Origin of the sequence: Pseudomonas sp. BN606 (assembly GCF_029873115.1) — a bacterium.
GTDB lineage: Bacteria > Pseudomonadota > Gammaproteobacteria > Pseudomonadales > Pseudomonadaceae > Metapseudomonas.
This window is the reverse complement of sequence record NZ_SSOF01000075.1, coordinates 224,665-268,542: the sequence shown is the minus strand read 5'-3', so window position 1 is coordinate 268,542 and position 43,878 is coordinate 224,665. Positions and strand designations below refer to the sequence as shown.

The following is a 43,878-nucleotide window of genomic DNA, read 5'->3' as shown; positions in this document are numbered from 1 at the left end:
TGAATCGCCCCGGCTTTCCTAGACACTCTCCAAGCTCTGGAAATAGCGCTTTTCAAACTCCACTGGCGATAGCTGCATAGCGCTGCTGTGCCGGCGTTTGGCGTTATAAAACATCTCGATGTAATCGAACACATCACTGCGGGCTTCTTCGCGGGTGCCGTAGGTTTTCCGTCGGATGCGTTCCCGCTTCAGCAACTGGAAAAAGCTTTCTGCTACCGCGTTGTCGTGGCAGTTGCCGCGTCGACTCATGCTGCTGATCAGGTTGTTGGCCTTGAGGAAACTCTGCCAGTCCGAGCTGCTGAACTGGCTACCCTGGTCGGAGTGGATCATCACCTCCTGCCTGGGTTTCCGCCGCCAGACCGCCATCAGCAAGGCATCGATGGCTAGGTCGCTGCACATCCGTGGCTTCATCGACCAGCCAACCACCTGGCGTGAAAACAGATCCAGCACCACCGCCAAGTACAACCAACCCTCATAGGTGCGGATGTAGGTGATGTCAGTGACCCAGACCTTGTTCGGTTCGCTGACGTTGAACTGCCGCTCCAGGCGGTTGGGCGAGGCCACCGTCGGCTTGCCCCCGTAATAACCGGGGCGCCGACGATAGCCGGTCTGCGAGCGCAGCCCTTCTCCCCGCATCAGGCGAGCCACGCGGTGCCGGCCACAGCACTCCCCCAGCTCACGCAGGTCGTCGTGGATCTTGCGATAGCCGTAGACCCCGCCGCTTTCCAGCCAGGCATGTTTGATCAACCCGAGCAGACGCTGGTCTTCCTTCGCGCGTACGGATTTCGGCTCGGACAACCAGGCGTAGTAACCGCTGGGATGTACTTTGAGGGTCTGGCAGAGACGACGTACCGGGTACTCCACCGATAACTTGTTGATGACGGCGTACTTCAGCCGGACTCCTTGGCAAAGTACGCGGCGGCCTTTTTTAAGATGTCTCGCTCTTCGGTTACCCGCTTGAGTTCCGCACGCAGACGACGCAGTTCGGCCTGTTGATCATCTTCTTGCTGCCGCTGTTCCCGGGGCTTGCTGTAGCGCTTGATCCAGGCATACAGGCTGTGCACCGACATGCCCAACCGCGCTGCCACCTCGGCCACGGGAAGGCCGCGCTCGGTCACTTGCTTGACCGCTTCGATTTTGAATTCTTCGGGGTAACGCTGGTTGCTCATGGCACCTCCTAATGGGCCTCATTATGAGGCTTGGAGGTGTCTACGAAACTAGGGGCGATTCAGAGGGCTCTGGCGATTCTGCCGTGCTTCCTGGTGGCGGGGGACCCGAGGCTACAGGCCGTGCTGCCCGATGAAGTAGAAGTGACGCGCCAGTTCTGGATCTACTACAGCGAGGACCTGCGCCGCCTCAAACGCATCACGCTGGTTGCCAAGTACCTGCACCATTGCGCCGATCGCAATCGCGGCTGGCTGATGGGGGAGGAGCACAAGATGCAGGTTCCGGCATTCGAGGAATAAAAAACACGGGCGACGCCAGGCTTCAGCACTCGCTTCGTGAAACAGTCCAAAGGCAGACCGCACCACTTGAACGAGAAACCGATGATTACTTGTCACCTTCGATACATCCTGGACCCCTACAAACTGGCGGAGTTCGAACACTACGGGAAGCTCTGGATTCCTCTCGTGGAGAAGTTCGGCGGCCAGCACCACGGCTACTTCCTGCCATCCGAGGGCGCAAACAATATCGCCTTGGCGATGTTTTCCTTCCCGAGCCTGGCAGCCTACGAAAAGTACCGGCAGGACTCGATGATCGATCCGGATTGCATCGCTGCCTTCAAGTACGCCGAGGACACGCGCTGCATTCTCAGCTACGAGCGCACGTTCTTCAGACCCGTGTTCGGTGCATGAGCAAAGCCACCGATGGCGAGTTCGATGGCGGGGGTGCCGCGTAGTGAGTGTCTCCCTTTGGCCGATTCTGTTGAAAAAGTCCTTATGCGATTTCTGCCTGAGAAAGTAGGCCGCTGACGTTGAAATCTGAAGCAGTTCCCGCTCCCGATCTGCTTCAGATTTTGCGTAGCAACGCCAAAGCCGTGCGTTTTTTGAACGATTGAAAGACGGCTCCAGCGAAGACCGCCTTTTTCAACAGAATCGGCCGGAAACGGACATCCGTGACTGGCACCTAGCGGCCATTCTCTGCCCGTACCCACGGGCAGCTTCGGGTCGAAACGGACGTTAACGGTCGATTGATTCACAGCGCTGTAAATCCCGCTGGTTGGGCACGCCCATGCGAGTGCGGTGGGAACGCTCGATACTTGCGGGCGTTACAATGGCGCCCGCGCCGATTCCCCGAATCGGGCACGCCCGGAGCCAGCTTCAGATGTTCACCCTTGTAACCCTGGACACATCGCCGCCCGAATCCCTGAAGAGTCAGGTTCTACAAATGGTGGTGGACTACTTCAGCGACATCAGCCCGGTGCCGCTGATGCCCAGCAATCCGCTCTATCAGTTGTATCAGTACGTGATCGGCTACGAGGTGCACCTGTATCTGCAAGCCATGGACAGCTCTCTGGATGGCACGGCGCGGTTGATCCTCGCGCTGGATGATGAAGATCCCTCCCAGGTGCTGGGTTTTGCCCTGTACCTGCCGAGCCAGGATGATTCCGAGGCCTGCACTCTGGCCTATATGGCCGTCAAGGCCAGCCACCGCCGGCGCGGTATTGCCCGGGCTTTGTTGCAGCAGATGGGCAAGCATCGGCCCCACGTCGAGCTGGCCTGCGTGGCGAACAAGGTGCCGACCTTTGAGTCGATGGGGTTTCAGGTACTGGCAGCGCAAGGGCCACATGTGCTGCTGAACACCCGCGATCACCGCTCGGACGGCATGGCGGCGGTGCAGGACCTGGCCCCGATTTTCCAATCCAAGGAAGTGCGGCAGATCCACGCGTATCTGGTGCAGCAACACGGCAAGAAGGCCATGAGCGAGGCCGAGAACAAACGCGACCGCCTGCTCGACCAGATGGCCTACCAGGCTCAGGCATTGGTGAAAGAGCGCTTCCCTACGATTCACTGACAGCCGAAGTGGCAGAAGAGTTTTTTCTGCTTTGAACGTCCTTTTTCGGTCATTGGTTTCGGTAAGGCTGATCTGGCGAGTCAACAAGTCAGTCGGAGTAAGGGGGGCAACGGATTGTCCTGCTGCCCCCGGCGAAGCAACTCGGGAAACGATTGCCCCGCCCCTCGATACTCCATCGTCCTATGTCGTCTTCAAACCCGTTCGATCCACGTGATTGATCGTGCGCCAGATCTGTTTCGGCGTTGCCAGGGCGGCTGCCGTCGTCCAGCGATGGTCGGCGTCGCTTCCGATGCGCACCAGACCGGTGTGACTGGACTTGTCGGCGTCAACCAGTGGGTCGTGGTCATAGAAGCCGAGGGCGAAGCGCAATTGCTCGACATCCTCGGGCCGGCCGGTCAGGAACTGCCAGCCAGGTCCGATGTGGTGCTGTTCGACGTATGCCTTGAGGACTTCCGGGCTATCCAGCAAGGGTTGCAGGCTGATCGAGTACATAAACACGTCGCGGCCTACGCGGTCGCCCAAGAGCTGCTGTACCTGCCTGAGATTCGCCGTGGCGGTCGGGCAGATCCCGGTACAACTTGCATACATCATGTTGATGGCGACCACCTTGCCACGCACCAGGTCGTCGTAGAACCTGACCGCTTTGCCCTCGTGCGTGTATAGGCGCGTGTTGGGAATGCGTTGCTCGCCGGTTGTGCCGGCGTCCGTCTGCAGCGGCAGGTTCGGGATACCGTTCAAGGCGTATAGCCCCAGCGCGGCGGTACCCATGCCGAGCATCAAATCTCTGCGTGTGTTCATCTGATATCCGCCCTTGCTGATCAAGTGGATGTATCCACGATATTCAAGCGCACCATCATCTCGTGGTCCTCGTGAATCACGTTGTGGCAGTGCATCACGTACTTGCCGGTGAAGTCGCGAAAACGCACCAGCACACGGATGGTCATGCTCCCCTCGAGCACGAAGACGTCCTTGCGACCTCGCTCGTGAGGCGGCACGGCCCCCGAGCTCTTGCTGAGAATGCGGCCTTCTTCCAGATGAATGTGGACGGGATGGTCCCAGCCACCCTTGCCCGATAGTTCCCAGACCTCGGTGGCACCCAGAGGAATAAGGTTGCTGGTAACGTCCTCTGCATCGAACAGTTTGTTGTTGATCGTCCACATGCCGTTCTGGCGATCGAACTCCCAGCGCCGTTTGGGTAGCCGATTGAGCTCCGCTGGCGTCGGCAGCTCCCGTATAGGGCGCAGTCGATTGGGGACCTGGCTGAGGTCCTGTTTATCTGGATTCCGATCGACAATGATCTTCAGCACGCGAGTGCCCGGACCTTGCACACCGTTGGGCTTGCGGGTGCTGTCCTGCAGCAGGCGATTCACCAGGTAGAGCTCGGTGCCGATCGGGTACCTGGAAAAGTCCACCACTATGTCGGCGCGCTCGGCCACCGCGATGCGCACCTTGGTCTGGCCGCGCAATGTCTGCGGCAGTAAATTCCCGTCGCTGGCCAGATAGTCGAAGGTCTGTTCCTTCCCAGAGGCATCTACCAGATAGAACTCGTAGAACCGACTGGGACCGGTGTTGAGCAGACGCAGACGGTACTTGCGGGCGTCCACCGGCAACACTGGCTCGATCTTGCCGTTGACCGTGACCTTGTCGCCCAACACGCCTTCCGGACCGAGTTCATTCCAGAACAGCAAGCCATTGGCGTCGAAACGCTTGTCGCCAAAGGCCAATGGATAGTCATAGGCGCCGCTGGGCAGACGCAGGGCTCGTGGGTTTGGATCGAGCTCGTCGCCCGAGTCGAGCTCATCGAAGATCAGGTAGAAGCCCGCCAGTCCGAGGTAGGTATTCGGCGCGGTGAAATCCTTGGTGTGGTCGTGGAACCACAGCGTACCCAGTCCCTCGCGAATGTCACCGATCACCTGTCCATTGGTGGCATAGGCGGTGAACGGGCCGGGATTCTCCAGGTTCTCCAAATACCCCGCGTACACGTTGTGATAGAGGTGATCCTTGAATTCCCCTGGTGCGATCTGCGAGGCATCGCGCAGTTCTGCGGCGCTGTAGAAGTCGGACGGGAAGCCGTCACACCCGGAGGACGCGTGCAGATTGTGCAGGTGGGTAGATATCTCCGGACTGCCAACTCGTGGACGGACGTAGCCCTGATCAACCAGTCGGTCCGTAGAGTCGGCCAGTCGGCTATGGAAGCGGCAAATGATCGGCCGCCCATAGCGCGCGAGAACCGTCAGGGGAACGGTCGGTGTCGGCCCGGCTGATGGGTTGGTGCTCTGGTACGTCCAGATAACCTGCTTGGATTGGGGGTAGTCGGGATGAAATTGCCAGGGCACCGCCTGGGCATTTATTTCATAGAGATCCACTCCATCCAGCCGCTCCAGCACCTCGAAATGTTGGTGGGCCGGGCGCCCGGCCTCTCCGTCTGTCAGCTTGGGCTCCAGTTCGGAGAGTGGAGACAGGGCGTCCACCTTGCTCACCGGGACAATCTTCCGCGGCAGCACTGTCAGCCACGGCCTGGTGGGTGGGCTGCTGGCGCTGCCTTGACTACCAGGGCCTGAGGACGACGATTGCGAGCCGCTACCAGAACCGCTCGCAGCCGGGCTGTCGCGGCCACTCAGTAGCAGTGGCGCGACCATTGCACTGGCGGACCATTTAAGGAATGTGCGGCGTGCTCCGTCCTCGAGTGAAACTTTGGGTGGCATGGGTCTGAAGCCACTCGCTGGACTGAGCTTTTTCCCGCCAGCGGCGGGCGGTTTGCTTTTCCCTGTAAGCATGGCGGCTGCTCTCCTTGTCGCGTGGTGGGTACAAGCTCGGCGCAGGAGCTTGTATGAACGCTAACCAGGTGAGTGCCACTGCCTGAGCGCAGCTGAATGGTCGATGCCACTTCAGCGGTCAAGGATGGTCAGTTACGGCCGCGATGACCACGCCAGGGGGGTGGCGCTGCTGGTCAAGCGATTGGCGGGCCATGCAGGAGGGGCGAGGCAAGCATATGCGAGGGAAAAACGAGTTCCGCGCGGCATGGCGATGCGCTGTTCATAATAAGACTCCCAACGATTGAAGAGCCCCCTGAAGCGCTTTATTTGCCTGCCTTTGAACTCACAACAACAGGACGTCGTCTTTTTTTGTTGTCAGTCAGAAGTTTAACTGAATTTGTAACAATGTGTGATATTGGATCGCTATTATAAATTTACCGTCAATTCAATTTGGAAGTTGGTTCTGAATATCTGTTCGGGTATGGCTAGGGGATGTCCGTTGTTCACTTGCATTGTGCCCGATAGCAGAGAGACCGCTTGGCTAACCGGGTATTTGTTTCCGCATTCAACAAAAGAGACCGGCACGGCCCAGGCTTTTAGGGGACTACATCCGTGCCAGCCAACGCTCGTCGGATTGAGCATTTTCAGCTTGAACGAGAACTGGCTGTGACCGCGTACCATTTATCAACCTGGCCATACCGCCCGGTAACTATGCCGCCAATGCGGTACGCCAGTACTTCGTTAGTTGTAACGCCAATGATCCAGACAGTCGTGCAGAGGTATAAATAACGACATTACGACGGCGTCGGAAAAGTGTCGAAGTTGCAGGTCGCTAATAGTTGGTACTTACCAGGTTGGCAAATTTTGAAAGACTCGGATTGATTGTTCGTTTGTGTCGCTTAATGGTTGGCTTTGGCCGATACCAGTCCTCTGGAAACCCTTGCCATCGACCTGTCGTCGGCACGCAGGTGGCCTGAGAGTCCGGCAATGTCACTCAATGTGCGACAGCGGGACTACCGGGATTGCCGCGGAAGGCACCGATTGCTTTCACCACGCCGAGTACGATCAGCGAAATTCCGAGCACTTCCGGAGCCGTGGGCCACCGATGGGAAAAAAGCAAACCCAGGCACGTGGCGAAAACCATCTCCATGGACAGCAGTTGACTGGCGAGCGTTATGGGAAGGCGCTGGGACGCTATGGTCCAGGCCCACGCGCCGCCAATCGATGCAACCGCCGCAAGCATGAGGGCCGGGAGATACAGGTGACCAATGGCGCTCAGTCCAAAACCCAGCATCGGGGCGTTGAACAATTCCATGCCCGCACCCACGGGTAGGAATACGAGGGTTTGCAGGCTGCCGCCGACCATCATCATGGCTGTCCAGAGCCAGGCATTCATGCCGGGACGTTTCAATAGCGCTCGTTGATTGGCGAGTCCGAACCAGACCCATAGCGCCACTGCAACCATGGAAGCGCCAACGCCGAGGGCTAACGAGGCGTATGGCAAACCCTCAGGCTGGGCGACGTTCTGGACATTTACCAGGACCAGCCCCAGAGCGGCCAGCGAAAACGGAATCTGCAGCAATCGCCAGGAGATTCCACCTTGGACATTTCCGCTGATGGCCAGGGCCACGGGCACCAGGCCCAGAAAGGCGGGCGCTATGACAGGGCCCGCATAGGTGGCGGCGATGGCGACCGCCATGAAGTACCCCACATATCCAATGAATCCCAGCCCTGCAGCGGCCAGCCAGTCTTTCCACCCGAGGTTTCGGCAGGATTCGAAATTTGCCATCAGAATCACTGCGCCAATCAATCCGGAAATAATGAATCTGCAGGCCGCAAGATCGAAGATCGAGTACTCGCCGATGAATAGCGGCGCGATGAAGTTCATCGACCATGTCAGGGAGGCGAATGTCGCTGCGGCAATGCCAGTCGTGAGCCCATGTTTCATCTTCGTCGCTACTCATCCTGGATGAACTTGATTGCATGCTGGTTCGTTTCGCTCCCGAACAAGTCAGCTCGGAAGTCGCGACACCAGAAGACAAGGCGCGCATCGAGACCAATAGGGATCTCGGTCCGCCAGAGGATTCTCTGGTGTGCACAAAAAAATTAGAATCCATTGGATTTTCCAAGCACCTGTTCCATAGCGGAACAAAAGGGGGACTCGGATGGACAGGTACAGCGACATGTTGATTCTGGTCGCAGTGGTAGACGCAGGTGGCTTTTCGCCGGCCGCGCGCAAGCTTGGGATGACCCACTCGGCCATCAGCAAACGGGTTCAGCGGCTGGAGGATCGGCTTGGCACGCAGTTGTTGTCGCGCACGACTCGGACGTTGACGCTGACTGAAGCCGGAGGGAGGTATGTGCGTGAAGCGCGCCCGATCCTCGAAGATATCCGGGCTTTGGAAGCTGCCGTATTGCTTGATTCCGACGCACCAAGGGGCATGTTGAAAGTCACCTCTTCAAATGCCTTCGGCCATCATCATGTGGTGCCTGCCGTCGTCGATTTCATGCGGATCTATCCGGAAATAAAAGTAGATCTGACCCTGACGGATGCCATTGTCGACATCAGGCACGAACGCATCGATGTGGCGATAAGAAGCGGTGCGCTATCCGACCCAAGCCTTGTCGCGCAAAAACTTGGATCGAATGAACGTGTCGTTTGCGCATCCCCCACCTATCTCGAGCTGAACGGGATGCCCGCCAGGCCCTCCGACCTGTCCGAGCACCTGTGCTTGAAGCTCAACTTTGAAAGCCGGTTCAACGATTGGGAGTTCCGTTCAGCTTCCAATCGGGCGATTCGGCTGGAGGGGAGTTTTTCCTGCAACAGTGTCGAGGCCATTCGTACTGTGTGTCTGGCTGGGGTCGGAATAGCTCGTCTGCCAGCGTTCATGGTGCGCGACGACCTAGCGTCCGGTCACCTGATTCCGCTGCTACAGGACTTTTCACGTTCCTCAGACTCCGCGATCTATGCGCTCAGAGTCGCAAGTAATTTTGTTCCGGCCAGGACTCGAGTGTTCATCGAGTTCCTGTCGGACCGCTTCGCTTCGACGTCCTGATCGACTCAGAAGGTCGACAGAAGCCTTGCAAGACAGGCTGCTTCCGGCATCTGCCCGCCGGTTGGGGAGGAGGGCATCAGTCTGGCAAGGCGAGCAGCTCGCAGCTTCTGGTGTGGGAAGTCTGTTTTCGGGCGGGAGTGCTCGGGGCTGAGGTACCATGCTGCGCCGAAACCTCCGTCGAACCCCTCTGGCTGCTTATGTCCTCCAACGCGTTGTACACCGACCTGTCCGCCTACTACGACCTGATGTGCGCCGACATCGACTACCAGGCGCAGAGTCACTGCGTACGCCGGCTGCACCAGTTGTTCGGCAATCAGGGGCGCAGGCATCTGGATCTCGCCTGTGGCACCGGGCCGCACGTGCGCCACTTCCTCGATTTCGGTTACCGCAGTGCCGGCCTGGACATCAATCAGCCAATGCTGGATATCGCCCAGCTGCGCTGCCCCGAGGCACAGTTCAGCCGACAGGACATGGCGAGCTTCGGAGTGGGCGAGCCGCTGGATCTGATCACTTGCTTCCTCTACTCGATCCACTACAACGCCGGGCTGAAACAGCTGCAGGAGTGCCTGGCCAGGGTGCACGTAGCGCTTGAGGATGGCGGCGTGTTCTGCTTCAACACGGTGGACAAGCGGCAGATCGATAACCGCTCATTCGTGCGCCATACCGTGGAGCACGAGGGCAGCTGCTTCACCTTCGGTTCCGGCTGGTACTACAGCGGCGAGGGCGAGCAGCAGGCACTGCGCCTCAGCATCGAGAAGACCACGGCGGGGGAGACCCAGGCCTGGCAGGACGAACACGCCATGGTCGCCCTGAGTTTCACCGAGCTGCAGCAGCTGTTGCAGCCCCACTTCGAGGTCCACGTCTTCGAACATGACTATGAACGGATCACGCCCTGGGGCGGCACGTCCGGGAATGCATTGTTTGTCTGCGTGAAGCGCTAAGAACCGGTCAGCGATCAGTTGATCGTCGGCCATGCAGCTACGCAACTCAGGGCCATCCCTACTTCTTGCTGCCTCTGATGTTGCCCACCACGCCACCGGCGACGGCACCGACCGCGGCGCCGGTCCAGCCGCTACCGCCAGCGATGGCCGCAATGCCGGCGCCGGCCGCGGCACCGATAGCGGCACCACTCAAGGTGCCCTGCTGCTGGGAACTCATCGAGGTGCAACCGATCAGGCCCGCCGCGACGAGGACGGCGGCAAACGCTTGGAACCCTTTCATGTTCATCTCCGCTACTTGTTCTGCTGCAAGCCGGGCACGACCATCTCGAACCAGATGGTCTCGATGACCGGCCGCTTCACGCGGTCGGGGTTGGCGGCATACCACTGGTCGAGTCCATCGCGCACGGTGTCGAGCGTGTGGCCCTTCAGGCCTCTGCCGAAACGGGGAATCAGACTCTGTTCATCGGACGGCGGCTTGGTCGCGTGGTAGGCCGCCTCCACCTCGAACGCGTTGGCAATACCAATGAGATAGGCTTTCTTGAGCTCCGGCGATGATTGCGTCCATTGCTCGCCTGTAATCATGGGCACCTTGTCAGCGCCCCACGCCGTCGCCAGGGTCACGCTCAGCGCCAATGCCAGCATGCCCATCCGAACTGTCTTCATCGTCTCCTCTCCTCGTCAGGCTGAACCTCACGCCGTGGCCGGCCTCCCTGCCCGATCGCTGGCAGGGAGGCCGTATCGATGACTCAGTAAGTGTAGGTGGCGGGGGGCAAACCGCCGCAGCCTGCTTCCAGGCCATTGCCGGCCGCCACTTTCGGTGTACTCCAAACTGACTTCAGTGAGTGATTGGAGCCTGCCAGGTAGACGGAGAGTCGCCCCTATCAGAGCGTTTCTCCGTCACTCGAGTTTCCGTTCCATGGAGTGAGGGTGGCCACCTCACATCCGGGGTGGCCAGTTGTGGGTTTCGGCCTGGCAGTTCTTGCACCAGGCGTAAAGCGCGTCGTAGATGACCAGTCCGTGTTCCAGCATCTCGTGGTCATTGGCGAAGTTGTGCGACAGGCCCAATGAGATGGCGTACAGGCCTGACGACTGCGGTGTGAGATCGAGCCGCGAGGTGTCGGCACCGCGCACTATTGCGGCCAATTGGCCGAGAGCGGGGTCATCCAGTTCGTACTTTTTCAGGAAGGCATCGAAGCTGCAAAGCTCGCCATCGTGGCTGAGTTCAACGTCAGGGATATCGTAGGGGGCCGCATCCTGCTCGGCAGCTATACGCAGCACGTCGGAAGCCGGTACGTAGAGAAATTCCGGCCGCGGATCGATGAAGCGGGTGATGAGCCAGGGACAGGCGATCCGGTCGATCTTCGGACGTTCACGGGTTACCCATTTCATGCAGCACCTCCTGCCTGTGTCTACAGGCTCTGGGTGGGCTGGCCGGCGTCGCGCCAGCCGGTGAAACCGTCGATCAGGTAGCGGGCGTCGAGCCCCATGGCTTCCAAGGTCGCGGCGATACCCTGGCTGATTTCGCGGCCATGGGCGCAATACAGCACCACGGGCCTGTCCCGTGGCACCGAGTCCTTCCAGGCGAACACCGACTCAGGCTCCAGCCACCGCGAGCCGGGGATGGCCGCCGCATCAGCCGCGCGTATACCTGCGCGGCGCACATCCAGCAGCGTGAAATTGCGTCCTGCCGCTTGCCACTCCATCAATTCACAACTCGTGATCCGGCTCATCGCACACCTCTCAGGTACGCAACAGATGCACCACCAGCCCTACCAGTGCGCAGGCCAGCAACACCTGAATGACGCCCCGCTTGTATCGGAACAGGGCGATCGCTGCTGCCACGGCGATCAGCGCCGACGGCCAATCGAAGCGGCCGTCGAAGCCTTGGGGCCAGAGCACGTGGTAGCCGAAGAAGAGGGCCAGGTTGAGGATCACCCCCACTACCGATGCGGTGATCCCGGTGAGTGGAGCGGTGAACTTCATCTCGCCATGGGTGGATTCCACTAGCGGTCCGCCGACGAGAATGAACAGAAACGACGGCAGGAAGGTAAACCAGGTAACCAGGGTGGCGGCTACGGTGCCGGCGAGGAAGGCTTGTTCGGCGCCGAACATGGGGTGCACATAGCCACCGATGAAACCGACGAAGGCGACGACCATGATCAGCGGCCCCGGTGTGGTTTCCCCCAGGGCCAGGCCGTCGATCATTTGAGTCGGTGTCAGCCAGCCGTAGTGGCCCACCGCGCCCTGGTACACGTAGGGCAACACGGCATAGGCACCGCCGAAGGTGAGCAGCGCGGCCTTGGTGAAGAACCAGCCCATCTGGGTCAGGGTGCCCTGCCAACCGAACAGCGCAGTGAGCACGCCCATCGGCAGCACCCAGAGTAGGGCGCCCACGGCTACCAGGAGCAACAGGCGTGACCAGCGAAAGCGCGCATGCTCGGGTGTAGGCGTGTCGTCATCGATCAGCGCCGGGCCGTAGGTGGTCTTCGCTGCGCCATGGCCGCCACCGAGAGCGAACCTGTCCGGGGCGAGACGACCACCGATGTAACCGATCAGGGCAGCCCCCAACACGATCAAGGGGAAGGGGACATTCAGCGCGAAGATGGCCATGAATGAGGCGGCGGCGATGCCCCACAACCAGTTGTTCTTCAGGGCGCGCGATCCGATGCGGTGGGCGGCCTGGACCACGATGGCGGTGACTGCCGGCTTGATGCCGTAAAACAGACCGGCGACCACCGGCACTTCACCGAAGGCGATGTAGACCCAGGACAGGGCGATCAGGATGAACAACGAGGGTAATACGAAGAGCGCGCCGGCAATGACGCCTCCCCAGGTCCGGTGCATCAGCCAACCGATGTAGGTCGCAAGCTGCTGGGCCTCCGGCCCGGGCAGCAACATGCAGTAGTTCAGGGCGTGGAGGAAGCGTCGCTCGCTGATCCAGCGCCGCCGCTCCACGAGCTCCTGGTGCATGATGGAAATCTGCCCGGCGGGTCCGCCGAAACTGATGAAACCCAGCTTCAGCCAGAACAGGAAGGCCTGGAACAGCCCCACGGGGGCGGTTCCGGTTTGTGTCTGCCCGGCGGTACGCATGGTGTGCTCACTCATCGTTTTTCTCTTCATTCGCAAAGGCGGTCAGCAGGCCATCGAAGATGGCGCTGGCGGCGGTCAGCAGCTGATCGTCATCAAGGATGCTTTCCCGCAGGCCGGCCAGAACTCGTTCGATGCCAGCTGCTTCCACCGGCTGAACGCCCCCTACATCCAGGTAGTGCACCAGGGCAGCGACCCGTTCCAGGGGAAATGCGTTCAGCTCGAAGCTGGCTTGCAGGGTCTCGAAGGTGACGCGGTTGCCGACGTGGCTGAAGGTGGCACCGTCGAAATCGAAGCCGAGCGCGTCCACCGGGCAATCATGGGGAGAGTCCAGCCAGAGGATGCGTGCGTCGTGATCGATGAAGCGGCGAATCAGCCAGGCACTGGCCAGGCGGTCGACCCAAGGGCGCTTGCGGGTCGCCCAGCTACGGCCCTGGTAGTCCTGTTGCCTGAGCACTGGAATGGGCTGGTCATGGCTGCATGGCTCGTCTGCCGACAGGGCACGGCTGACGGCGGTTTCCAGCTCTTGCAGAGCCGTGTCGACCTCCTGGCGGGCCCGGCCAGGGAAATAGTCGATGGTCACGAGCTGGGCGAAGGCCTTGCGCAGCTTGCGGATTTGCTTGGTAGAGCCCAGCGCGTTATCGGTCGTCAGCTGGCCACGGCATGCGTCGACCTCGGCGCGCAGGCTTGCGTAGTCCTCGCTGCGGTCGAAAAGCGGAATGAAGCGCTCACCCTGCGGGTCCTGGATGGGGAGCAGGTAGGCGGTGCCATTGATCGAAAGGATGTCGCGTTCGATGTCGGCGAGGGCTTCGCGGCAGGCGTCGCTGTCAGGGAGCAGATATACCCCGTCCCGCAGCACTGCGGCGCCGCAGGCTTTCAGCGCCCGCCAGGCGCGCATGCGCGCGGTGGCGTTGGCAGTAGGGAGGGCGAGAACAAGGGATATCCAGTGCATGATGTAGAGTATCTAACAAAATATGTCTTATACATTACATTAGTACTTGCTTTCGTATAAAAGAAGATCCGCTTGTCGAAGCGACCCCGGCTTTTGGGGCGATTGGATATTGGCGAGCCGGACTACCCGCTGCACGCCGTCCGGACCGCAGGCGTGCAGTTCGCCGAACATGGCGCGCTTCCAGCCGCCGAAGCTGTGGTAGGCCATCGGTATCGGCAGGGGCACGTTGACACCGACCATGCGCACTTTGATCTCGTCGCAGAACAGGCCTACTCGTGAACTCTCTGCACTGTGGTCATGCCTGCGTTCCTCATCAGATATCCAGGACCAGTGGCTGCACGCCGCTTTCATCTTCCGCCGGCACGGCGCAGCAGATGAGCGCCGTGCCCGCTTCCGGCATTTCTGCCGGGGGGTTGGGATAGTGCACCTGCCCGCTGAGCACTCGTGTGCGGCAGGTGCCGCATGAGCCGCCGCGGCAGCTGAAGTCGGGAGACAGCCCACGGCTTTCCGCCAGTTCCAGCAGGCTGCCGCTATCCGGTTTCCAGCGGGCTTCCTTGGCCGAGGCGGAGAAGTACACCGGCACCGGTGATGATGCCGCCGGCGGCTGGGCGGGCTTTGGTGGTTGCGCGTCGTCATTGCGTTGCAGTGTCGAGGGGCCGAAGGTTTCGGCGTGGATGCGCCCATCGGCGATGTTCAGCGCGCGCAGACCGTCGTAGATGGCCTGGGTAAAACTCCCCGGCCCGCAAAAGTAGAAGTCGTAGTCGTCCAGTGGCAGGTGGGACTTGATCTCCGCGATGTCGATGCGTCCGGTCAGCTCATGGTCGCGCCCCTGAATGGCGTCCTCGCCCGGATTGCTCAGCGCACGGCGCACCCGCAACAAGTCAGGGCAACGCTGGCGCAGCGCCTCGATCTCCTGTTGAAAGGGCAGTTGCTGCAAGGTCCGCGCGGACTGGAACAGGTAGATGCGGCGGTTGCGACCCTGTGATTCGTTCTGCGCAACGAGTTCCCGCAGCATCGAGATCAGTGGGGTAATGCCAACGCCCGCGCCGATCAGCACCACGGGCCGCTCGGTGTCGCCGGCAAGGGTGAAGTTGCCCATGGGGACGCGTACTTGCAGCCGGTCGCCGACCTGGAGCTGTTCGTGCAGGTGGCGTGAGGCCCTCCCTTGTGCCTTGACGCTGATGCGCAGGTGGCCGTCCGACGGCGCGCTGGAGAGGCTGTAGGTGCGGATCAGTACGTCTTCGCCGTTACCCGCGGGAATGCGCAGCGGCAGATGTTGACCCGGTGTGAAGCTCACCGTCGCGCCGTCTGGGGGCTGGAGGTAGAAGGAGCGGATGTCCTGGCTCTCTTGTTCCAGGCGAGCCACTTGCCATTCCTGCCACTGCTGGCGTTGTTCGCGCTGGCGCAGCTTTTCGTCGGTCTCGGCCCATGTGCCGGTCATCAGGCTGGTTGGCGCGTACTCCTGGAAATCCCAACGGATCGACAAGGCGTGCGGCCGTAGCACGGCCTGCTGCACGTCGAAGTTCCAGAGACGCTCGGCGCCCTCGAAGGCGGCGATCATCGGGCTGTCGAATATCAGTTCCGTGGTCCCGGACAGTTGCAGCACGTCGCCGCTGGCGAAGTCGACGAAAAGTAATCCGGCGATCGGGTTGAGCTGCAGGTTGCCCAGGGTGTTGAAGTGCAGGTTGCCGGCGTAGTCCGGGATGGTCAGGCGATTGCCCGTGACCTTGACGAAGCCGGGCCGACCGCCGCGATGGGAAACATCCACCGAGCGTTGCCCGTCCTCGTGTTCGACGTAGCTGGCAACGAAGAAGGTGTCGGCCTTGCGGATCATGTCCGCCAGCGTCTCGTTCAGCGCCAGGAAGTCCTGACGCGGGTTGCGCTCGCCGTTCCGTTGTTCGTCGCGGGTATAGGCGCGCTGCTGGATGTACTGCGGGCAGTTGCCGAAGGAGTGCTCGACGGCGACCTCCAAATGGTCCGTTTCGACTCGCTGCAGGATGCCGTTGATGCGGTTGCGCCGACGTGTGTGCAGCTCGATGCCCAGCATGCCGATGGCGCCGCCGGCTTGCAGGCCGCTGGCGGCTGGGTCCTGGCCGTCTGGTTTGGTGGCCAGCACCAGACGCCGGGGATCGGGCGAGGTGACGAAGCCTTCTGGCCCTTCGAGCAGCGTCGCCCAGGGGCGTCCCTGGTCATCCACCGCGCCGGCGACCATGAACGGCAGCTGATGATAGAAGTCACGGTGCTGATCGGGCATGTAGTCGCGGATTACTCGCTGACCGAAGACTTCCATACGCTCGGAGACACCGACGCGTTCCTGGAGCGCCTTTTCACCGGCATGCCAGGGCGAGTGGCGGTGCTTGGGAAGATGGTCCATGGCAGACACCTCGTTGGAAGGCTGCCGGATTCCCGGCAGCGGACGGCTGTTTCAACCGGCTTGCAAGCCCGCGGCGGTGCGCTGCATGGGGACGAAACCGGGGAGCGCCTCGATCCGGGCCAGCCAGGCACGCAGGTTCGGGTAGTCCTGCAGCGACACGTTGCCTTCCGGCGCGTGTGCGATGTAGGCGTAGTTCGAAACATCGGCGATGGTCGCGGCATCGCCAGCGAGGAAGGGGGTCTTCGCCAGCTCGCTGTCCATCACCTGGAACAGTGTGTGGGCGCGGGTGAGGACTTCCTCGGTGTTGAAGTTGGCGCCGAACACCGTGTTCAACCGCGCTGCTGCCGGGCCGAAGGCAACCAGGCCGGCGGCTACCGACAGCCAGCGCTGCACGCGCGCCGCCCCCAGTGGGTCTTCGGGCAGCCAGTTGTTGCCGTACTTCTTCGCCAGGTAGACGAGGATGGCGTTGGAGTCGCTGACGATGGTGCCGTTATCGTCGATTACCGGTACCTGGCCGAAGCTGTTGAGGGCGAGGAATTCGGGGTGCTTATGGGCACCCTTGGCGAGGTCGACGAAGACCAGCTCGGTGGGCAGCTCCAGTAGTGAGAGCAGCAGCTCGACGCGGTGCGCGTGGCCGGAAAGCGGATGGCGGAAGAGCTTGATGGGGCGGGACATGGCAGCGACTCCGAATCGGGTGGGGGGAGGCAGCGCCGAGTCGGACCGGGTCGGGGTTCTCGCGCTGACGGATGCATCCTGCGCCGTGACGAGCAGCAGCAGAATCACCAGTCAGGACAATCCAGCATTTCAGAATCCGAAAGAATGGCGCCAAGGCTCAGCCGCGCAGGGCCGGATGGGCGCGCAAGCGGGGCACCGCGAAGTCGAGGAAGGTCCTGACCCGCGCGGCGGCGCGGCGGCCCTCGCGGTAGATCAGTCCTACCGGCAGGCCGGGAGCCGCGAAGTCTTCCAGCACCGCTTCAAGCCGGCCTTCCTGCAACTCCTGATGCGCCTCATGGCTCATGCAGCGCGTCAGCCCCAGGCCCAGGGTGGCGGCGCGGATCGCCGCGTTGCGGGTACTGCAGGTCAGCCGCGGGGCCAGGCGTACCGAGCGCGGCGCCCCTTGGTGGAGGAAGCGCCACTCGCTCATGGCGCCGGTGGCAATGATCAGATGCGCCTTGAGATCGTCGGGCGTGTTCGGCCGCCCCTGGCGAGCCAGGTAGTCCGGTGCCGCGCAGACGATGGGGTTCACCATTCCCACCGGCAAGGCGAAGTCCGAGGAATCGGGCAGGTGGCCGATTACCAGGGCGACATCGATGCCGTCTTCCAACAGATGGGGCACGTCTTCGTGGGTCTGGGCGATCAGGCGCACGTCAGGGAAGGCTGCCAGGTAATCGAGGGCGATGGGCGCGAAAACCTGGTGGGTCATCAGCAGCGGCACCGAAATGGTCAACTGCCCGGCCGGGTGCGCGTGCAGGCCAGTCACCGAACTCTCCGCTTCGGCGATCTCCTGCAGGAGCTGCCGACTGCTCGCAGCGAAGGCTTCCCCGGTGACGCTCAAACCGATGCCGCGCGGCCCCCGCAGCAGCAGCGTGGTCTGCAGGCGCGTCTCAAGCGCGGTGACCATGCGCATCACGGTCGCCGTGGACAGGCCGAGCAGCCGGGCCCCGGCGGCAAGGCTACCGGCCCGCGCCACGGCGTCGAACACTTCCATTTCCCGGTAACGGCCCAAGGCACTACTCCGCCGCAATGGCCTGCAGCGCCGGATCGTTGCGCAGGCGCTCGAAGCAATGGTCGACGAAGGTGCGGACCTTGGCGGATACCCGCGTGCCGCCCTGATGCAGCAGGTGAATGGGGAGCGGCGGGATGCTGTACTGCTCGAGGACGATTTCCAGCTCGCCTCGGGCGACGGCTTCGGCAACCTGATAGGACAGCACCCGGGTATAGCCCCAGCCCCTGCGTGCGGCGTGGATCGCCGCATTATTCGAACTGACCACGAAGCGTGCCTGGGGGCGCTGGGTAATGGGCCCTTCAGGTCCGATGAACTGCCAGTCGGTCAGCAGTGAGCTGGCCGAGGACATCACCACCGGCGCGCCGAGCAGATCGGCAGGTGTCGCGGGCCTTCCAGCCGATTCGAGGAAGGCCGGAGCAGCACAGATCACTTGGCGGACTTCACCGACCTTCAGCGAGGTCAGGTCGCCCTCGGGTAGCTGGCCGATGCGCAGGGCGACGTCCACACCTTCGTCGATCATGTTCACCACCCGATCCACCAGCATGGCGTTGATCGTCACCTCGGCATGGGCGGCGAGGTAATCGGCAATCAACGGCACCATGTACAGCTCGCCGAAGATCACGGGGGCGGTCACGGTGAGATTGCCGCGTGGGCGCAGAGCGCTGCCGGAGGCCAACTCCTCCGCTTCCTCCAGCTCCAGCAGGATGCGCCGGCAGTCTTCCACGTAGCGCCGGCCGGCCTCGGTCAGCCGGACGCTGCGCGTGCTGCGCGCCAGCAGCAAAGTGCCGAGCCGCGCCTCCAGCGCCGCGATCGCACGGGTCACGCTGGGCGGCGAGAGACCCAACTGCTTCGCGCCCGCCGCGAAACTTCCCGCTTCCGCCACCACCACCAGCACTTTCATTTCCTGGAACCTGTCCATGCTTCACCGCTTCGTGCCTGCAACCTGACGAGGAAGTATGCATGGCGACGATTGGCTGCAGTGCTGAAATCATCGCGAAGCAGGCATTTGGCTGATGCAGTCAGCGCAGGGAACTGAAAGCGGCACGCACCTCGCGGCTGAACAGATCCGGTTCTTCCCAGGCAGCGAAATGCCCGCCCTTGTCGACGCGCTGGTAGTAGACGAGGTTGTGGTAGGCCCGCTCGGCCCAGCTCTTCGGCGGTTTGTACACCTCGCCGGGGAAAATGGTCACCGCGGCGGGAATGTTGATCGGAGCCATGGAGGGGGCGTTAGCAGCGTTCTCCCAGTAGATGCGTGCGCTCGAGGTTGCCGTGTTGGTCAGCCAGTAGAGGGAGATGTTGTCGAGCATTTCGTCGCGGGTGAAGGCACGTTCCGGCTCGCCACGGCTGAACACCCATTCGCCGTACTTGTCGTAGAACCAGGCCGCCAGTCCCGCCGGTGAATCGGCCAGGCCGTAACCGAGGGTCTGCGGCCGGGTTCCCATGATGGCAGCGAAGCCGAATCCCTTGCCGAGGAACTCCCTGGCCGTATCGAACACTTCCCGTTCTTCTGCATTCAGATTCGCCGGAGCAGGGTCGCCGCACTTCAGCGCCTTCGCCACCTCGGGTGGAAGGGTGGTCGCACGCTCCACCCGATTGACGTGGATGCCAAGCAGGCCAGCGGGGGCCTGGCGCCCCATGGCATCTGAAATGATGGCGCCCCAGTCGCCACCCTGTGACACGTAGCGGCTGTAGCCGAGTCGCTTCATCAGCGCATCCCAGGCGCGGGCGATGCGATCGGGGTTCCAGCCCGTGCTGGTGGGCTTGCCGGAAAAGCCGAAGCCGGGAATGGAGGGCAGCACGAGGTGAAAGGCATCCTTGGCCGCGCCATCATGTGCCGTGGGATCGGTCAGCGGACCTATGACTTTCAGCAACTCGAAGATGGAGCCGGGCCAGCCGTGGGTCATGATCAGCGGCAACGCGTCCGCATGGCGGGAACGGACGTGAATGAAGTGGATGTCCAGGCCGTCGATGCTGGTCAGAAACTGGGGAAAGGCGTTGAGTTTGGCTTCGGCCTTGCGCCAGTCGTAGCTGCCGTCCCAGTAGCGCACCAGCGCTTGCAGCTTGGCGAGTGGCACCCCCTGGGAACGGTCGTCGACGGTTTCCCGATCAGGCCAGCGGGTTGCGGCAAGGCGGCGGTGAAGGTCCTGCAGCGCCGACTGCGGAACACTGGCGCGGAAGGGGCGCAGCGCGTCAGCCGCAAGCGGCTTTTCGGCGGACTGAGAAAACGCCGCCATTGGCCGGAACATCGTGAGGGCCGTCAGTGCGGCGCCTTTCAACATCAGGGAACGACGGGACAGGGCGGTGGTTTTGATCAGTTGCTGGATGGCCATGGTCGTGATTCCTACCAGATGCAGGATCGAGGTCACCGGCAGGCGCTTACGTCGAGATCACAGCCAAGCACGAGGAACGAGCACCAATCGGCACCGGCATCGGACCGCAGCAGCCATGACCTCAACTACGCGACGCACACGCGCTGATGTCCTGGACGGGCGGGATGTAAATGGAACTCTAGTGGATGGCATGAGGAATGCCATGAAGGCGCTTGGCAGGCACGACAGCCGCCTTTCCAGGGGTGAGGGCAATCGATCCCCAATCGGTAGCCCTGTGGGGGCAACGCAATTGCCCGAGCCTCGCCCCCACTCACCCACCGCTCAGGACCAACCCCCTCTCCCCCCTGGGAGAGGGCGGGGGTGAGGACCCTCAAATTCTGCTCGAACTTGAAGGCCCGGCCCTGTGGGAGCGACTTCAGTCGCGAAGAAACCTCACGGCAACACCTCCTTGCCCTCAGCAATAAACGCCGGCAAATCCCGCCAAGCCACCCACAACTCCCGCTGCCAGCGCACTACACCAACCTGCCGGTTGGCCCAGCTGATAAAGCACCGTCGCGGCGCCGCGCTCGGGTCACGGTGATAGTCATGCAGCGCCGGCACCAGCACCTCGCTCAGCCAGCGACTGATGTCGACATGCTCCGGCCGGGCGAAGCGAAACAGCACCTTGTAGGCACCGGCGTCGCTGATGGCTTCCACTTCCTCATGAAAGCCGCATACGTTCGCGAGCAGGATGGTGCGCTTTTCAAAGCGTTCCAGGGCATGGAGCAAGCGGAGGGAATTGCGGACACCCATCAACTGGGCAAAGTCTTGGGCGACGAACCAGGGCTGATTGTCGATCATCAGGGCGCGCAGGCGGAGGTTGTGATGATGGAAAACGATGGGGGCGTATGCGTCGTGCATGGTGGAGCTCCTGTCAGCTGGTTAGGAACTGCCATCAACGTCGCCAAACGGAGGTGGCAGACCGCGCAGGGTTGGCGAACCGGCTAACAGGCCCCGGCAGACCCGAAGGTCTCCCCGCGCGATCTGCCATAAAGCGATGCAGCTTTTCTGCAATCGTGCGGGGGCCTACGAAAACATTCGCTGTTCTCGCAAACACCTTATGGCGCTGTCGCGCCTGTTAGTAACGGGTCGCCAAACCCGGCCACGGGATTGACCGTGGCCGGGGCAGGATAGGGATGGAGAAGAGGGAGGGCAAGGGGAGGGGGATATTGAGGCTGCCTTTGACTCTAATCGGAATTTTGAATCGCCCCTGATCTCGTAGACACGTTTAAACGGCTGCAATGGATTGAAAGCAGTCTGACGTGAGTGGCTACTCCTGGCTGGATAGCGGCGGTCTTGCCTCGACCGTCGCTGTGAATGGTTAGACCTCTGACTGCTCCGCCATTTCCAAGGCGTCATCGATCTCAATGTGGTGCACGCGGCTCGGAAACAGGCAGTCTTCGCTGCGGAGTTGGGCCTGATGCATCCAAGCCTCCAGTGCCGTTCGGGATTGCTCGGTGATCTCAAATTGCTCTGGGCGCTGAGTCTTCTGCTGCATCACGATGGCTCGTGACGACACATGGTCACCGTGGGCTACGTCTCGTACACGCAGCTTGGTTAAGTCGCAGGCTCGCAGTTTGCTGTCGATTGCCAAATTGAAAAGAGCCAGATCCCGGGTTTTCTCCGCGAGCTGGAGTCTTACCCGGATAGCCCAAATATCCCTGAGTCGAAGCGGGGCTTTCTGCCCAACAAGCTTTCCCTTGTTCCAAGGCTGATGGCCCTGGGTAGCAATGGTGCTCATGGCTTGTCCTCCACGTTGAGGGAGGACAAAGATGGATCAGTCATAGTGCATGGTCGCTAACCGGCCAACAGCTGCCTGTCATGACCGTTAGCTACTCAACCTATCGCCGAGAGAGGTTAGCTGCGCGTGCCAACAATTCATGCAGGAACTGCGCAGCTGGAGTCAGCACGACCTGAGAGCGACGTACTGCATACACGGATGGCGCTGGAAGGACTTCGCGCACTTGAATATGGCTCAAGGTCTGCTGGGTAGCTGGGTAACGGAGAAACTGCTCTGGCAGCATGCAGAGGAGGTCTGAGCTGGCTGCTGCCATCAGCATGCTGAAGGCTGATTGCGCATGCAGGTCTACGCGCGGGGAGGGCAGACCATGACGGGCAAAAAGTGGCCCGAGTTCGGCATCGGTCGTTTCAGTGACTGAAGTGCTGATCCAGCGTGCATCTACCAATTCCGCCAGACTCCGTGCTTCGGACAACGGGTGGCCGCGCCGGCCCAGGACGACCCTCAACTGCTCGAAGAGCAACTCCGCTCCCAAGGATTTGGGTAGCGCATGTTCGCTCAGGGGGCCGATGTAGAAGTCCAGCTCACCTGATTCTAATCCCGCCTGAACCCGAGGCAGCAGTCCCTCTACCAGGTTCAAACGCACGTCAGGATAGCGTTGTCTGAAGGCATCGAGCGCCATGGGCAGTAACGCGAGGTGAGACACCGTGGACAGTGCGAAGGAAACGCTACCGACCTGCTCGCCGAGCATCTGGCGCACTTCGTCGCGAGCCCGCTCCATGTCCAGCAGGATCGCTCGGGCTCGTTGCAGGTAGTGACGCCCAATTTCAGTGGGGACGATGCCGGTCGTCCGTCGCTCGAACAACGTGGTGCCCAGTTCGCGCTCGGCTTCGCGAATGCTTCGGGTAATGGCAGGTTGTGCAAGACCAAGATGCCGAGCCGCGGCCCGAAGGCCGCCTTTTTCAGCGACGGTGACGATGTCGCGCAACTGATTGATCTTCATTCGATAGCCTTAAATGTGGTGATAACAATGCGGTATCACTAGCACAAAATTGCCATCTTTTCAGAGGGTTCCCCCTGATCGACACTCCGCGCAAACAACAAGAGGAGTGCTCGAAATGTACAAACCCACCCGACGTTCTTTCCTCGCGACTGCCTCCACGGCTGTGGCTGCGACAGCGATTGGCGCAGCCGGCTTGACCAAGGCGCAAGGCAATAGTCATGAGGAGAATGGGAGCGTATGCAATTGTGGCCTGATAGATGTGCATACCCATTACCTACCGCCGCTCTATGCACAGGCACTGGCTGATGCGGGACTGGTCAAGCTGGATGGGGGCTTCCCGGTACCGAAATGGTCCGAGCAAGCCGCGTTGGATCACATGGCCAAACACAATATCGACGCAGTGATGCTTTCGGTGACATCGCCCTCCGTTGGTTTTCTCAAGGAGCGTGCGGCACGGCGCAAGATGGCTCGTTACCTCAACGAGTTCGCAGCAGATGTGGTCAAGCGGAACCCTGGGCGTTTTGGGGCCTTTGCGACCCTCCCCATGGAGGATCTAGATGACGCCATGACTGAGTTGGAATACGCGCTTGACCACCTCAAGCTGGATGGCGTGATCGTCGAGAGCAACACCGATGGCGTCTACCTGGGCAATCCGAAGCTCGACCCCCTGTTTGCTGCACTGGACAAGCGCAATTCCACTCTGTTCCTGCACCCGACATCACCCGCCTGCTTCGAGTCTGTCGGGCTGGGACGCCCAGCACCGATTCTCGAATTCCCCATGGACACCGCGCGTACCGTCACTGACCTTCTGTTTGCCGGAACTCTGACTCGCTATCCGAACATCCGCATGATCGTGCCGCACGCTGGAGGTGCATTGCCCGCGCTCGCACATCGCATTGCCATGTTCTCGACTCTCCCGTTCCTGGAGAAAAAGCCCGCAGGCGGTGCCGAGGAAGTGCGCAAAGTACTCAGTTCCCTGTACTACGACCTCGCCGGTTCGGCACACGATGGAGCCGTAGAGAGCCTGCGTCGCCTGACTTCCACGAGCCACATACTTTTTGGCAGCGATTTTCCGTTTACTCCCCCGGCTGGAGTGGACGCGAATGTCAAAGGTGTGCGCAACCTGAAAGGCTTAACCATCGCCGAGCACGAAGGCATCGCACGCAGTAACGCCCGTTCGCTGTTCCCACGTCTTGGCGAACGATCCGCCAAGAGCGCTTGAACCAGACCCACCGCCCCAAATCAGCAACCGGAACGGCGAGATAATCAGGAGGCGGACCATGCAACCCATCGAACTGCCGCGTACCGATTGTTTTGCTTTCCTGCGAGGCCTGCGTGAACGGGGGATGGTCGGCCACTGGGTGTGCCGATGCTCTGTGAGCGTTCAGCCACGGTCGGTGGCCAGTTGCTCGTGCTTCATAACGTTCTGAGTGGTGGTCTCGTAATGCTCGGCGAGAAGCGCACAGGCTCTGTCCGCGTCCCGAGCAAGCGCCGCGTCGAGGATCTCGCGGTGTTCCGCTGGAACATCGCGATCGGCGCTGTCGCTGTAATGCATAGACAGTACCCGGTAGCGCGCGGTCTGGTCGCGCAGCATGTTGGCGAACCGCAGAAGCCAGGGCGAGTTGCAGTTGGAAAGCAGGGCGGCGTGGAAGGCCTCGTGGGCTTGCTCCCAGTCGGGACGCAGCAGGCGTTCAGGCCCTTCCACCACGGGCAGACGGTCCAGTCGGTGGTGAGCGGCGATCAGGCGACTTTCCCAGTCCAGGTCGCCATTGGCGATGGACAGCCGAAGCGCCTGGCATTCGATGTGCAACCGGGTGTTGGTGATGTCGCGGATCTCCTTGGCGGAGATGCGTCCGACACTGAAACCCTTCTGGTCGGCGGAGGTTACGAAGCCCGTGGCGGCTAGGCGCGACAGTGCCTCGCGCAATGGAATGACGCCGGCCTCGTACGACTCGGCAAGTTCCTTCAATCGCAGTTTGCTGCCGGGTGCGAGCCTGCCGTTGATGATGTCTTCGCGGACCCGAGCCTCCAGCTGGGAGGCCATGGTGCGCTTGTCTGTGGTGTCGGCCGTTTCCGTCCAGCGTGCGGGTTGGTTCATGACGAATTCCGGTGCATGACGATCTCCTGGGAAATCATACACGCCACCGTGTTTCATAGAAATTCACAGAAAAATATATTTTATCGTTGACGATATATTTTGTGGGGTTTAGCTTTGTGCCCATACCGTCCTGCCTGACGGTTGTCGCAATCACAACAAGAGGTCCAGATCCATGCGTTACGTGTATTTCAACCAACAAGGCCGCGCCGTGCTGGGCGTGCGCACTGCCGAAGGTGTCAGGGTGCTGGGTGAAGAGCCCCTGGAGTCGCTGCTGGAGCGCGGCGTGGATCTGACTACCTATGGCGAACAAGCCAAGGGGGATGTGGTGCAGGTTGGCGAGCAGGATTACCTGCCCCTGATGCGCAAGCCGGGCAAGATCGTCTGTGTAGGGCTGAACTACGCCGACCACACCAAGGAGTCGCCCTACGCCCAGCCGGACTACCCGACCCTGTTCCCGCGCTTCAACAGCAGCTTGATCGCGCACAACAAGCCGCTGATCCGTCCCCGCGTCTCCGACACCCTCGACTACGAGGGCGAGATGGCAGTGGTGCTGAAGAGCGGTGGTCGCCACATTCCGAAGGACAAGGCACTCGATTGCGTCGCCGGCTATGCCCTGTTCAACGAGGGTTCAGTGCGTGAGTACCAGTTCAAGTCGCCGCAGTGGACGGTTGGCAAGAACTTCGACGATACCGGCGCCTTCGGGCCTGACCTGGTCACCGCCGACGAGCTGCCGGCCGGGGGCAAAGGCCTGCTGCTGCAGACCAGGGTCAATGGCAAGGTGGTGCAGTCCGCCAACACCAACGACATGTTGTTTGATGTTGCCACCATCATCTCGACCTTGAGCGAAGCGGTAACCCTTGAGGCCGGCGACGTGATCGTCAGTGGGACGCCGGCCGGGGTTGGCTTCGGAATGGACCCCAAGGTTTACCTGAAGGCTGGCGACGTGGTCGAGGTGTCGATAGAAGGTATCGGCAGCCTGGTCAACCCGGTGGTCGACGAGGCCTGAATCCGGCCGATCCGACAGAAGCGAGGCCCCCACTCCGGGGCTTCGACTACAACAAGATTGAGGAGGCGATCATGAACATCACGACCCGTGGCGTACATTCGATCGATCACTATGCGCTGTTCGTGCCCTCGCTCGACGATGCGCGACGTTTTTTCAGTTGCTTCGGCCTCGAGGTCGAACCGCTTGGCGATGGCCTTCAATTGTGTGCCGCCGACGGTCACCCGTGGGCACGCATGCTACCCGGCGAGCGCAAGTCGCTCGCTTATCTGAGCTTCAATTGCTTCGAGCAGGATTTCACCGTCCTTCGACATCAGGCAGAGGATGCGGGTGCGCGCTTCGAGGTGGGCGACGGAGTCGGTTTCTGGTTCCGCGACCCTGACGGCAACCTGGTGCAGGTCAAGGTCGGCGCCAAGTTCATGCCCGATGGTCGGGCCCAGACGGCTACCACTGCCAAGGGCCTGCGTGGCGCCGGCACCCGTGACGCAGTCCCTCAGGTGCGGCCACGGCGCCTATCTCACGTTCTGCTGTTCAGTCCCGACGTCCCGCGTGCGGTGGCTTTCTACGAGCAGGCGCTGGGGCTCAAGCTCTCCGACCACTCCCAGGACATCATCGCGTTCACCCATGCCCGGCATGGCTGTGACCACCATCTGGTGGCGTTCTGCAAGAGCAGCGCGAGAGGTTTCCACCATGCCGCCTGGGAGGTCGACAGTGTCGACCAGGTCGGCAATGGCGCCGAGCAGATGGCCAACGAGGGATACCGCGAGGGGTGGGGGACCGGGCGCCATTGCCTGGGGTCGAACTACTTCCACTACGTGCGTGATCCGTGGGGCTCTTTTTGCGAGTACTCCGCGGACATGGACTTCATCGATGCCGGCACTGACTGGCCCGCGGGTGATTTCCCGCCGGAGAACTCCCTGTACCTCTGGGGCCCCGGCGTTCCCGACTACTTCATCGTCAACACCGAGGCCGCTGAAGCGCCGGTCAAGTCCTAGCGCTCCTTCGCACCGATCCAAGTACGAAACGCCTGCGCCTCGCGCAGGCTGACGGGGATCGGCTGGTCTATCGAAACATGAGGTTCAGCATGAATAACAACAAGATTCTCGACGTTGCAATCGTAGGCTACGGCCCCGTGGGCCAGACTCTGGCCATCCTGCTTGGGCGCATGGGCTACCAAGTGGCCGTCTACGAGCGCTGGCAATCGCTCTACCCGCTGCCGCGAGCGGTATTCCACGACCATGAGATCCGTCGTGTGTTCCGCATGATGGGTCTGGAGGAAGCACTTCAGCCTATCTCGCAACCATCGGCTTGCTATCAGTGGTTTAACGCCGATTGGAAGGTCCTGGTGGAGATTGACTGGTCCGCCGAGTCCATCAGTGACGGCCCCTTCGGCTACCTGTTCAACCAGCCTGCGCTGGAAGCCATCCTCGACTCGAAGGCGAAGTCCCTCGGCAGCGTCGCGGTCCACCAGGGCTACGAGGTGCTGGGCATCTCTCAGGTCGCCGATTACGCCGAGTTGCAGGTGCGCGGCACTCCGCGTGACGGTGAGAGCGACGTTGGCGAACTGGAGCGGGTACGCGCCCGTTTCGTGATCGGTGCCGACGGCGCCAACAGCATCGTGCGCCGCGAACTGGGCATCGACTGGCAGGACCTGGGCTTCCAGGAAGATTGGCTCGTGGTCGACCTTCAGCCCAATCCCGGCGTGGAGCTCGACGTGCCGGATATTGGCCAGTGGTGCAATCCGGCGCGTCCGACCACCATGGTGCCCGGCGGGCCAGGGTATCGTCGCTGGGAGTTCATGCGCCTACCCAACGAGACCCTGGAAGAACTGCAGGACCTGGACAAGGTCTGGGAATTGCTGTCGCCGTGGGTCACCCCGGACACCGCCACGCTCATACGTCATGCGGTCTACCAGTTCCGTTCGCGTATCGCCGAGACCTGGCGCAAGGGGAGGGTGCTGCTGGCCGGTGATGCCGCGCACCTGATGCCACCGTTCATGGGGCAGGGCATGTGCTCGGGCATCCGTGATGCCTGGAACCTGTCCTGGCGACTCGACCTGGTGCTGCGGGGCATCTGCCGCGACGACCTGCTGGATGGCTATACCCCGGAGCGCAAACCGCAGATACGGGCGGTGATCGATGCCTCGGTGGAGATGGGCAAGGTGGTCTGCGTGTCCGATCCGCAGAAGGCCGCCGAACGCGATGCAGCCTTCCTCTCTGGCCGGGTACCACCGCTGCCGCCGTTCCCAGGCCTGGTGGATGGCCTGGTACACAAGGCCCGCAATGGTCTGCCGGCCGGACCGGCGGGAACCCTCAGTGTGCATGGCCGCATCGAGCTCGAAGGCCGGGAGATGCGTTTCGACGATGCCTTTGGCCGTGGTTTCCACCTGATCAGCATCGGCGATGATCCATTGCACGCCCTGGACAACGAGCAACGCAGCTTCCTCGATCGCCTCGGGGTTCGCAGTGTCCGCCTTTCGGAAAATGGTGCGCCGGGTACCTGCTGTGACCAATCAGGGAAGTACCACCGGTTCATGCGTGCCGCTGGACTGCAAGCCGTGTTGGTACGGCCCGACTTCTACATCTATGGCGGCGTCGGCCACCTCAGTGAGATGTCGGGGCTGGTCAATGATCTGCGCCGCGGACTCGGGCTCGCCGAAGGCGATGCAAGTGGCACGTCATCGGCAGTCCACGCCATGGCTGGCAGCATCTAAGCGTTCCATCCGTGTGGGGCGCACCCGCTGCGCCCCACGACTCCTGCTCTAGAACAACAACAAAAGAGAAAGTCCCATGCGCAACATCAAGGTGAAAACGCTTGGTGCGGTTCTGGCCGCCCTGGCGATTGTCGAAGTTCACGCCGCCGAAGCGGTAACTCCTGGTGAAGGCTCCCTGTTCAAGGGTCTGTTCGGCGACACGCTGGAACAGGGATACGGCATCAAGGTCTCGGGCCTGCTGGACATGGCCTGGTCCCGCAACAACCGTTCGACCTCCGATGAGCGCGAAGATGGCCAGAGCAACCTGCCAATCACCGGCATGTCCGACGAAGGCATCGAATTCGGTAGCCTGCATCTGTTCGTCGACAAACCGCTGAAGGCCCATTTCGTGCCTCGTGTCACCCCGCTGCCCGGGCCCAAACCCGAGCAGGCCGACTTCGGTTTCACCTTCGAGACCAACTACGGCCGTAATGCCCAGTACGCCAGGACCTACGGCTGGGACATGGGCTGGAACATGAACGAGCAGGACGCGGCCAAGGCTCGACGCGACAAGGACCGATTCCTCGCGATTCCCAACATGGCCGCTACGGCCTACCTTCCCTACGGTCCGGGATTCACGGTCATGGCTGGGGTGTTCGGGTCATCCATCGGCTACGAGATTCCGCCCAACGTGCGCGCTGCACGCAACCCGTTGCCGAGCAAACCCTACGCGTTCGTTTCCGGTCCCGGCACCGTCGTCGGGGCGTTGTTCGGTACCCGGTTGATGAACGACGAGCAAGGCATTCTCGGCGTCGAGTTGGGCCCGGTCCAGGGCTGGGAGAACATGCGCGACAACAACGACAGCAAGTCGCTGATGGGCGCACTGCGCTGGCGTACGCCGGACATGAACACCTGGCTCGACCTGGAATTCATCGTCGGCAATGAGCAGAACGACAGTTTCAGCGACGTACAGGCACCGACGTCGCGGGTGATTTCCGAGAGCGACCAGTTCAAGCAGCACTACTCGCTGAACGGCTGGCACAAGTTCGATGACCGGTGGTCCCTGGGCGCCGAGGTCGTGTACGGCCACCAGGAGGGCGATGGCAAGCGCTCCACCATTGACGTGGTCAGTGGTCCCGGCTTCGACGGTGCCCGCTGGTGGGGTATCAACTCCACCGTGACCTACAAGATTCGCCCTGACCTCGCGTTCTCGGTGCGCGGCGAACACTTCAGCGATCCGGATGGCTTCGTCCAGTTTCCCACCACCTTCGGCGCACGTGGCGATTACAACGCGCTGACCGCTGGCCTCCGATATGACTTCAACGGCCACCTCTCCATTCGCCCCGAGCTTCGTTACGACTGGTTCGATGCCCGCGAGCACGACCGCCCTTACGGCAACGGCCGCGACCGTGACCGCCTGGGTGTGATGGTCGAAACGCTCTTCTACTTCTGACGCGGAAGGTCCGACATGAACAACGACAAGAACTGGAACACCCGTTACGAGTATCTGGCCGTGGCGATGCTCGCCCTGGGCTTCGGCCTGGTCGGTCTCGATCGATTCATCATCCTGCCGCTGTTCCCGGCGATGATGGCCGACCTGAAACTCGATTATCAGGACCTGGGCAATATCTCGGCCGTGCTGGCCATCGCCTGGGGCATCTCCTCGGTGCTGATGGGGCGGCTATCCGACCGTGTCGGCAGGCGCAAGATCCTGATCCCGTCGGTGCTGCTGTTCTCTCTGCTCGCAGGCGTCTCGGGGCTGGCTACCGGCGTGGGTGCGTTGCTGCTGATCCGTGCGGTCATGGGTATCTCCGAGGGAGCGTTCACACCCACGGCCATCGCCGCGACGGCAGAGTCCTCGCACCCTTCCCGGCGGGGGTTGAACACCGGCATCCAGCAGGCGTTTTTCCCGATCCTGGGCCTGGGGCTGGCGCCAATTGTCGCCACCCAGCTGTTGCTGGTGGTGCCGTCGTGGCGCTGGGTGTTCGTGATCGTTTCGTTGCCGGGGTTCATCCTCGCCTGGTTCATGTGGCGCAAGCTGCGCGAGACAAGGACTCCCGCTGCAAGCTCGTCCGAGCCAGCCGGAAGCTGGAAGGAGGCGCTGCGTCACCGCAACGTGGCGCTCAATATCGCCGGCATGTTCTGCATGCTCACCAGCCTGTTCGTGCTCAGCGTGATGATGCCGAACTACCTCACCGACTACCTGAAGCTGGACATGCAGCAGATGGGTTTTGTGATGTCGGCGATCGGCCTTGGCGGCTTCCTCGGCCAGCTGATACTGCCGGGCCTGTCCGACCGTCTCGGGCGCAAGCCGGTGGTCGTCGCTTCCTTCCTGGCCACCGGTCTGTCCATCTGGTTGCTGATGCACACCGGGGCCGAGCCCCTGAAGCTGTTCGCCCTTCTGTTCGCGACCACCTTCTTCAACTTCAGCATGATCTGCATGACCGTCGGCCCGCTGACTGGCGAGTCCGTCCCGGCGCCTCTGGTGTCCACCGCTACCGGCCTGGTGGTGGGGATCGGCGAGGTCTTCGGCGGCGGCGTAGCGCCGGCCCTAGCGGGCTACATCGCCCAGCACCACGGTATCCAGAACACTCTCTACCTCGCCCTTGGCGGTGTCGCCCTTGGCCTGGTAGTAGCGGCCTTCCTGCGCGAGACCGCGCCGGTAAGGCTGCGCAACCGGCAGGCGCCTGCTGTGGAGGTGCCCTGAAGCCATTCACTCCCCTGGTCCCGGGGGAGCGACAGGAAGTCGGAATCGGCGTGGCGACCCACCACGTTGCGTCATGCGCGGGATGCGCATGCCATGGCCCGGCGCCACGAACGCTGGACCATGACTTAATCCACTAGCGCCAAAAGGCACGCGGGTCCCGGTCATGAGCCGGGGCCCGCTTGTCTTTCCTGGATCGTCCACAGAGGTGAGGCAGATGTCGTGGTTACGAAATATCAGGCTGGGACTACGTTCGGCCATCAGCTTCGGCCTGATCGGACTGATCGTGTTGCTGCTCGGGTCGTTCGCCCTGGAGCGTATCGAGCGGATGAACCGACAGGCGCTTGCTATCAACGAACATTGGGTGCCCGCCCTTTTACGTCTGAACGAGCTCAATGAGGTGATGCAACGCGCCGGCATCATGACCTTTCGAATGGTCGTGCTGCGCGAAGGGCAGGCTTTGAACGGCAATCGCCAAGCGCTGGAGGAGGCGCTGTCAGAGTCCCGGCGTTTACAGGACCGTTTTCTTCCGGTGGGGGCCAGTGATGCGGAACGACAGATGTTCGAGCGATATCTTCGCGCTCTTGAGCCCTTCAACCAAGAGCGGCTGAAAGTCATCCAGCTTGCGTCGCAAGGGCAACGTGAGGATGCCATCGCTGCCCTCAATGGCCCCATCGATGACCTTGCACTGCGGTTCGCCAAAGCCTCCGGCGAATTGGCGACTTTCTACGAGCAGGGATACCAGGAAACCGCCTTACGCGCACAAACTGCCCGGCGCAGCGCCCTGGTGGGGATCATTGCCTCGATGGGAGTGGCGGTGTTGGCGACCTTCCTACTCGCCTACCTGTATAGCCGCAGCATCGTGAATCCGCTGGCCCAGGCAGTGGAGCTGGCGGAGTCGGTTGCCGGTGGCAATCTGTCCCATGCACTCAGTGTTTATGGTCGAGATGAGCCGGCTCTGATGTTGCGTGCCCTGTTGCGTATGCAGTCGGTCCTGCGCCAGACCTTGCAGTCCATAGTCGCTTCAGCGGAGCAACTCGCTACAGCGGCGCATCAACTGCAGACGGTGACCCAGAGCGCTTCCCATGGATTGCATGAGCAGAATGGTGAGATCGAGCAAGCGGCCGCCGCGGTGAATGAGATGACAGTGGCGGTGGACCATGTGGCCCAGAATGCCGCGCAGACCGCCGACGCGTCGCGGGATGCCGATCAGGTTGGCCGCAGCGGGCACGCCCAGGTTGTGGAGACGCTGGATTCGATTGCCAGTCTCAGTGCGGACGTCGACGAATCGTCCCGGCATGTGGACGCCTTGGCCAGGCAGGTGGGCGGGATATCGCGAGTTCTGGATGTGATCCGGACCATCGCCGAGCAGACCAACCTGCTGGCCTTGAATGCTGCCATTGAGGCCGCCCGAGCCGGCGAGGCGGGTCGCGGCTTCGCGGTCGTGGCCGACGAGGTTCGGGCCCTGGCCTATCGCACGCAGCAGTCGACGGGCGAAATCGAACAGATGGTAGTTGCCGTGCGGCAGGTTAGTGGCTTGGCAGTGGGGTCAATGAAAAGCAGTTCAGAGCGTGCGCGAATCACACTCGAGTTCGCGAATCGGTCCGGCCGAGCGCTGGAGCAAATTGCCGGTGCAATCGCCACCATCAATGAGAGGAACCTCGTCATCGCCAGTGCGGCCGAGCAGCAGGCCCAGGTAGCGCGTGAAGTGGATCGAGCCCTGGTTTGCATCCGCGACCTTTCCCTGCGCACAGCCACGGGGGCTGGCCAGGTCGACGTCGCGGGCAGAGAGTTGGGGCGCTTGGCGGGGCAGTTAAACCAGTTGGTGGCAGGATTTCGGATCTGAAAACATGAGTTTCGCGGAGAACAAGATGAAAGCAGCAGTCGTCGGGGATTTTCAGTGTCCCCCTCAATACACTGATTTTCGGGTACCGGACTGCGCCCAAGGGGAAGTCCTGGTGCAGGTGATGGCCAGTGCCGTCAGCCAGCTTACGCGGGCCCAGGCATCCGGAAGGCACTACAGCAGCGGCAAACCGCCCCTGGTACCTGGAGTGGATGGCGTGGGCCTGCTGCCCGATGGTCGCCGGGTGTACTTCGCCTTTCCGCGCATGCCCTTCGGCGCCATGGCCCAGCTCACGGTAGTGGACGCGAGCCATTGCGTGGAAGTGCCGGACGACGTCGACAACGTCACGGCGGCGGCCATCGCCAACCCGGGCATGTCGTCCTGGCTGGCGCTTGTCGAGAGGGCACAACTGCGGCCCGGTGAAACGGTGCTGATCAATGGCGCGGCCGGCGCCTCCGGTCGCCTCGCCATCGGCATAGCCAAATACCTCGGGGCCGGCAAGGTCATCGCCACCGCGCGTAATACCGGCAGCTTCGATCTGTTGCGCGAATTGGGCGCGGATGTACTGATCCCCCTGGATCTGCCCGAGACAGGCCTGCGTGCGGCGTTCCGCAAGGCCATCCATGAGCATCTGGCTGGCGTTGTGCTCGACTATCTCTGGGGGCCATCGGCGGAGACCTTCCTGCACGTGGCGGGCGAGTACACCCCGGGCGTGCTCCAGCCGCGCATCCGCTACGTACAGATCGGTTCGATTGCCGGCAATGACATCCGGCTGCCCGGCGCTCTGCTGCGCAGCTCGGGCCTGGAGCTGTTGAGCAGCGGCCTCGGCAGCGGCTCCCCGCAGGCCATCGTGGCGGCGGCCGGCCAGGTGTTTCGGGCCATCGGCGGGGCAGGGCTGTCCATCGAGACGACCTGTTTCAACCTCGCCGATGTCGAAGCGACCTGGAGCCATGCTACAAATGCGCGCCTGGTATTCCGGGTGGAGGGGAATGAATGATCGAGCTGGTCAACGTGAGCGCCTGCCAGCAGCAACTGCGGGTGATCGATCGCCTGTCGCTGAGCATTGGGGCAGGAGAGCGGGTCGCCATCCTCGGGCCGAATGGTGCTGGCAAGAGCACGCTGCTGAAACTCTTCAGTCGGGAGATCTATCCCATCGATGAGCCGGGCAGCTCGCTGACACTCTTCGGCAAGCGGAACTTCAACCTCTGGGAGCTCCGCAGCCTGATCGGTTTCGTCTCCCAGGACCTGCAGGAAGACTACACGCCCTACACCTCGGCCCTGGACGTGGTGGTTTCCGGTTTCTTCGGCGCCATCGGCACTCATGATCACCTGCAGCCGACGCCCGAACAGCTCGAGATCGGGCGGGCGATGCTCGATGCTGTGGAAATGACCGGCCTGGAGTCGCGGATGTTCCAGCGCCTGTCGACCGGTCAGAAGCGCCGCCTGCTCTTGGCTCGCGCCTTGGTCCACCGCCCGGAGGCGCTGATCCTCGATGAGCCGGCCAACGGCCTGGACATGGGGGCGGGCCTGACCTTGCTGTCCTTGTTGCGGCGCTTTTGCGGCGAGGGCCACGCGCTGATCATCACCACCCACCACATCGACGAGATCATTCCCGAAGTCGACCGGGTCGTGCTGATCGACGAGGGACGCATCGTGGCCGATGGCCCCAAGCCCGCAGTACTGACCAGCGAGCGGCTGTCCGAGCTCTACCAGGTGAACCTGAAGGTGACCGAGCAGGACGGCTGGTACCGCTGTTGGCACGGGTAGAACCGGGTCAGGTACCGCGCGACACGCCCGCTTAGTCCGGACTTCACTTACCGCGAATCACCGCTCTTGGCTCGGCAACGGCTGACGAGATCGGGATTGAAACGCTGCAGGCGCGGCTGGACGAAGAGCGGACGCTGTCTCAAAGCATTTACATTGGCGACCTGATGTTTGGCACTTGGGCGCAAAAACCGTAAGTCTTGCAGCCCCTCGGTGTGAACTTTTTACCAGGCACCCGTGCGAGCAGTAGCCGCCAGCCAGAGACTGCACTTGGCTGGGAGCTGCCGGTCATGAGTGCCTGCTTCCGGCCAGAAACGGACGATTAGAGCAGGGAAAATAACCTGTCCCCTTTTCGGACCCGTTACGGCAGCGTGAGCCATATGAGTGCCGACTCGAAACCTCCGCTGTAGGTCGTGCTGCCGGCCGGTACGGACGCCCCGTGTGGCGGCGTCGAACCCACGCCTCCCGGATCTACGAGCGCTCCTGCAGGGGTCGCGACGGTGAATTTCGGCGCGGACAGTTTCAGCGATGCGTCCAGCAGCGAATACGGCGGGCTCTGGCTTGTCGTCGCCGCAAGCCGCACCGTGTTGTCGGCCGAAGCCGCGACCCCGCCGCCGGTCTCGAAGCCAGTGCCACCCCAGGTTGCCGCGGCCACCACCTTCTTGCCCGTCGATTCCAGGCGCGCGACGAATGCATCCTGGAATCCGACGCCCAACGTCGTCGACGTTCCGGCAAGAAGAACCGAGCCGTCGGGCGCCACTGCTACGCCTTCACCGGTGTCGCCGTCCTTGGTGCAGCATTCCTTGCCGAACAACAAGCTGCCGTCGGACCCGATCTTCAGGACCAGCGCATTGATGCCGATGATGCCGCCGCCCTTCGCCGCCTGGATGGCGCCAGCCGTGTATATGGATCCATCCGCTGCAGCGGCCATTCCGCCGCGCGCATCCACGATCTCGCCTGCCCCGTACGTCCGTGCCCAGAGCAGGGCGCCCGCTGGCGTCAGCTTCAACACCATCACGTCGAACTGGGCAAGATTGTTTCCCCGCAGTTTCGAGCCGGCCGCGTAGACACTGCCGTCCGGCGAGACGGCCATCGCCTCGAAGCCGGCGGCATCGTCCCAGTACCGTTGCCAGACAAGAGTGCCCGCCGAATTGAACTTCAGGACGAATACTCCCGCGAAGCTCGGGCTGAAGCTGGTTGTCCGGCCCGCGACGTAGACGGAGCCGTCGCTGTGCGTCGCCACCGCGCGGGCGCCATCGGACTGGGCACCGCCCCAAGCCCGCACCCAGAGCAGGGTGCCGTTCGGATCGAATTTCAGCAACACGGCGTCTCCGCCACCGTCTGCGGTGATGCCGGCCACGTAAACTGAACCGTCGGCAGCGACCGCCACTGACGTATCCGTTACCCCGACGATAGTCGGGCCGTCCCAGATTCGCTGCCAGACGACCGCTCCATTCAAGAGCTTGACGATGAACATCCGCGTCGCGGGCTGGCCGAACTGGTCCAAGGCAAAGCTATCCGTCGAGCCGACGAGGTACGCGCTGCCGTCGGCGGCCGTAGCGACATCGGTTGCGACTTCGGCGCCAGTCCCGCCCCATGTCGTCTCGGTGAGCAAGACCTGCCCGTGCGCCGGCCTTTCTGCAAGTGCCAGCAGGGCCAGAACCAAGCATGCAAACAGCACCTTTCCGACCGAGATTCCACTCCGATGTACTGGTGAGGGATTGCAGATATGCGTCATGACGTTTCTCCTGTTTGGAGAGGACAAGACTCGGACGGCGCTGATGGGATATAGCCGAACCGCTCGAAGCGTGTCGTCGGCCACCATCTTCACGCCGCGACAGCGCAGTACTAGCGGCACGAAGATTTTCAAGTGGTAACCTTTAAATCTAGAACAACCTGCAAAACTTTCCACCTCGGTATGTACAGCTGTCCGGCCTTTTGGGGCCGGAGAATCTGAGGTGTTATCGATGGGCATCATTGCCGAAATCCGGCGGCGGCACCTGGTCAGTGGCGAAACCATTAGCGCTATTGCCCGCAGCCTTGAGCTCCCTCGACCTACCGAGCGTAAGCAACTGCGCACCACTGCTGAGCCGCTGTATTCACGCCAGTAAAGCCCTTGCTGACAACCGGGGGTCGATAACTACCGGCGAGCGTGGAAGTTTGGTTGAGCCATTCCCCGCCCGGCGTATTGATCGAGCGCGGAACCTGATTGATTGCGCAAGGCGGACAACGCGCCAGCGCTATCCGCCGTGGAGGGGCCGGCGTATGACCTATTCCGGGTTATGCGCCCTACGGTACTAGCGATGGTTGCGATACCGTTCGGCCAAGGACTGCACGAGGGTGACGTAGGATTGCGTCTCGGCGTAGGGAGGCACCCCGTTGTACTCGACCACGGACGCTTCGCCGGCGTTGTAACCTGCCAACGCCAGCACCTGGTTGCCGTTGAAGCGCTTGAGCAGCCAGGCCAGGTAGCGCACGCCGCCACGAATGTTCTGTCGCGCGTCGAACGGATCGTCCACGGCGAAGCGCTCGGCGGTGGCGGGCATCAACTGCATCAACCCCAGGGCGCCGGCTTCGGAAATGGCGTTGGGGCGAAACGCCGATTCGGCATGTATCACTGCGCGGACCAGCGCCCTGTCGACACCGTAATGACCCGAAGCGGCTTCGATCTCTCGCCGATAGGAACGGGTGTCCAGGCGCAGTGAGGCGACCTTGAAATCCTTCGGTGCCATGCACAGATAGCAGCCCTTGATGTAATAGAGCTCAAGAACATCGACCCGAGCAGAGATCCCCACGGGGCGCCGGCTCACATACTGACGAATACCCTTGTGGACGAAGGTGTACACCCGAATCCGCACCGCGCCTGAGTTGTCGGCCCGCACAAGCTTTGGCTGGGCCATTGCCTTGGCGCCGACAGCGGCGCCCGTCATGCCATCCAGGCGAGTGCAGCGGGCGCTGGCGATGGCTTGGCTGGTGTAGCTGATGGTTCCGTCCCTGGCTTGGCACTTGAACGTGGCGCTGGCGCACAGCGGAGCGGCCAGCAAGGCCAGCTCGATGCAGCCAAGAAGGCTCTTGCGAGCCCATCGCCATGCTCTGGAACTCATCACATCGCTCCGCGCCGCGCCGCAGGCGCCGATCAGGCTTGGGGGGCCTGGCCCCGGGCAGCCGTGAAATACCAATTGGGACTGTCGTTGCAGGCGGCAGCCCCAAGCGAGCTTTGCGCACGCACACCGTGCTCCTGACCCCAGGATTTCCCAGGCGCTGCCTCTGGAGGGCCTATCCTGAGTGACCCACCGTTTGTTCTAGTAGTTATAACCCTTGCAACCGGCCTTGGAGCCTGCTTTGACGTACGGGCTGTCGGCGCTCCCGCGTGGCGCAGGACTGATTGCTCGCACGACGCGTCGTTCCGGCTTGCCAGGGCCGGGCGCAAGTCTGATCCGCGGGTAGCCGAGCCGGGGCGGAACTGGCCCAGGTAGTCGACGGCAAAGTTGTCATCGTGGTTCTCCCAGGCCGGACTCATCCGAGAATGAGGTACACCCTGCGCACCGGAGTGATGTTTTCCCAGGTTCCCTTAACCCCCGCCGCCACCCGAACGAATCCTTCGGCCCGAAGGTCTTCGCCACGCCGTCCGCATCGGTCAGGCAGTGCCTTCGAGGATGTGGCACAGCTCGTCGTAGTCGCACTCGTAGCTCGGTCTACGCAATGACCGAAACACGGCTGCTTCCTGCTAAGACCCAGCGGTTCATCGAGTTCATACGCGACCATCTCAACAGCGCGTAATGCCTGACACCTGCAGGGCCAGAAAACCAATCAGCCCACAATTGCATCAATAAACGGCGCCTTCCTAGCCAGATACTCACCAATCCCCTCGCGATTGCTCGCCTCCAATGCGTTGTCGATAGCCCGGCTCCTGGCGCCAGGCAGAGCCATCACCCACCCAGCGCAATGATCGCGAATATCAGCGCCGTGCCAACGAGCGCCAACACCGCGCCCGTGGCCCACGGGTTGCCGCCGGAATAGCGGGCCAGCAGCCAACCTGAAAGAAACAGCATCGCCAGCGACACCAGGTTGGAGGCTCGAATCGCCGGTCCGGTCTGGTCGATCAACAGAAAAGGTATGACCAGGGGGAACGTCGCCAGTACGACCAGCAGAAAGGTGCCCAGTGCCCCGGCGAAATCTTGCAGGTCCAACCGCGCGCGAACGGGTTGATCCGCGTTGGCAAGCAGGCGCAAACGCAACAACTCCAGTCCGTCCGGACCTGCCGCTTCGCCAATGCGCTGTGGCAAGGCGTCGGCAATCAGCTCCTGACCTTTGGCCGGATTTGCATCGCTTTGAAGACGGAAGAGCAATGTGCGGCTGCGGGTGCGTTCGGTCCAGGTCCGCAGCAGGTAGATGACGGCATCGGCCAGGCCCCAGGCGAGGTTGCAGCCGAGAGCCGCGATCAGCATGGTTCTGGCTTCTTCACGGCCTGCCGTGGCAACGCTCAGCGATCCGATGAAGGTCATTGCCATCAGCAGCCCGAATATCACTTCGGTGATGCGGTCGACGGGTTCGAGTATTCGCTGCCGGGTGCCTCTTTCCTTGTTTTCCATCGCATACCCTCGCTCTATCAGCTTCGCTAGAGGAGTGTAGGCAAGGCGTCAGACCAGCGCGTGTTTCAAGGGGGGGAGGGGGGACCAGCTCTCTGGCCGCAGTCGTGACCCTGTGCACGCGCCTTGAATAGCCTGTGATACGGACTGGAACTCGGCATAGCGCCAACTACGCTTGAGCCTGTCCCCAAGGCGGGGATCGCCCTGACTCCCGACCTGATAGCGGGAGTAGTAGCGAGGGGTCCGATTCTCTTTTCCGCACTTTGCATCCTGCTTTCCAGGCAAATGGAAGGCGGACATTCAGATTATTTCCATGGGGGTTTCATCATGCGTTCGAACTTGATTGCTGTAACGGTCGCTGCACTTGTGGCTACGGGGGGATGCTCCAGCACAATGGTCGAGCCCGCCAATTACTCGGGGTTCCTCCCCAACTACAAGGTGCTGGAAGAGCAGAAGTCTGTCAGTGGGGCGAAGGTCGCCCGCTGGATAGATCCCGACATCGACCTGTCGCGCTATAGCAGCATTTATCTGGAGCCCAGCCAGTTCTACCCGCGTCCTCAGTCCAGCGCGCAGATACCCCAGGCGACGCTGGATGACATCACCCGGTACTACGATGCGGCGCTCAGGCGAGAGCTCGGATCGGTGGTGAGGATCAGCGACTCGCCCACGGCCGACAGTATCGTCGTGCGCCCGGCCATTACCGCTGTTTCGACGTCCACCGAGGGACTCAAACCTTATGAGGTGATTCCCATCGCTCTTGTCGTCGCCGCGACCTCCACCGCGATTGGCGCCCGGGACCAGCAAGTGGAAATCGCCACTGAAGCGATGTTCCTCGATGGGGGTAATACCCGGCTCCTGGCGGAGGTCGTGCGCAAAGGCACTGGCGAAAGTCTGGAGAACAAAGAGGCCGTGCTTTCGGTGAAGAACATCCAGCCGGTGATCGACGGCTGGGCAAACGACATGAGACTCGCCTATCTCCAGATCCACAGACGTCCCTGATTCAGATCTGCCGCCGCAGGGTGAGGCCAGGGAGCAACCTCAGCCACGGCGCGGCTCTTTCTCGCAGGCAAGAAAGGCCCGCCATCAGGCGGGCCACAAGCCGTCCAGCATAAAACTCAGTAGGCGTCGTCCATGCCATCGTCGATGGTGATGCCTTTTGCGCGCATCCGCTTGATCTGGAGAAAAAGGGGGCAGATCTAGTTTTCTACCTGATGTCCCTTTTGGCCGGAAGCTGCCGATGGCGAGCGGCAGCTATCGATTGAATCCACAACCATTAGGTTGAGGTAGGGCATGGGGCCATCGGTCACTGTGCGTGGCGGAAGCCCGGCCAGGGCCGGAATTCACAGGCTGTTTCGAGCCTCACGGGTTGAGCGCACGCAAGCTTTCTGCAGGCAGCGGGCGTCCCAGGTAAAAGCCTTGGAGCTCATCGCATCCCAGGTCGCGCAGTGACTCGAGCTGTTCAGCGGTTTCCACGCCCTCTGCGGTGACTGTCATCGACAATGCATGGCCGAGCTGGATGATTGCGCTCACGACCGCGAGGTTGCTGCCCTCTTTGAGTTGGGCAATAAAACTGCGGTCTATCTTCAGGGTGTCGAACGGGTACCTCCCCAGGTAACTGAGGGAGGAGTATCCCGTTCCGAAATCATCCATGGACAAGCGGACCCCAAGCTCACTCAGTCCTTTCAAGGTCTCAAGCGCTCCTTGGGCATCATCCAGCATCATGCTTTCGGTGATCTCGAGTTCCAGACGGCTAGCCGGCAGGCCATTGTCTTCCAATGCAGACCGCACCTGCGCCACCAGTCCGGGTCTGCGGAATTGTTCGGCGGAAAGGTTGACCGAAACGAAGAGGGGGGCACCAAAGCGCTTGCCTTGCATGCAGGCTTCTCGTAACACCCAGGTGCCCAGCGCAACAATCTGGCCGCTGCGCTCTGCCAGCGGAATGAAATCGCCGGGACCGATAAGACCTAGCCGGGGATGCTGCCAGCGTACCAGGGCCTCCATCCCACTCAGCTTCAGGTCACGAGCACGATGACGTGGTTGGAAGTGCAAGCGCAATTCATCGTTCGCAATGGCGTGGCGTAGTTCCAGCTCCAGCTGCCGTTCGGAAACCATCCGGTGTTCGAGCTCGCGACTGAAGAAGCACCAATAATTGCCGAGCTCCAGCTTTCGTGCCTGATGAAGCGCGATTTCGCTACAACGCAGCAGTTCGCGTGCTGTATCCGCATCCTCTGGGGCTACTGCAATTCCGACCTGGATGCCGAGTTTGAATTCTTCATCGGCGATGAACAGCGGGCGTTCGACGTATCCCACGAGCTGCTTGCACAGTTCGTTGACCTTCTCTCGGTTCGAGTAGCCAGCATCGAGCAGGACGACGAACTCATCGTTGGTGTAGCGAAATATCTGGACCTCGGCAGCGAAGAATTCCTCCAGTCGTTGTGCAAACTGGACCAGTACCTGATCTCCACCTGTGCGCCCCAGGTGATCGTTGAGTTGCTTGAAGTGGGCAAGATTGATTGCCATCAAGGTCAACCCCTCGCTCTCAGGCTGCAGCGAGTCCAGGCGCTGTGCCAAGACCTCAAAAAGCTGACTGCGATTGGGCAGACTTGTGAGCTCATCGAAGCGCTGAAGGTGCTGCACGCGCAATTGGCTTTCTGTCAGCGCGGTGGTGTCGCAGGCGGTTCCGCGATATCCCGTTATGCCGGATGGCCCAATGATTACCCGTACCATGAGGTTACACAGACAGTATTTCCCGCCGGCTGACCGGTAACGGCACTGCAGAGGCGCGTGAGGTGTCGCGATTTCTGTTGGACGGGTGAACCAGTCGGCGTCTAGCTCCGTATTCGCCTGGAGCAGTTCACCAAGGGGGCGTCCGATCCAGGTATCAGGGGTGTGTCCGGTGACTGCCTCGAAGCGACTGGAGAGGAACGTGAAACGCAGCTCTACATCGGTTTCCCACAGCCAGTCAGAGGTCGCTTCGGCGATGTCCTGAAACCGTGCCTCGCTGGCTTGCAAGCTGGAGTAGCTATTATCCAGCCGCTTCGCCGAGGCCAGGCTCTGACGTGTCACCAGCCAGCCCAGCCCAGCCACGATCAGGCCCGCGACACCCAGTAGCGGCAGCAGGATCATGAGCAGCTCATCACCAGGCCTCAGCGGGGTCCAGCGCAGGAGTACCGGAGTCTCCTGCCCGGATGTGAGCATCAGGCGCGGCTGTTCCTCTGCATCCTGGGCGCTCCTGGGGCTGCGAAGCTGCGGCAGTGCGTAATCTTTCCCGAGCGAGTCCAGCTTCGTGGGCGTGAGCGTATCGGCGAAGAGCAGGACCGAAGGCTCGCCGGGGACCACGGGGGTCATCGGGTCCCCCCCTTGAGTGAATGCAGCGGCGACGACCAGGGCTGGCTGGCCGGATACCTGAAACGTACCTATGACAGGCGCGGGCTCACCTGCCAGCGACCTTGCTCGCTCGACCAGGGCCAAGACATCCCCCTGGAGCCAGTGCTGGGCAGAGGTCGGCTCCAATTGCCCGTTGATTACCGCGTAAACAGTCTGATTGCCGGGTGCAATCACGAAGACTCCTTCATAACCGAAGTCTTCGAAAAGGGAGGGCCCCAGGTTACGGCGCGTGTAAGCCCACTCGATGTCGACCCGCGCGTGAAGGTTCTGGTACGCGTCCCCCCAGAATGCGTAGTCGCTGATAGACCTCAGGAGGTTCTCTTGCCGTGCCTTCAGGGCTTTCTCAGCAAAGAACGTACTCTGCTCCAGGGCTTGTTCATTCTGGCTAAGGGCAGTTCTGACCAGGAACGTCGCCATCAGAACGAAAGCCATGACAAGCAGGGAGGCCGTTCGCACCAGGGTCTTACGGGTAAACCAGGCACTGGAACCAGTGGCGATCAGGGATGGTTCTTCAACGTTGGTAAAGGCCATGCAAATCCTTCTTGACCAATCGACAGGGCCATAGCGGCTTCTGGCAGCCAGGCATCTGAAGCATCAGTACTTCGCTTGCCCCCTGCTGGAGCCAGATTGTGGCTGCATCAGTTGCACCACTCAAGCTATCAGTTGTAGGCCGCATGCACTTTCTCGCAGGCAAAAAAAGGCCCGCCATAAGGCGGGCCACAAGCCGTCCAGCATAAAACTCAGTAGGCGTCGTCCATGCCATCGTCGATGGTGATGCCTT

Annotated in this window: 39 protein-coding genes and 2 pseudogenes (1 of these 41 only partly in view); 16 read left to right on the top strand and 25 right to left on the bottom strand. The window is 61.7% G+C overall.

Going from position 1 to position 43,878, the window contains the following annotated elements:
• Nucleotides 1-18: 18 nt before the first annotated feature.
• A protein-coding gene (locus E8E75_RS18400) for an IS3 family transposase (RefSeq protein ID WP_280358127.1) occupies nt 19-1,169 on the bottom strand; the annotation gives its coding sequence in 2 pieces (ribosomal slippage) (nt 19-935 and nt 935-1,169; 1,152 coding nt in all).
• A 63-nt stretch (nt 1,170-1,232) separates the two neighbouring features.
• Between E8E75_RS18400 and E8E75_RS18395 the strand changes: the two are divergent.
• The 3 genes and pseudogenes from E8E75_RS18395 to E8E75_RS18385 all read left to right on the top strand — a co-directional run.
• Nucleotides 1,233-1,466: pseudogene (locus E8E75_RS18395) on the top strand (LysR family transcriptional regulator); the annotation flags it as partial.
• Between the two features lie 81 nt (nt 1,467-1,547).
• Entirely contained in the window at nt 1,548-1,856 is a 309-nt protein-coding gene (locus tag E8E75_RS18390; protein WP_280359609.1) for an NIPSNAP family protein, read from the top strand.
• A gap of 469 nt (nt 1,857-2,325) precedes the next feature.
• Nucleotides 2,326-3,015, top strand: coding sequence for a GNAT family N-acetyltransferase (locus E8E75_RS18385; RefSeq protein WP_280359608.1), 690 nt, complete (start codon nt 2,326-2,328; stop codon nt 3,013-3,015).
• Nucleotides 3,016-3,195: 180 nt separating this feature from the next.
• On the opposite strand, the gene E8E75_RS18380 is transcribed toward E8E75_RS18385, so the two are convergent.
• The 3 genes from E8E75_RS18380 to E8E75_RS18370 all read right to left on the bottom strand — a co-directional run bounded on the left by E8E75_RS18380 (nt 3,196) and on the right by E8E75_RS18370 (nt 7,719).
• Nucleotides 3,196-3,813: an SCO family protein gene (locus tag E8E75_RS18380; RefSeq protein WP_280359606.1), complete on the bottom strand. Its 618-nt coding sequence runs from the start codon at nt 3,811-3,813 to the stop codon at nt 3,196-3,198.
• A 20-nt stretch (nt 3,814-3,833) separates the two neighbouring features.
• The gene (locus E8E75_RS18375) at nt 3,834-5,495 is read right to left on the bottom strand and encodes a multicopper oxidase domain-containing protein (protein ID WP_280359604.1); all 1,662 of its coding nucleotides are present in this window, start codon (nt 5,493-5,495) and stop codon (nt 3,834-3,836) included.
• Nucleotides 5,496-6,765: 1,270 nt separating this feature from the next.
• Nucleotides 6,766-7,719, bottom strand: a complete 954-nt coding sequence (locus E8E75_RS18370) for a DMT family transporter (protein ID WP_280359602.1) — start codon at nt 7,717-7,719, stop codon at nt 6,766-6,768.
• A gap of 235 nt (nt 7,720-7,954) precedes the next feature.
• Between E8E75_RS18370 and E8E75_RS18365 the strand changes: the two genes are divergently transcribed.
• Both E8E75_RS18365 and E8E75_RS18360 read left to right on the top strand, forming a co-directional pair.
• Nucleotides 7,955-8,827, top strand: a complete 873-nt coding sequence (locus E8E75_RS18365) for a LysR family transcriptional regulator (RefSeq protein WP_280359601.1) — start codon at nt 7,955-7,957, stop codon at nt 8,825-8,827.
• Nucleotides 8,828-9,024: 197 nt separating this feature from the next.
• A complete protein-coding gene (locus E8E75_RS18360) occupies nt 9,025-9,768 on the top strand; it encodes a class I SAM-dependent methyltransferase (RefSeq protein ID WP_280359599.1) in 744 nt (247 codons plus the stop codon).
• A gap of 58 nt (nt 9,769-9,826) precedes the next feature.
• On the opposite strand, the gene E8E75_RS18355 is transcribed toward E8E75_RS18360, so the two are convergent.
• The 15 genes and pseudogenes from E8E75_RS18355 to E8E75_RS18285 form a co-directional block, all read right to left on the bottom strand.
• Entirely contained in the window at nt 9,827-10,048 is a 222-nt protein-coding gene (locus tag E8E75_RS18355) for a YMGG-like glycine zipper-containing protein (RefSeq protein ID WP_280359597.1), read from the bottom strand.
• An 11-nt stretch (nt 10,049-10,059) separates the two neighbouring features.
• Nucleotides 10,060-10,431 (bottom strand): hypothetical protein, encoded by a 372-nt coding sequence (locus tag E8E75_RS18350; protein WP_280359595.1) that lies wholly within the window; start codon nt 10,429-10,431, stop codon nt 10,060-10,062.
• A 273-nt stretch (nt 10,432-10,704) separates the two neighbouring features.
• On the bottom strand, nt 10,705-11,157 hold the full coding sequence (locus E8E75_RS18345) for a chromate resistance protein ChrB domain-containing protein (RefSeq protein WP_280359593.1): 453 nt from the start codon (nt 11,155-11,157) through the stop codon (nt 10,705-10,707).
• A 20-nt stretch (nt 11,158-11,177) separates the two neighbouring features.
• Entirely contained in the window at nt 11,178-11,498 is a 321-nt protein-coding gene (locus tag E8E75_RS18340; protein ID WP_280359592.1) for a rhodanese-like domain-containing protein, read from the bottom strand.
• Nucleotides 11,499-11,508: 10 nt separating this feature from the next.
• Nucleotides 11,509-12,873, bottom strand: coding sequence for a chromate efflux transporter (chrA, locus tag E8E75_RS18335; RefSeq protein WP_280359591.1), 1,365 nt, complete (start codon nt 12,871-12,873; stop codon nt 11,509-11,511).
• The gene (locus tag E8E75_RS18330; RefSeq protein WP_280359622.1) at nt 12,866-13,810 is read right to left on the bottom strand and encodes a chromate resistance protein ChrB domain-containing protein; all 945 of its coding nucleotides are present in this window, start codon (nt 13,808-13,810) and stop codon (nt 12,866-12,868) included. Before E8E75_RS18330 ends, chrA begins: the two co-directional genes overlap by 8 nt.
• 126 nt (nt 13,811-13,936) lie before the next feature.
• Nucleotides 13,937-14,074: pseudogene (locus tag E8E75_RS18325) on the bottom strand (hypothetical protein); the annotation flags it as partial.
• Between the two features lie 46 nt (nt 14,075-14,120).
• Entirely contained in the window at nt 14,121-16,181 is a 2,061-nt protein-coding gene (locus E8E75_RS18320; RefSeq protein WP_280359590.1) for a pyridoxamine 5'-phosphate oxidase family protein, read from the bottom strand.
• A 51-nt stretch (nt 16,182-16,232) separates the two neighbouring features.
• Nucleotides 16,233-16,856: a glutathione S-transferase gene (locus tag E8E75_RS18315; RefSeq protein ID WP_280359588.1), complete on the bottom strand. Its 624-nt coding sequence runs from the start codon at nt 16,854-16,856 to the stop codon at nt 16,233-16,235.
• A gap of 157 nt (nt 16,857-17,013) precedes the next feature.
• The gene (locus E8E75_RS18310; RefSeq protein ID WP_280359586.1) at nt 17,014-17,907 is read right to left on the bottom strand and encodes a LysR family transcriptional regulator; all 894 of its coding nucleotides are present in this window, start codon (nt 17,905-17,907) and stop codon (nt 17,014-17,016) included.
• Nucleotides 17,908-17,911: 4 nt separating this feature from the next.
• Nucleotides 17,912-18,826 carry a LysR family transcriptional regulator gene (locus tag E8E75_RS18305; protein WP_280359584.1) on the bottom strand — a complete coding sequence of 305 codons (915 nt, stop codon included), beginning with the start codon at nt 18,824-18,826 and terminating at the stop codon, nt 17,912-17,914.
• A 100-nt stretch (nt 18,827-18,926) separates the two neighbouring features.
• Entirely contained in the window at nt 18,927-20,153 is a 1,227-nt protein-coding gene (locus E8E75_RS18300; protein WP_280359620.1) for an epoxide hydrolase, read from the bottom strand.
• A gap of 516 nt (nt 20,154-20,669) precedes the next feature.
• Nucleotides 20,670-21,137 (bottom strand): BRO family protein, encoded by a 468-nt coding sequence (locus E8E75_RS18295; protein ID WP_280359583.1) that lies wholly within the window; start codon nt 21,135-21,137, stop codon nt 20,670-20,672.
• A 460-nt stretch (nt 21,138-21,597) separates the two neighbouring features.
• A complete protein-coding gene (locus E8E75_RS18290; RefSeq protein WP_280359582.1) occupies nt 21,598-22,017 on the bottom strand; it encodes a hypothetical protein in 420 nt (139 codons plus the stop codon).
• A 100-nt stretch (nt 22,018-22,117) separates the two neighbouring features.
• On the bottom strand, nt 22,118-23,017 hold the full coding sequence (locus E8E75_RS18285) for a LysR substrate-binding domain-containing protein (RefSeq protein ID WP_280359580.1): 900 nt from the start codon (nt 23,015-23,017) through the stop codon (nt 22,118-22,120).
• A 115-nt stretch (nt 23,018-23,132) separates the two neighbouring features.
• Here E8E75_RS18285 and E8E75_RS18280 point away from each other — a divergent pair, with 115 nt between their 5' ends.
• Nucleotides 23,133-24,239: an amidohydrolase family protein gene (locus E8E75_RS18280; RefSeq protein ID WP_280359578.1), complete on the top strand. Its 1,107-nt coding sequence runs from the start codon at nt 23,133-23,135 to the stop codon at nt 24,237-24,239.
• 162 nt (nt 24,240-24,401) lie between these two features.
• Here E8E75_RS18280 and E8E75_RS18275 read toward each other — a convergent pair whose 3' ends face one another.
• Nucleotides 24,402-25,115 carry an FCD domain-containing protein gene (locus tag E8E75_RS18275; protein ID WP_280359577.1) on the bottom strand — a complete coding sequence of 238 codons (714 nt, stop codon included), beginning with the start codon at nt 25,113-25,115 and terminating at the stop codon, nt 24,402-24,404.
• Between the two features lie 172 nt (nt 25,116-25,287).
• Here E8E75_RS18275 and E8E75_RS18270 point away from each other — a divergent pair, with 172 nt between their 5' ends.
• From E8E75_RS18270 to E8E75_RS18235, 8 genes are all read left to right on the top strand, one after another.
• Nucleotides 25,288-26,121, top strand: a complete 834-nt coding sequence (locus E8E75_RS18270; RefSeq protein ID WP_280359576.1) for a fumarylacetoacetate hydrolase family protein — start codon at nt 25,288-25,290, stop codon at nt 26,119-26,121.
• Between the two features lie 71 nt (nt 26,122-26,192).
• Nucleotides 26,193-27,113: a VOC family protein gene (locus tag E8E75_RS18265; protein ID WP_280359575.1), complete on the top strand. Its 921-nt coding sequence runs from the start codon at nt 26,193-26,195 to the stop codon at nt 27,111-27,113.
• Between the two features lie 89 nt (nt 27,114-27,202).
• Entirely contained in the window at nt 27,203-28,831 is a 1,629-nt protein-coding gene (locus E8E75_RS18260) for a bifunctional 3-(3-hydroxy-phenyl)propionate/3-hydroxycinnamic acid hydroxylase (protein ID WP_280359574.1), read from the top strand.
• A gap of 76 nt (nt 28,832-28,907) precedes the next feature.
• On the top strand, nt 28,908-30,263 hold the full coding sequence (locus E8E75_RS18255; RefSeq protein WP_280359573.1) for an outer membrane beta-barrel protein: 1,356 nt from the start codon (nt 28,908-28,910) through the stop codon (nt 30,261-30,263).
• Between the two features lie 15 nt (nt 30,264-30,278).
• Nucleotides 30,279-31,517, top strand: coding sequence for an MFS transporter (locus E8E75_RS18250; protein WP_280359572.1), 1,239 nt, complete (start codon nt 30,279-30,281; stop codon nt 31,515-31,517).
• 214 nt (nt 31,518-31,731) lie between these two features.
• Entirely contained in the window at nt 31,732-33,360 is a 1,629-nt protein-coding gene (locus tag E8E75_RS18245) for a methyl-accepting chemotaxis protein (RefSeq protein ID WP_280359571.1), read from the top strand.
• 121 nt (nt 33,361-33,481) lie between these two features.
• A complete protein-coding gene (locus tag E8E75_RS18240) occupies nt 33,482-34,354 on the top strand; it encodes a zinc-binding alcohol dehydrogenase family protein (RefSeq protein ID WP_280359570.1) in 873 nt (290 codons plus the stop codon).
• Nucleotides 34,351-35,124 (top strand): ATP-binding cassette domain-containing protein, encoded by a 774-nt coding sequence (locus E8E75_RS18235; RefSeq protein WP_280359569.1) that lies wholly within the window; start codon nt 34,351-34,353, stop codon nt 35,122-35,124. Before E8E75_RS18240 ends, E8E75_RS18235 begins: the two co-directional genes overlap by 4 nt.
• 358 nt (nt 35,125-35,482) lie before the next feature.
• Here the strand turns inward: E8E75_RS18235 and E8E75_RS18230 are convergent, their stop codons facing one another.
• Nucleotides 35,483-36,859, bottom strand: coding sequence for a hypothetical protein (locus E8E75_RS18230; RefSeq protein WP_280359568.1), 1,377 nt, complete (start codon nt 36,857-36,859; stop codon nt 35,483-35,485).
• 229 nt (nt 36,860-37,088) lie between these two features.
• On the opposite strand from E8E75_RS18230, the gene E8E75_RS18225 reads away from it, so the two are divergent.
• Entirely contained in the window at nt 37,089-37,232 is a 144-nt protein-coding gene (locus tag E8E75_RS18225) for a hypothetical protein (protein WP_280359566.1), read from the top strand.
• A 186-nt stretch (nt 37,233-37,418) separates the two neighbouring features.
• On the opposite strand, the gene E8E75_RS18220 is transcribed toward E8E75_RS18225, so the two are convergent.
• Together E8E75_RS18220 and E8E75_RS18215 are read right to left on the bottom strand one after the other, a co-directional pair.
• Nucleotides 37,419-38,225 carry a lytic transglycosylase domain-containing protein gene (locus E8E75_RS18220; RefSeq protein WP_280359564.1) on the bottom strand — a complete coding sequence of 269 codons (807 nt, stop codon included), beginning with the start codon at nt 38,223-38,225 and terminating at the stop codon, nt 37,419-37,421.
• 825 nt (nt 38,226-39,050) lie between these two features.
• Complete coding sequence (locus E8E75_RS18215) at nt 39,051-39,713, bottom strand: hypothetical protein (RefSeq protein WP_280359563.1); 663 nt, start codon at nt 39,711-39,713, stop codon at nt 39,051-39,053.
• Between the two features lie 324 nt (nt 39,714-40,037).
• Between E8E75_RS18215 and E8E75_RS18210 the strand changes: the two genes are divergently transcribed.
• Complete coding sequence (locus tag E8E75_RS18210; protein ID WP_280359562.1) at nt 40,038-40,709, top strand: DUF3313 domain-containing protein; 672 nt, start codon at nt 40,038-40,040, stop codon at nt 40,707-40,709.
• Between the two features lie 360 nt (nt 40,710-41,069).
• Here the strand turns inward: E8E75_RS18210 and E8E75_RS18205 are convergent, their stop codons facing one another.
• Entirely contained in the window at nt 41,070-43,628 is a 2,559-nt protein-coding gene (locus E8E75_RS18205; protein ID WP_280359559.1) for an EAL domain-containing protein, read from the bottom strand.
• Between the two features lie 209 nt (nt 43,629-43,837).
• A protein-coding gene (locus tag E8E75_RS18200) for a cytochrome C (protein WP_280359558.1) crosses the window boundary here: on the bottom strand, nt 43,838-43,878 show its end. It continues 487 nt past the right edge of the window; 41 of the gene's 528 nt are visible here — the last part of the coding sequence; its start codon lies beyond the right edge, outside the window; the stop codon is at nt 43,838-43,840.

Coding starts and splice junctions, on each gene's coding strand:
- E8E75_RS18390 (WP_280359609.1), top strand. CDS start 1,548: ATGATTACTTGTCACCTTCGATACATCCTGGACCCCTACAAACTGGCG.
- E8E75_RS18385 (WP_280359608.1), top strand. CDS start 2,326: ATGTTCACCCTTGTAACCCTGGACACATCGCCGCCCGAATCCCTGAAG.
- E8E75_RS18380 (WP_280359606.1), bottom strand. CDS start 3,813: ATGAACACACGCAGAGATTTGATGCTCGGCATGGGTACCGCCGCGCTG.
- E8E75_RS18370 (WP_280359602.1), bottom strand. CDS start 7,719: ATGAAACATGGGCTCACGACTGGCATTGCCGCAGCGACATTCGCCTCC.
- E8E75_RS18365 (WP_280359601.1), top strand. CDS start 7,955: ATGTTGATTCTGGTCGCAGTGGTAGACGCAGGTGGCTTTTCGCCGGCC.
- E8E75_RS18360 (WP_280359599.1), top strand. CDS start 9,025: ATGTCCTCCAACGCGTTGTACACCGACCTGTCCGCCTACTACGACCTG.
- E8E75_RS18355 (WP_280359597.1), bottom strand. CDS start 10,048: ATGAAAGGGTTCCAAGCGTTTGCCGCCGTCCTCGTCGCGGCGGGCCTG.
- E8E75_RS18350 (WP_280359595.1), bottom strand. CDS start 10,431: ATGAAGACAGTTCGGATGGGCATGCTGGCATTGGCGCTGAGCGTGACC.
- E8E75_RS18345 (WP_280359593.1), bottom strand. CDS start 11,157: ATGAAATGGGTAACCCGTGAACGTCCGAAGATCGACCGGATCGCCTGT.
- E8E75_RS18340 (WP_280359592.1), bottom strand. CDS start 11,498: ATGAGCCGGATCACGAGTTGTGAATTGATGGAGTGGCAAGCGGCAGGA.
- chrA (WP_280359591.1), bottom strand. CDS start 12,873: ATGAGTGAGCACACCATGCGTACCGCCGGGCAGACACAAACCGGAACC.
- E8E75_RS18320 (WP_280359590.1), bottom strand. CDS start 16,181: ATGGACCATCTTCCCAAGCACCGCCACTCGCCCTGGCATGCCGGTGAA.
- E8E75_RS18315 (WP_280359588.1), bottom strand. CDS start 16,856: ATGTCCCGCCCCATCAAGCTCTTCCGCCATCCGCTTTCCGGCCACGCG.
- E8E75_RS18305 (WP_280359584.1), bottom strand. CDS start 18,826: ATGGACAGGTTCCAGGAAATGAAAGTGCTGGTGGTGGTGGCGGAAGCG.
- E8E75_RS18300 (WP_280359620.1), bottom strand. CDS start 20,153: ATGTTCCGGCCAATGGCGGCGTTTTCTCAGTCCGCCGAAAAGCCGCTT.
- E8E75_RS18295 (WP_280359583.1), bottom strand. CDS start 21,137: ATGCACGACGCATACGCCCCCATCGTTTTCCATCATCACAACCTCCGC.
- E8E75_RS18290 (WP_280359582.1), bottom strand. CDS start 22,017: ATGAGCACCATTGCTACCCAGGGCCATCAGCCTTGGAACAAGGGAAAG.
- E8E75_RS18285 (WP_280359580.1), bottom strand. CDS start 23,017: ATGAAGATCAATCAGTTGCGCGACATCGTCACCGTCGCTGAAAAAGGC.
- E8E75_RS18280 (WP_280359578.1), top strand. CDS start 23,133: ATGTACAAACCCACCCGACGTTCTTTCCTCGCGACTGCCTCCACGGCT.
- E8E75_RS18275 (WP_280359577.1), bottom strand. CDS start 25,115: ATGAACCAACCCGCACGCTGGACGGAAACGGCCGACACCACAGACAAG.
- E8E75_RS18270 (WP_280359576.1), top strand. CDS start 25,288: ATGCGTTACGTGTATTTCAACCAACAAGGCCGCGCCGTGCTGGGCGTG.
- E8E75_RS18265 (WP_280359575.1), top strand. CDS start 26,193: ATGAACATCACGACCCGTGGCGTACATTCGATCGATCACTATGCGCTG.
- E8E75_RS18260 (WP_280359574.1), top strand. CDS start 27,203: ATGAATAACAACAAGATTCTCGACGTTGCAATCGTAGGCTACGGCCCC.
- E8E75_RS18255 (WP_280359573.1), top strand. CDS start 28,908: ATGCGCAACATCAAGGTGAAAACGCTTGGTGCGGTTCTGGCCGCCCTG.
- E8E75_RS18250 (WP_280359572.1), top strand. CDS start 30,279: ATGAACAACGACAAGAACTGGAACACCCGTTACGAGTATCTGGCCGTG.
- E8E75_RS18245 (WP_280359571.1), top strand. CDS start 31,732: ATGTCGTGGTTACGAAATATCAGGCTGGGACTACGTTCGGCCATCAGC.
- E8E75_RS18240 (WP_280359570.1), top strand. CDS start 33,482: ATGGCCAGTGCCGTCAGCCAGCTTACGCGGGCCCAGGCATCCGGAAGG.
- E8E75_RS18235 (WP_280359569.1), top strand. CDS start 34,351: ATGATCGAGCTGGTCAACGTGAGCGCCTGCCAGCAGCAACTGCGGGTG.
- E8E75_RS18230 (WP_280359568.1), bottom strand. CDS start 36,859: ATGACGCATATCTGCAATCCCTCACCAGTACATCGGAGTGGAATCTCG.
- E8E75_RS18225 (WP_280359566.1), top strand. CDS start 37,089: ATGGGCATCATTGCCGAAATCCGGCGGCGGCACCTGGTCAGTGGCGAA.
- E8E75_RS18220 (WP_280359564.1), bottom strand. CDS start 38,225: ATGAGTTCCAGAGCATGGCGATGGGCTCGCAAGAGCCTTCTTGGCTGC.
- E8E75_RS18215 (WP_280359563.1), bottom strand. CDS start 39,713: ATGGAAAACAAGGAAAGAGGCACCCGGCAGCGAATACTCGAACCCGTC.
- E8E75_RS18210 (WP_280359562.1), top strand. CDS start 40,038: ATGCGTTCGAACTTGATTGCTGTAACGGTCGCTGCACTTGTGGCTACG.
- E8E75_RS18205 (WP_280359559.1), bottom strand. CDS start 43,628: ATGGCCTTTACCAACGTTGAAGAACCATCCCTGATCGCCACTGGTTCC.